The following is a 48,780-nucleotide window of genomic DNA, read 5'->3' on the forward strand; positions in this document are numbered from 1 at the left end:
GTGTTACATGATCCCGTTCTTTCCTGTCGGTAGGTTAATCCCTGCTTCCATCAAGGCATCATGGTAGAGTTTATAGTAGGTATGATAGACAGTCGTCTGGGTTCCATTTTGCGCAGTCATAGCAATTCGGAAGGAATAACGACCATTTTTTTCGATCTGTGGGCCTAAAATCGTAGGACCTGTCAACACCTCTGGGTGTTTATCTTGTTCAGACTGATTGACCTGAGCAATCACCTGATAGATCTTGTCGAGATCGGTATTTGCGTCTAGCGGAATATCGATCAGCACGCGCATATCGCCGCGTGAGAGATTGCTGACGACGGTGATATTGCGATTCGGAACAAAGTGGAGAGTCCCATCAAAGTCCCGTACCTGGGTCGTCCGAATCCCGACACTGCTGACGATGCCGGCAATATTAATAGACCCATTCGTGAGACGAACATTGTCACCCACGTCCAGCTGGCGTTCTAAAAGGATGAAGAAACCATTGACCAAATCGGAAAGAAAGCCCTGGGCTCCCATCCCAATCGCCACCCCAGCAATCCCAGCACCAGCCAAGAGACTAGAGACCGGAAGACCCAGAATCGATAAAATCCAGTAGATCAAGATGAAATACAAACAATAGTTTAAGAGGCTCTCAACCAAACGGAGAATCGTTTTTTTACGGGCTTCATCCTGCACCGTATACTTAAAGGAAGGGGTTAATATCCGCTTGACCAGGCTATGGATGGCCTTTTTAGCGATAAAAAATAAGAGAAAGATAAAAATTAGAGAGATACATTTTGATATCAGATCATCAAAAATCTTCGTCCAGTCTATTTTACTGAAATAACGTTGGAAAGCTTGACTCATTTATTCGGGCCTTTCTACCAAAGAATAGTATAATTATATCAAATATTCGGAAATAAGGCTATTTTTTGAAAATTTCATTGCTTTCCCCCCTAACTATCGTATAATATTCCTTAATTATTTTTTAAGGAGGTCCTACATGATTCATCGATTGATTACAACTTGGAATAAAACCAACCTTATGAAAAGGATCGCAATCGGGATTGTACTTGGAGTCATCCTAGCACTTATCTTCCCGAAAGCAACTGGCATTGGACTCTTAGGAGAGTTCTTTGTTGGGGGGCTCCGTGCGATCGCACCCCTTCTGGTCTTTGCGCTCGTCGCAAATGCCCTCTCCCAACACCAAAAAGGGACAGAGACCAATATGAAAAAGGTCATCGTCCTCTATCTCCTAGGAACCTTTGCTGCTGCCTTCGTCGCTGTTTTGGTCAATTACATTTTCCCTATCACCATTACCCTAACTGGAAAGGCTGCTGAAGGATCCTCTCCAAACGGGATTGGCGAAGTGATCAGTAACCTCTTGCTCAAGATCGTCGACAACCCGGTCAACGCCTTGCAGCAAGCCAACTACATTGGGATCCTTTCTTGGGCAACCGTCTTTGGGATTGCCATGAGAGAGGCGAGTGAACACAGTAAAGACCTCCTGCAACCCCTAGCAGACATCACTTCAAAAATCGTTGAGTGGATTATCAACCTAGCTCCATTTGGGATCTTAGGCTTGGTCTTCACGACCATCGCTGGCCAAGGACTCAGTGCCCTTAGTAACTACGGGATTCTCTTACTTGTTTTGGTTGGTACCATGGCTTTTGTAGCCCTGGTCATCAATCCATTGATCGTCTTTTTCATGATCCGCAAGAACCCTTATCCCCTAGTTTTTAAATGCCTCCGTGTCAGTGGGGTAACAGCCTTCTTCACTCGAAGTTCTGCAGCCAATATCCCTGTCAATATGCGTCTCTGTGAAGAGTTGGGGCTGAATCCAGACACCTATTCTGTCTCCATTCCACTTGGTTCAACTGTAAACATGGCAGGCGCAGCCGTGACGATCAATATTTTGACGCTAGCTGCTGCCAATACCTTGCACATTCAGGTTGACTTTGGAACGGCGCTCATCCTGAGTGTCGTAGCGGCTATCTCTGCTTGTGGAGCATCCGGAGTTGCGGGAGGATCTCTCCTTCTCATCCCTGTTGCTTGTAGCCTCTTTGGCATCACCAATGATTTGGCCATGCAAGTCGTCAGCGTCGGCTTTATCATCGGGGTCATCCAAGACTCTTGTGAAACAGCCCTCAACTCTTCGACAGATGCACTCTTCACTGCCATCGCCGAAATGAGCAGCTGGCCAAAAGAAAAACGCTATTAAATGAGCCTATCTCAAATAGACAAGAAAACCCAGATCTCGCGATCTGGGTTTTCTTATTTCTTAAAGTATTGTTTGCTTTCTTTGATGATGACAGGGGAGAGAGCTAAAAGGGCGATCAGGTTGGGCAAAGCCATCAGCCCATTCACAATATCCGCGATCACCCAGACCAGATCCAGCTTAAGGAAGCCTCCTAGTCCAACCATAAAAACAAAGAAGGTCCGATAGAGGTTGATATGTTTAACACCAAATAGGAATTCAAAACACCGCTCTCCGTAATAAGACGATCCAAGAATAGTCGTGGTCGCAAAAAGCACCAAGCATAGCGTTAGAATGATACCTCCGACTGGACCAAAGACGCCTGTAAACGTATCCTGAGTCAGGGTGCTAGTGCTGCCCTTAGCCATCCACTCACCTGAAACCAAGAGTGAAAGTCCTGTCAAACTACAGATGATAATGGTATCAATAAAGGTTCCTGTCATGGAGATCAAACCTTGCTCGACGGGCTCATTGGTCTTCGCTGCGGCGGCTGCAATGGGTGCAGATCCGAGACCAGATTCATTAGAGAAAACCCCACGCGCCACCCCTTTTTGGATAGCCATTTTGACCGTTGCTCCTGCGAAACCTCCCATGGCTGCAGTTCCTGTGAAAGCACCTGAAAAGACTGCTTTTAAGGCTGGAAGCAATTGGTCCAGATGCAAGACAATAATCGTGATAGTCGCAAAGATATAGGCAGCAGCCATAAAAGGAACCACTTTTTCAGAGACTTTGGAAATCCAGTGAATCCCTCCAAAGATGATGGTCGAAACCACCAGAGCAATTACTACACTAGCCACTTCTGGAGCTGTTCCAAAACTGGCCTGAAGGGATCCCGTAATGGAATTAACCTGGGTCATGGTTCCGATCCCAAAGAGGGCCACCAGCACTCCTGCAACCGCAAAGAAAATAGCCAGCGGTCGCCACTTCTCTCCCATCCCGTGAAGAATGTAGTACATGGGACCACCCGAGATATGACCGTTGTCATCCTTGGTCCGATAACGAATGGCTAAGAGCCCTTCTGCATACTTGGTCGCCATTCCAAAGAAGGCTGCCATCCACATCCAAAAGAGGGCACCTGGGCCACCTGTCTGAATCGCTGTAGCCACCCCTACAATATTCCCCGTCCCTACAGTAGCCGCTAGAGCTGTCGCAAGGGCTCCGAAACTCGAGATATCCCCGTGTCCCTCATCTTCTGTAAAGATCAGGTGAAAAGCTTTTGGAAGGTAGCGTATTTGAAGCAAACCCAAGCGAAGGGTTAGGTAGATCCCTGTTCCCACCAAGAGCACCAACAGCGGGGCGCCCCATACTAGATTATCGAGCTGCTGAAAAAACTGCAATACATGGTCCATTTTCTGTCTCCTTTTTCATCGACCGCTCGACAGAAAAGAGAAAAAGAAAGAGCACATGTCAAACATGTACTCTGGTCCTGCTTAAAATAGGGGCTTTCCCTATCTTTCGCTCTGTCCTTTTACCTGAGAGTTTGAGTAGATGCATCCTCTACCTTGCCCCTTCGGTGCCATTTCTGGTCTCTCCAGAGTTCCGTCCATTCACAGTCACTCACGCTCCTGCAAACTTCATTCGGTCGTATGTAATTTTCTCTATTTTAATCGATTTTCAAAAGTTTGTCAATCGTTTCTGAAAATATCTTGTAAACTACCTGAAAATACACAGTTTTTAATCACTCAAGGAGAAGTGATTGGTCATGAGGTTGCTAGCATCGAGCAAAATCTTGTCCAAGAGTTGATCTGTCGCTTCCTGGATTTGATCACTCATAGCTTGGTTTTCCGCCTCAAAATCAACGGTCTCACCTGCTGCAAGTGCACGATCGACTTTATTGATGCGCGCATGTCCCCAGGCCATTGTCGTTTCTTGGTAATCATCCAAATCACCAACATGGTGAGCATAGTGTGGATCTGCTAGTCCTGCAATAATCCGGTTGGCCCAGTAGAAGGAATCCGTTGTTACCTTAGCCGTTGTATTGGCAAAGTAGTCTGGCGTTGTATCCACTTGGGTAAAGAAAGGAACGGCTGTATTATAAGGCATGGAGCCATAAGAAATCCATTGGATACCTGTAGTTTCTTGTGGTTTATTGGGACGCAATTGCAGAATCGCTGTCTGGCTGGTCCGGTTGATCCCGATCGTCCGGAAGGTCCGCTGACTCACGTGATCTCCTTCAGGGCCATAGGGATCGTAGATAGTGTCTTGGTAGTGGTTGCTCAAGACATATTTGACATCTTCAATCGTCACCTTGCGATAGGGTTTTTGACACCAAGGAATCTCAAAGCTCCGTGGATCCTGCTCGATTTCAGGATTGAGGAAACGCTGGATGGCCCAAGCCCGCGGTGTATTGTAGTGACGGTCCTTGTCTTTTTGGCTACCAAAGGCATAGCGTGGATTAAAACCTTTCCCTTCTTGATCCAGAATTAAATGGTGCTCTGTGACAAAATGTTCAAGATCTGGGTCACAAAGAAACTCATCGGGATTGCCAAATTCAAAATAATCACTTCCCAGTTGGTTCGGGTTGGTCACATAGGCATCGTCAGGGACACGGCGCGCCATCCAGTGGTGACCTCCGATGGTTTCCAACCACCAGATTTCATTCACATCTGAAATGGCGATCCCGTTAGACTCATAAGTTCCGTACTCTTCCAAAATCTTTCCGAGACGCAAGACCCCTTCGCGGGCAGTCTTGACATAAGGCAAGACCAAGGTCAGCATGTCTTCCTCACCGATACCACTCTCTACAAGAGGATCTGCCCCTAGCACACGGCTATTGGTCGTAATAGTCTCTGTCTCACTCATGGCTACATTATAGACATTGATCCCAGCTTCTCCCCAGATCCCATCTTTAGGAATGGCATCTGGAACCGCTGTATAGCGAACTGGATTATCTGGCAAGCCGATTTCAAAAGTTGATAAAACTGACTTGTAATGACGCGGTTGATCTTCCGGTTTGACCACGATCAATTTCTTGGGCGTAAAAACGCCATTTTGAGAATCCTCTGTTCGTGCTACAATGGTCGAACCATCATAGCTAGCATTTTTTCCGACTAGAATCGTTGTACACGAATCTGCACTTTCACGTTTACGCATGCGTATCCTCCCAAATCATTCATTGCCTCTATTATAGCACTTTTAAAAGGGAGGACCTACTGAAAATCAGATTTAAAAGCGAATCCTTTTCAACAACTTTCAATCATTTTCATTTTATAAAATTTTAAAAACCCTAGCTGTTTATCAGCTAGGATTCGATTATCCTTTAAACGTAACAATGGTTGCGCCACTTCCACCCGCATTTTGGGGGGCATATTCAAAACTTTTGACATGTTTGTTGCGGCGGAGGTACTTGGTCACCCCTTCACGGATAACTCCCGTTCCAATCCCGTGGATGATATCGACTTGGGCCATGTTGTTGAGCAGGGCTTGATCGATAAAGCCATCTAGCTCTTGCATGGCCTCTTCATAGCGTTTCCCACGGAGATCCAGACGCGCTCTCGGCCCACTCGTGTTCGAGCGTTTGACGACATTCACCTGGCGTTTCTTAGGTTGAGCTGCTTCTTTTTCAGCCTTGATGAGGTTGAATTCTTTTTCTTCCAAGGTCATCTTGATCAAGCCAACTTGTGCCTCCCAGCGGCCATCTTTGAGTTGCTTGACCAGGGTTCCGCGTTGGCCATAGCTGATAACCAAGATTTCGTCTCCCACCTTAGGAGCACGCGCCTTTTTGGCTTTTTTCAAGACCTTGTTTTTAGAAAGGTCGACGGTCTCAGGAGCTAGTTTTTTCAACTGAGCCTTGGCCTCAATAATTTCATGTGGTTTCAACTGGGATTTGGCGTGAAGGCCTTGAAGGATGCGGTCACTCTCTGAGAGGGCCATGTCCACAATTTCCTTGGCTTCTTCTCTCGCCTTATTGAGCTCTGTTTCTCTCTCTCTGGTCAATTCGTTATAGAGTTTTCGAAGAGCGCGATTGAATTTGAGATTTTCTTGCTCGACCTCTTGAATGGTATCCAAGCGCTTGCGACTTTCTAAGGTCTGCGCCTCCAATTTTTCAATAATTTGATTGACATCGTTATCCGTATCGGTCATCTTCATGGCATCCTGGATAATGGTCTCAGACAAGCCCAAACGGCGGGCAATTTCAAAGGCATTGGAGCGGCCAGGAACTCCTTGCATGAAGCGATAGGTTGGACGCAGACTCGCTGTATCAAATTCCATACTGGCATTTTGCACTCCTGCAGTCTCAATCCCGTAGGCCTTGAGCTCTGGATAATGGGTTGTCGCCATGGTCTTAATCCCGCGTAAGCGCAGGTCTTCTAGGATAGCAATAGCAAGGCCAGCCCCCTCTTGAGGATCGGTTCCAGCCCCCAACTCATCCAGAAGGATCAAGGAGGCGGTATCCACTTGATTCAAGATAGATACGATATTGGTCATATGACTGGAGAAGGTCGACAAGCTCTGCTCGATCGATTGTTCATCTCCAATATCTGCAAAGACTTGTGAGAAGATGCCCACACGACTACCTGGATCTGCTAGGATGGGAAGACCAGACTGGGCCATAATTTGCGCTAGTCCCAGCGTTTTTAGCATGATGGTTTTCCCCCCTGTATTGGGACCGGTAATCACGATTTCTGTCAAGTCCTCGGTAAAATGCAGGTCATTCGCGACGGCATTTTCAATCAAGGGATGACGTAGTTGCAAGAGCTGAATGGAACGATTGCTACTAACCTCTGGTACCACTGCCTTACAATCGCGCATAAAGCGATACTTGGCCTTGATCAAGTCTAAGTGACCGATAATCCAAGCGTTATTTGCAATCTCTGCTGCATGAGGGCGCAGGGTGTCAGATAATTCCTCCAGAATCTGAATGATTTCATACCGTTCATCTGCCCGGTGGTTGGCAATTTCTTCATTGAGATTGACGACTGCCCGAGGCTCTATATAAACGGTATTCCCGCTGGCTGAGATATCGTGGACCACCCCTGCAATCCGGTTGCGATAGGTGTTTTTTACGGGTAGAACATTGCGGCCATTCCGACTAGCAATCACAGCATCCGCCAACATATCGGCCTTGCTTTTCAGCAGATCTTGTAGAATCTCTCTGACCTGGTGTTCATTTTCTTGGATGCGACGACGGATTTTGGCCAATTTTTCACTGGCAAAAGACTCGACAAAGCCACCTTCGTTGATAGCTTGAAGCCCACCTTGTAGGCGAGGTAAATCCACCAAGTTGTCAAAGAGGCGATGGAGCCTTTCCAGACGGACATTTTCCAAATTGTCGTAAAAATCCTTGAGTTCATGTGTCACCCGAAGGACAGCTTTTAGCGCTAGTAATTCATCGATATTGAGGGCCGCTTCCATCTCCAAACGTTTGGTCACTGGACGGACATCTTGAATGGTCGACACGGCAAAGCGAGGCTCTTCCAAGAGGATCTGCTCCATATCTTCTAGCTCCATAAAGGCCGTTTCGATGCTTTCTTTTTTATCAGTTGGAGTAAGGGCTGCTAGCTCCATCTCCCCTTGTTCTGTCTGTAGATAGGGTTCAAAGAGTTGCTTGACCTTGTCAAACTCCAGAATATCTAAGATTTTTTTATTCATGTTTCTCCTACAAAAAAAGTGAGCGTCCTTCCTTGAATCGGACTTGTCTCACTCCTTTCTTCATTTTTGCTCCTTAAGCTCCGATAATCGCAGTCACCCACAAATTGTGGAACAGACTGGAACTGATCGGGGTATGAAGGATGATAAAGCGGATCAATCCACTTGCATTGAGTCTATTTTGGATGGAAGCCATGGGAACCGTTGAGAGGACAGTCAAGCCCATCTGGATGACCAAGAGAGTTATCACGACGGCGATCACACCCGCTCCAATTTGATACTTGCGATCCTCCAGTTTTTCTGGCTGAGGTACCAAGTGCATAAAGATCCCAATCACACGACCAATCAGATAGATCATCGCAAAAATCAACACATAGGCTAAACCTGCATAAAAGATGTCATCTAATTGAAATAGGTAGCGGTTGGCATAAAAATAATTCACCGATTGCTGGGTGGGACTCGAAAAAGGAACCCATAGAGACAACACCTTGGCCAGTCCCTTGTAGCTGCTACCTGCAATCAAGAGGGCCACTAAGGTCACTAGAAAGTAATAGGACTGGAGGATAATCCCTCTTGCATAGCCAATATAAAAGCTCCATGCCAAAATCAATAAGATTAAGAAAGTTAACATGTATCTCCTCTTATTTGGATGATTTATCCTTTAAGTCGTCTAAAGCCTTGCGACGAAAATCATCTAATTCTTTTTCTTTGTCGTCAAACTCAATCTCGCGATTCAGTTGCATGGACAAACTGTTTACTGCCAATAGGATCGCGATGGTTTCATCATCTGCCTCTGGCATTTGTTCCTTAATTGCTTGGTATTTTTCTTTCGCAACACGTTCGACTTCTTCCATAAACAAATTATCATGGTTGGTTGTTAAAGTGAGCGCTTTGTTTCCAAATGTAAATTTATATCTATTTAAGCTCGCCATAAAAATCACCTCACGGTATTATACCAAAAATGGCTAGCTTTGTCAGTAGCAAAGCCCCTCTTCACAGGGATTTTCCAGTGGATTCTTTCTTTCTTTTTGCTCCCTCTCTCCCTGAATTTGTGGTACAATAGTGGTTATGGAAAGTATGACACTCACTCCAACACAGGAGCAAATCCTTGATTTTGTCCATACCTATCGCAACTCTCTCTCTCAAAGCAAGAACCCTCATATGGATTATTTCTTTCGACTAGAGGGAGCGACCGTTTCGATCTACAAGTCTGGAAAAGTCTTGCTTCAAGGCAATGACCTTACTCCTTACCTGGCCTTTTTCGGGCAAGATGCTGGGAATCCTAAAGGTTCTACTACTTCATCTGCACGACAAGATCTAGCCATGATCGGAACCGACGAGGTCGGAAACGGCTCTTATTTTGGTGGACTCACCGTCGTTGCATCCTTTGTCACACCTGACCAGCACGACTGGCTCAAAAAGCTCGGTGTTGGGGATTCAAAGACCTTGGATGATCGAAAAATTCAGCAATTGGCTCCTCTCCTTGAGGAAAACATCCAGCACCAAGCACTCTTATTGTCTCCAAAGAAGTACAATGAAGTCATTGCTTCTGGCTACAATGCGGTTTCGGTCAAAGTGGCCCTGCACAACCAGGCTATCTATCTTCTATTAAATAAAGGAGTCCAAGCAGAGCGAATTGTGATCGATGCCTTTACGACGGCTAAAAACTACCAAAAATACGTGAAAGCTGAAAAAAATCAGGTCACCCAAGCCATTGAGTTGGAAGAAAAAGCAGAAAGCAAATATTTAGCGGTTGCAGTTAGTTCCATCATCGCCCGCAATCTCTTCCTTCAAAATCTGGAAGATCTGGGCAAGGAACTGGGCTTTAATCTCCCTAGTGGAGCAGGAGCGAAGTCAGACCAAGTCGCTGCTAAATTGCTTCAGACCTACGGGATGAAGGCTCTGGATTATTGTGCCAAACTCCATTTTAAAAACACAGAAAAAGCAAAGAAATTACTAGAAAGATAAGTTATGTCAAAAAGAAGTTCAAAACAGTCATCTAGCTCACCAGTGGTGAGATTCCTTAAAGAATGGGGCCTCTTCAGTATTATTGTTGGTCTCATTATCGCCTCTCGCATCTACCTCTGGGCTCCGGTCAAGGTGGACGGCCATTCGATGGATCCAACCCTAGCAGATAGCGAGTATCTCCTTGTGGTCAACCACCTCTCAATTGATCGTTTCGACATTGTCGTTGCCAATGAAAAAGACGACGACGGCAAAACCAAGGACATCGTCAAGCGGGTCATCGGTCTTCCTGGAGATACTATCCAGTACGACAACGATACCCTCTACATCAATGGGAAAAAGACCAACGAGCCCTATTTGAAAGACTACATCGCTCGTTTCAAAAAAGATAAATTGCAATCAACCTACACTGGAAAAGGCTTCGAAGAAAACGGAGAACTCTTCCGCCAATTGGCCAATACAGCCCAAGCTTTTACAGTAGACAAGGATGGCAATCCTAAATTTACCTTGAAGTTGCTCGACGATGAATACCTCCTACTTGGAGATGACCGGATCGTTTCAAAAGATAGCCGTCAGGTCGGAGCTTTCAAGAAAGAACAAATCAAAGGGCAAGCCGTCTTTAGACTCTGGCCGATCTACCCTTTCAAAACTTATTAGTATAGATTAACAGACTGAGGCTGAGACAAGTATGTCCCAGCCTCGCTTCATAAAAAGGAAAGAAATGATGGAATATTATTTTTCTGGTACTATTGAGCGCATTATTTTTGAAAATCCTAGCAGTTTTTTTCGAATCCTCTTGCTCGACATCAGCGATACCGATGCCGAAGATTTTGATGATTTTGAGATTATTGTGACAGGAACCATGGCAGATATCATGGAAGGCGAAGACTACACCTTCTGGGGTGAGCTGGTCCATCATCCTAAATACGGAGAGCAGCTCAAAATCAGTCGCTATGAACGTGCCAAACCCTCTAGCAAGGGCTTGGTGAAATATTTTTCCAGCGATCACTTTAAAGGAATTGGTCTCAAAACAGCCCAAAAAATCGTGGACCTCTATGGGGACGATACCATTGACAAAATTTTGGAGGCCCCTGAAAAATTAGAAGGAATCACAGGTCTCTCCAAGAAAAACCGCCTGGCTTTTGTGGAAAAACTCCGTCAGAATTACGGAACGGAGCGCATTCTCGCCCAACTAGCCAACTATGGCATTCCCAATAAATTGGCCTTTCAGATCCAGGATTTCTACAAGGAAGAAACCCTCCAGATCGTGGAGCAACAGCCCTACCGATTGGTGGAAGATATCCAAGGCATGGGCTTTAAAATCGCGGACCAACTAGCCGAAGAATTGGGGATTGCAAGTGACGCCCCTGAGCGTTTCCGCGCGGGCCTGATCCACAGCCTTTTTAGCTACTCTATCGAGACTGGAAATACCTTTATCGAAGCCAAGGACCTCCTGCGCTATACCATTGACCTTCTAGAATCCGCTCGTCCAGTAGAATTGGATCCTTCCACTGTCGCCCAAGAATTAGGACGCCTCATCGAGGAAGACAAGGTCCAAAACGTGGACACCAAGATCTTTGACAACAGCCTCTTCTTTGCGGAGGAAGGGATTCGCAGTCATATCGGTCGATTATTGGAAAAAGGAAAGTCGACTTCATTTGACCCTGAGAAAATCAACCAGGCGATTGAGGCGGTTGAAAAAGATCTGGGAATTCGCTACGATGCGATTCAAAAAGAAGCGATTCACCAAGCGATCCAAAACAAGGTCTTTATCCTCACAGGGGGTCCTGGGACAGGAAAGACTACCGTTATCAATGGGATGATCAGTGTCTATGCCCAACTCCACCAGCTGGATCTTCGGAAGAAACAAGACCTGCCGATCCTCTTGGCTGCCCCAACAGGACGGGCAGCTAGACGCATGAATGAGCTGACAGGACTTCCGAGCGCCACCATCCACCGCCATTTGGGGATGACAGGAGATGATGACACCAGCCACTTAGAGGACTATCTGGATGCAGACTTCATCATTGTGGACGAATTTTCCATGGTTGATACCTGGCTGGCTAATCAATTACTCAGCAACATCGCAACAGATACCAAACTCTTGATTGTGGGAGATGCCGACCAATTACCTTCCGTCAGCCCTGGTCAGGTCTTGGCTGATCTCTTGCAGATCCCAAGCATCCCTCAGACCAAACTCGAACATATTTTCCGTCAGAGTGAAGATTCGACCATTGTCTCACTTGCAGGAGACATTCGCCAGGGCAAGCTTCCTCAAGATTTCACAGAACGAAAAGCCGACCGCTCTTATTTCGAAGCCGGAAGCGAACACATCCCTAAGATGATCGAACAGATCACCTCAGCTGCCCTTCGCAGTCAGATCCCGGCTCGAGATATCCAAGTCTTGGCACCTATGTACAAGGGCCAGGCTGGCATTGACAACATCAATACACTCATGCAAGACCTTCTCAATCCAGCTATCAAAGATCAGGTCGTCTTTGACACGCCAGACTGCCAATACCGCGATGGAGACAAGGTTATCCATCTGGTCAATGATGCAGAAAGCAATGTCTTTAATGGAGATATTGGCTACATTACCGATCTTCTCCCCGGAAAATATACAGAATCGAAGCAAGATGAATTGACTATCCAATTTGATGGCAATGAAATCGTCTACCCGCGCAATGAATGGTACAAGATTCGCTTAGCCTATGCGATGAGTATTCACAAATCGCAAGGAAGCGAATTTCCTGTGGTGATTTTACCCATTACCAATCAAAGCCACCGGATGTTGCAGCGTAATTTGATCTATACCGCCATCACGCGCTCAAAGAGCAAGCTGATTCTCTTAGGAGAATACAGCGCCTTTGATTTCGCTACTAAAAATACAGGTACAGCGCGCAAGACCTACTTGGTGGAACGTTTCAAGGACCTGGACGGAGGCGAAGCAACCACAGACTATTCTTCATCCCTTGCAACGGCTTCTGCTACAGTCGAATCTGCACGAAGCAAGGAAGAAACTGTTGAAACGAAAGCAGAGACGTCTAAGCCTACTATCTATCGACTAACAGAAGACAATCTCCACACCATCTCGCCTATGATCGGACTAACAGAAGAAGAGATTGCAGCCTTCTTTGATATCAAAAAAGACGACTAGTGAACAGACTAGTTGTCTTTTTCTTCCTCTACCAGAGGTAGTTCAGTATGATCAACAAAGTTGGTCATGGTGACACCCAAGAGGCGGATTCCTGTATTTATCGATTCGATTTCTTGAAAAATGTGACGCGCTGAACGATTGATGCGCTCAGCATCTCGCGTTGGCTCCGTCAAGGTGATACGCTTGGTCAGGGTGGTAAAGTCTCCATAGCGCACTTTTAAGACCAAAGTTTTTCCTTGCTTGCCGTGTTTTTCCAGCGATTGGGCTACCTTACTGGACAGATTGGCAATTTCTTCTAAAATATCATCTTCAGCATAGAGGAGCTTGCGATAGGTCCGCTCTTTTCCGATCGACTTGCGGATACGATGGCTCTTGACAGGGCTATTATGAATCCCTCGCGCCTTTCGAAAGAGATCATAGCCAAATCGCCCAAACCGATCAATCAAAGTCATCTCCGGGATGGCTAAAAGATCCGCGCCAGTATAGACACCCATCTCATGTAGTCTCTCTACTGTCTTCTTTCCTACTCCATGAAATTTGGCAATGTCCATTTGGCTCAGGAAATCCTTAGCGTCCTCCGGTAAAACCACCGTTAGGCCACGGGGTTTTTGGTAGTCACTTGCCATCTTGGCCAAAAATTTATTATAAGAAACACCCGCTGAAGCTGTGAGATGCAGCTCTTCCCAGATAGCATGCTGAATCAAGCGGGCGATTTTGACAGCTGATTTGCTCTGGATTTTATTTTCCGTCACATCTAGATAGGCTTCATCAATACTCATCGGCTCGATGAGATCTGTATAACGCTTGAAAATCTCACGGACCTGCTCACCTACTTCTCGGTATTTCTCATAATTTCCAGAGATAAAAATGGCTTGAGGACAAAGGTCCAGCGCTTCTTTAGAGCTCATAGCTGAATGAATGCCATATTTCCTTGCTTCATAGTTACAAGTCGAGACCACACCTCTCCCTCCTGACTGACGAGGGTCCTGGCCAATCACGACAGGCTTGCCCTTCAAACTAGGGTTGTCTCTTTCTTCGACGGCAGCAAAAAATGCATCCATATCAATATGAATAATCTTGCGACTGGTATCATTCACTAATGGAAATATCAGCATTTTTCACCCTCCTTTCTTTCTATTATAGGAAGAAAATTTCAGAATTGCAAAAATCGACTCCCCAGAAAACATGAAAATTGATGAAAAACTGTGTTTGTTTTCAAAAATATAGTACAGTATCACAGAGGATTTGAAACTGTATTACAAAAGAATCTGTTGTTTTTCGCAATTCGCCTTTGTGTAACCGATTTCTGTATGGTATACTACTATTGTAAGTGCAACAGATATAGTTGCTAGAAAGACAATAGAGGAAAATAAAAATGGTTGTTAAAACAGTCGTTGAAGCACAAGATATTTTTGACAAAGCCTGGGAAGGCTTCAAAGGTGAAGATTGGAAAGAAAAAGCAAGCGTTTCTCGCTTCGTTCAAGCTAACTACACACCATATGATGGAGATGAAAGCTTCCTAGCTGGTCCAACTGAACGTTCTCTTCACATCAAAAAAATTGTTGAAGAAACAAAAGCTCATTATGAAGAAACTCGTTTCCCATACGATAACCGTCCAACATCTATCGCTGATATCGCAGCTGGATATATCGACAAAGAAAACGAAGTCATCTTCGGTATCCAAAATGATGAATTGTTCAAATTGAACTTCATGCCTCGTGGTGGTATCCGTATGGCGGAAACTACTTTGAAAGAAAATGGATACGAACCAGATCCTGCAGTTCATGAAATCTTCACAAAATACGTTACAACTGTAAACGACGGTATCTTCCGCGCTTACACTTCTAACATCCGTCGTGCTCGTCACGCTCACACTGTAACTGGTCTTCCAGATGCTTACTCTCGTGGACGTATCATCGGGGTTTATGCTCGTTTGGCTCTTTATGGTGCTGACTACTTGATGGCTGAAAAAGCAAACGACTGGAACTCTATTACTGAAATCGATGAAGAATCAATCCGTCTTCGTGAAGAAGTAAACCTTCAATACCAAGCACTTCAAGAAGTTGTTAAATTGGGTGACCTTTATGGTGTAGACGTACGTCGTCCTGCCTTCGATACAAAAGAAGCGATCCAATGGACAAACATCGCCTTCATGGCTGTCTGCCGTGTGATCAACGGTGCTGCTACTTCTCTTGGACGTGTGCCAATCGTTTTGGATATCTACGCTGAACGTGACTTGGCTCGTGGTACATTTACTGAATCAGAAATCCAAGAATTCGTTGACGATTTCGTTATGAAATTGCGTACTGTTAAATTTGCTCGTACAAAAGCTTACGACCAATTGTACTCAGGTGACCCAACCTTCATCACAACTTCTATGGCTGGTATGGGTAACGACGGACGTCACCGTGTTACTAAGATGGACTACCGTTTCTTGAACACTTTGGACAACATCGGTAACTCTCCAGAACCAAACTTGACAGTTCTTTGGACTGACAAATTGCCATATAGCTTCCGCCGCTACTGTATGCACATGAGCCACAAACACTCTTCTATCCAATACGAAGGTGTAACAACAATGGCCAAAGACGGATACGGTGAAATGAGCTGTATCTCATGTTGTGTATCTCCACTTGACCCAGAAAACGAAGAACAACGCCACAACATCCAATACTTCGGTGCTCGTGTTAACGTGCTTAAAGCTCTTCTTACTGGTTTGAACGGTGGTTACGACGATGTTCATAAAGACTACAAAGTATTTGACATCGATCCAATCCGTGACGAAGTTCTTGAATTCGAATCTGTTAAAGCAAACTTCGAAAAATCTCTTGACTGGTTGACAGACACTTACGTAGATGCTTTGAACATCATCCACTACATGACTGATAAGTACAACTACGAAGCAGTTCAAATGGCCTTCTTGCCAACTCACCAACGCGCAAACATGGGATTCGGTATCTGTGGATTTGCCAACACTGTTGATACATTGTCAGCAATCAAATACGCTACTGTTAAACCAATCCGTGACGAAGATGGCTACATCTACGACTACGAAACAATCGGTGAATACCCACGTTGGGGTGAAGATGACCCACGTTCTAACGAATTGGCAGAATGGTTGATCGAAGCTTACACTACTCGTCTTCGCAGCCACAAACTTTACAAGAACGCTGAAGCTACAGTTTCACTTCTTACCATCACTTCTAACGTTGCTTACTCTAAACAAACTGGTAACTCACCAGTCCACAAAGGGGTATACCTCAACGAAGATGGTTCTGTGAACTTGTCTAAATTGGAATTCTTCTCACCAGGTGCTAACCCATCTAACAAAGCGAAAGGTGGATGGTTGCAAAACTTGAACTCACTTGCTAGCCTTGACTTTGGTTATGCAGCTGATGGTATCTCACTCACTACTCAAGTTTCACCACGTGCTCTTGGTAAAACTCGTGACGAACAAGTTGATAACTTGGTAACCATCCTTGATGGATACTTCGAAAACGGTGGACAACACGTTAACTTGAACGTTATGGACTTGAACGATGTTTACGAAAAGATCATGTCAGGTGAAGACGTCATCGTTCGTATCTCTGGATACTGTGTAAACACTAAATACCTCACTCCAGAACAAAAAACTGAATTGACACAACGTGTCTTCCACGAAGTTCTTTCAATGGATGATGCCTTGAACTAAGATTCAAATAGATCTTAAAAAACCAGTCGGAAACGGCTGGTTTTTTTCATCCCCATCGCAAGAGTATTCTGAATTTTGAAAGAGTTTAAGAGCTTACTATATAGGGTTTGACAGCGCTTTCTCCAAGTGTTATAGTAGAGCTGTAAATAAGATAGAAGGGGTGATCCTATGTTTTTAACATTTATTTTCGCTATTATTTGGCTCTTTATCCTGATTGCACTGATCTTTTTAGCAACCCTTCTCGTCCAGGATAGCACTGTGCAGCACCACCACCCGAGTTAACGAAAAAGCTAAACGAATAGCTCTCTAAAAAGAATTCATAAGGACAAGAAACAAACTAGAATTGTAAGATTTTAGTTCTGTCTCTCGTCCTTTTTTGCTATAATAGAAACAGATTATTTAGTAAGAAGGATATTATGGAAGAGTCAAAACAGATCAACCAAGTGATCGACGTCCTGATGTTAGCCGGAACCCTCCTGATAGAGAGCGGTTCTGAGATTCACCGGGTCGAAGATACCATGATCCGGATCGCCCACTCACAGGGAATCGTCGATTGCAATGTTTTAGCGATGCCAGTCGCTATTTTCTTTTCAATTGAGAATGCCAATGTCACACGCATGAAACGGATCTTGCGGACCAATTACAATATCGAAAAGGTCTGTGATGTCAATCAGATCTCTCGTCAACTCGTCTCTGGAGAGATCGATCTCGAGCAAGCCTACCAGGCCCTGAGCGAGTTGAAAATGAAGCGCGTTCCTTATACCAATCTTCAGTTGACCATTGCGGCAACCCTCAGTGCCCCTTTCTTCTCCATCATGTTTGGAGGAAATTTCTATGATGCGATTGGAGCAGGTATTGCGACTATCTTTGCCTTTGCTTTTTCTCTTGTCGTTGAGAAATACGTTCGCATTCCTTTTGTCACTGCCTTTGCGGCCGCCTTTGTCTTTGGTTTTTTGGCCCATATCTGGACGCGCTATAGTGGTTTTCCTTCCAATACCGATCTCATTATCGCAGGCTGTGTCATGCCCTTCGTTCCTGGAATCGCTATGACCAATGCCGTCCGCGATCTGATGAATTACCACCTCAACTCTGGGATGAGCAAACTCTTTGAGACTCTTCTCATTACTCTTGCACTTGGTGCCGGTACAACCGTTGCCCTCGTCCTTATGAAATAAAATCATGAACCTAACTGAATTTTTAATCCAAGCGGTGGCCAGTTTGATTGCCATCATCACCTTTTTAATTGTCCTAAATGTGCAGCGCTCCATGTTGATTCCTGGAGGAATCCTCGGTATGGGCATCTGGCTACTTTACTATATCCTGAAAGGGCCTACCAATGTCATCGTTGCAACCTTTATCGCCGCCATTGTCGGCTCCTGTATCAGTCAGATTTTAAGTATTATTCTCAAGACGCCTGTCGTGGTCTTTATGTTGTCCATTCTAGCCCCATTGGTTCCTGGATATATTTCCTATCGAACCACTTCCTTCTTTGTCAGTGGGCAATATCGCCAGGCAGTAACCAGCGTGACCCTGGTGGTTATTCTTGCCTTGGTGATCTCCATCGGGATGGCTAGTGGATCTGTCGTTTTGAAACTCTACCATTCTTATCAACGCCATCAAAAAAGAAAAATGACCAATGCCAACTAGCATTGGTTTTTCAAAACTTATCTATGTAATCGCTTGTATTTTTGTTTAAAAGGAGTACAATGATAGTGAAATAACAAATCCTTTAAAGGATGCGAGGTGCTGTAGGATGGTAAACAAGTATATCAAGTATCTTCCTTGGATGATCCTAGGAGCCCTCCCCTCCTATCAATCAGCAACTATCTATGCCCGTAATTCATTTGACTTGTTCTATCTGACCTTGAACTTTCTGATTGTGTACATCGCTTTAATCGTCTTCTACGAAAATGTTCTAAGAGACAAATGCAAAGAACTCTTCATACGAATCATGAGCAATCCTAAAAAAGATAAGCAAGGATAAGAGTTGAAAAGCCATCTGAGGATGGCTTTTTCTTATAGATTTTCTATTTTTTATTTGAAACATTGCAAAATCGGTCCCGAGAATGATTTCCTTGCTGATCTAGCTTTTTCAAGGGAGTTTTACCCTTAAATATGGTAAAATAGTAACGAAATATACTAGTAGATATCAAATAAAAAAGAGGTTAAGAATGACAATTGGGATTGATAAGATTGGTTTTGCGACGAGTCCTTATGTCTTGCGTTTAAAAGATTTGGCTGCTGCTCGTGATACTGATCCCGAAAAACTGAGCAAGGGTCTTCTCTTAAAAGAACAAAGTGTTGCACCGATCACAGAAGACATCGTCACATTGGCTGCTACTGCAGCAGATGATATTTTAACAGACGAAGATAAAGAAGCGATCGACATGGTGATTCTTGCGACAGAATCTGGAATTGACCAGAGTAAGGCTGCTGCTGTGTTTGTCCATGGCTTACTAGATATCCAGCCTTTCGCCCGCTCTTTTGAGATGAAAGAAGCCTGCTATGCTGCGACTGCTGCCTTGGATTATGCTAAACTCCATGTTGAAAAATTTCCACAGAGTAAGGTTTTGGTCATTGCCAGTGACATTGCTAAATACGGAATTGGAACTCCTGGAGAACCAACACAGGGGGCTGGAGCGGTTGCTATGCTGATCAGCCAAAATCCTCGTATTCTATCTTTTAACGATGATAATGTTGCCCAAACACGCGATGTCATGGATTTTTGGCGTCCAAATTATGCGACAACTCCCTTCGTGAATGGGATTTATTCAACGCAACAATATCTAGATTCTCTGAAAACAACCTGGGCGGAATACCAGAAACGGACTGGCCTTACCTTGACAGACTTTGCGTCCGTCTGCTTCCATTTACCTTATCCAAAATTAGCTCTCAAGGGCTTGAAAAAAATCTTGGATAAGTCAGTATCAGAAGAGAAAAAAGATCAATTACAATACAACTTTGATCAATCGATTCTATACAGCCAACGCGTGGGAAATATCTACACTGGATCTCTTTTCCTAGGCTTGCTATCACTACTGGAAAATCGTCCCCAACTCAAAGCCGGGGACCGAATCGCCCTCTTTAGCTATGGAAGTGGAGCAGTTTCTGAGATCTTTAGTGCCAATCTCGTTCCTGGTTTTGAGCAACTCCTAGATCACAAACGTATGGACAAACTAGATCAACGGACGGTTCTTAGTGTTGCTGACTACGAACGACTCTTTTATGAGGAAGTAGATCTAGACTCTAGTGGCAATCAAGTGTTTGAACCTGCTACGCTTCAAACTTATGCTTTGACAGAGATCAAGGAACACCAACGCACTTACCAGAAAGTAGAAAAATAATGGCACGATTACCAGGTTTTGCAAAACTTTCTCCCACAGAACGCATAGAGGCCTTACTGAAGGAAGGCCTCTTAACTTGGGATGAAGCACAGATCTTAAAAGAACAAAAGGGACTTCCCCTTTCTATTGCAGATCAATTGACGGAAAATGTCTTGTCGACTTTTGACTTGCCTTTTAGTCTCGCTCCTTATTTTCTGATCAATGGTCGTGACTATGTCCTTCCTATGGTCACAGAAGAGCCTTCCGTGGTTGCAGCTGCCAGCTTTGCGGCCAAGCTCATCCAACGTTCGGGCGGTTTCACCACCCAAGTGCACCAACGCCAAATGATCGGTGAGATTGCTCTGACAGATGTTACGGATGTGAAAATGGCTAGCAAGCGCATCCTAGAAGACAAGGAAACTCTTCTTCAGCTGGCTAATGAAGCCTATCCTTCTATCGTCAAGCGTGGAGGCGGAGCGAGGGATCTTTGGGTCGAAAACAAGGGGAACTTTCTCATTGTCTACTTGGCTGTCGATCCTAAAGAAGCCATGGGAGCCAATATGCTCAACACGATGCTGGAAGCTCTGACTGATCGTATCCAGGAACTCTCTGGTGGTCAGGCCTTGATGGCAATTTTATCCAACTTGGCCACTCGCTCTTTGGTGAGTGCACGGTGTGCCATCGATTTTAAAGCACTGAGTCGAAATCCTGAGGAAGCCATTGAGATTGCCCACCGGATGGAGCTAGCTAGCCAACTGGCTCAAGTGGATCCTTACCGTGCAGCCACTCATAACAAGGGGATTTTTAACGGGATTGATGCCCTGGTCCTTGCGACAGGTAATGACTGGCGGGCCATCGAAGCAGGAGCCCATGCCTATGCCGCACAAAGTGGCCCATACAAAGGCTTGAGTAGCTGGACAAGTCAGCCAGAAGAGAAAAAACTCTATGGAGAGATCACCCTACCAATGCCAGTTGCAACAAAAGGAGGCTCCATTGGCCTCAACCCTACAGTTCAAGTCAGCCACCGTTTACTAGGAGAACCTTCTGCTATCGAATTAGCAGGTGTCATCGCGTCGCTCGGTTTAGCGCAGAATTTCGCCGCCTTGAAAGCCCTCGTGACTACAGGGATCCAAGCAGGACACATGAAGCTCCAAGCACGCTCTCTAGCCCTGCTAGCAGGAGCTAAGGAAGAGGAAGTTCCCCGTCTGGTCAGCCAACTCCTTGAAAACAAACCCTTCAATTTAGAAAAAGCACAAACACTCTTACAAGAATTGAGAAAATGAAAGAACTAAGACGCACGTCTTAGTTCTTTTGTGTTTGAAAAATTTGCCTTATTGTTTTAAAAATGGCAAATCGGGCTCTTTCTTGGTATAGAGCACCACTTCGATAAAAGTCCCTACTTGGACGGCAAAGAGCAGTCCGACGAGAAGATTAATCCGATGGTCTGTTTCATAAAACGGAGAGTTCCATAAGAAGTGATTGGCTACTGTCGAGAGAACACACCAAAGCCCAAAGAGTTTTTCCTTTTGCTGGGTTACTTGAGACAACAAGAGGAAGATACCAACAGATACAACAGCTGTATAGAGGGCATGTGAAGCTAATCCACCAGAAATCCGGTTAATGGCCTCAGTAACGGCAGCTAATTGGCTGGATTTTGTTTGGCGGGCAACGTACCCTAAATCCTCAATGATTTGAAAACCAAAGCCAGAGCCCAAACCTGCAATTAGAATCGCTTTTAGATCTTTCTTGCCAACCATCAAGACAACCCAAAAGGCAACCAGAGCCTTAAAGAATTCCTCTGAAAACGGGGCCGTCAAAGCATCGGTCCACTTGTTAAAGACAGTGGCATCCTTGATCACATGGCTATTCATAATATCAATCAAGCTATTGCCTGAAAAGCTCAACCAGCCTGCTACGAAGGCTCCTCCAAACATGGCAATCCATAGGATGTAGGTCGGTACAGACAACTGCTTGGTCAATCGTTTTGAAAAGAGATAGAGTGGGATAATAATAGCAGCTAAGACCGACAAGTTTAAGACCAAATCTCTGCCGGCAGACTGGCTAAATTCTTGTTGAGAAAGATGACCGAGTTCAAACTCCAAGCCAATTCCTGCAAACAGTAGAAAAAGATAGATTGAGGCTCTTTGAATTTTAGTCATCTTGTTTTCCTCCCTTTTGTTTCTTTGAGCGAATCAGGTAGATCACAATCGCTAGAAGGGTTGCCCCGAACAAGCCTGCTGCTAGAATGTAATCATAGTCAAAATCAACGAGATCAATCTTCTCTTCATAAGCAGCATCTTCTTCGTCATCTAGATCCTGCAGGGCACTTTTTCCGTGTTCATCTGCTACCTTTTGTTCTGCTTCTTTTCTGATTTCTTGCAAGCGTTCGAAGGTTTTCTCAGCTCTTGCCAAGCTTTCCTCTGTTGCCTTCTCACTAGCTTCTTCAGGCTGAGAAGCAAGGGCAATTTGTTCCTTATCACTCAGATCTTGTTCGACCATCCACTGAGACTCCAACCGTTCCATTTCAGTACGAATCGCCCCATCTTCGAATAAATCTGGATACTTGGCCACAAGGTCATTGATTCTTGAAATGGTCCAATACCAAGAGCGATCATTGTAATGATCCCCTAATTCTTGGTAGGCTTGATAGGTGTTGAGAATATTGCCATAGTAGGGTAGATATGGAGCATTTCGTGGACTACCCATCGACAGCCACATGGTGCCCCCACCCGCACTCGCTGGGACATCGTCTTTCAGTTGGAAAATATGGGCCTCCATGACATTTGGATTGGAAATAGGGTATTTATAAACCGCATCAAACTCCCCTTTTTTCGGAATACCTTTTCCATCCAGCTCCATTTGATCCTGTGGTTTATATTTGGTTCCTTCCAAACGATTGCGTTGGAGATTCATAGCATCGCGGAGAGTTAATTTCCGATCGGTTGTATGAAGAAGGTCAAAGGACGCATCGTCATATTTAACAGGAGAGCTTGGGTCTAGCGATTTGATTCCCGACCAAACCCGAGAGCGATCTGCTTCTTGCAAAGGCGGATTATAGGATTGAGAAACGTGGAATTTTCCGTCCACTTCCTTATAGCTATTGGCTTCTTTGGCGACTTTTTCAAGATCTTTTGAAGCGATCGTGCGTTCGGTATCCGACAGATCTACATGCCCTAAGAAGAAGGTATTTGGAAAGACAGCAAATCGATCCTCTGGGAAGAGAATCGCTGCATATTGATGGCCAGATAGGATTTCCATATACCAGACGCCTTCTTTATCGGCAATGGTCACAATATTTCCTTCTGCAGCGCCTTTTTCTTCGACGATTTTAGCAATGAGTTCAACCCCTTCTCTTGCGGTTTTCACACTAGGGAGAACGATACTAGTCAAGCCCGATTCTGCGAGGCCATCCTTGACATAGGGATCCACTTTTTGGATCTTGTCATTTGCTGAAGCAGATACAGTGGCAGAAATGGAAACCCCATATTCATTGAATCCTGCTTCGTCAAAAATCCCCTGATCAGGAGTGACATCTGGGACTGCTGTGTACTTATAGCTAATTTCTGGCAAGGGATATTGAAAACCGTTGGCAGCATCCTCAAAGATGGCTCCCTTTTTATTGTAGACACGCTCTCTGACCACAAAATTTTTATTATGGTTGGGCTCTAAATCTTCGGTACGACCTACCAAGGTCGAACCGTCGGCAGTCAGTTTCTTCCCGATGATGAACCCCGTACAAGCCTCAACAGGTTGAGCAATCAACAAAAGCGGAAGCAAGGCTGCTACAGCTGATCGAAAATAGTGCTTCTTCATCCTAAACTCCTTTTTAAAAATGTTTTTCCTTATTTAGTATACTCTTTTACAAGCCTGTTTTGCAAGCGATTCCAGTAACCGTAAACGATTCGTAAACTATCAGAATTTTTGAGGAGAACACTTTTTAAAAAAAGAAAGGATTGGCTTATTTTGCCAATCCTAAACGAATAGGAACTAATTTTTAAGTAAAATAAGTTAAGTGATTCTTCAAAGAACTATAAAAGAGTTCTAATTTTCAAAATGAATCATAATATACGAAAACTTTCCGCCGTGAGAAAAGTGCCTGAAACGTTTTTGTTTCAGGCACTCGGGAGTTTTGAAACCTTAGGTTCAAAACTAAGTCATGGAACTTCGTAGAAGTTCGCTGACGTCCGTACTCACCTAAGGAAAGTTTCTAAAATGATTTTTCTTCATTTTTTCTGTTGCTGAGCTTGCCACAACTTTCCATAAAGGAGATAGTCGACTTCACGGACCTCTTTCAGGTTCTGACAACCGAGCGCACAAAGGAGCAATCTGAGGTCTTCTTTCCAGCCTTGGACAATGGCGATCACTTCTTCAATGCTCTTAGTCTCTACCATCTCAAGAAAAACGCGGGATAGTCCTACGCCACGCGCTCCAAGGACTAAGGCCTTGACCATATCAAGGGGATGACGGATGCCCCCGCTTGCGAGGATCTCAATCTGATCCATCTGATCCTGTAACTGTAAGAGACACTGCGCAGTTGATTGTCCCCAATCATCCAGATAAGCACGATTGCCACCACGACGATTCTCAATATAGGCAAAACTAGTGCCACCACGACCAGAAATATCGACGGTTTTGATCCCAGCTTCTAACGCTGCCTGAACTGTTTTGGGATCCATACCAAAGCCAACTTCCTTCAGGACTACAGGTACAGGAAAGCCCTGCCCATAGCTCTTTAGATGGTCTTTCCAAGTGTGGAAAATCCGCTCCCCTTCGGGCATGAGCAACTCTTGCGTCAGATTTACATGGACTTGAAGAAAGAGAGGGTGTAGCTCCTCCACTGTTCGCAAGCCCAGATCTGGCTCTTTATCGATGCCAATATTGGTCGCTAAAAGAAGACGAGGATGGTCTTTTTGGACCGCATACGATTGATCGTTCGGATCCTTCAGCCCTGCGCTGTAAGAGCCAGTCACAAAGAGAATCCCACAGGCTTCGGCTACTGCTGCCAACTTTTGATTGATCTCTTTGGCTCGTTTACTCCCGCCTGTCATGGCATTGATGTAAAAAGGAAACTCCCAATCACGCCCTGCGAAATGGGTTGTCAAATCAATCTCCGCTAGATCCACAAGGGGGAGGGATCGGTGAATCAGCTCGATCTCATCAAAGCTATTATAGGAGGAGCTTTGCTCCAAGGCATAACGAATATGCTGGTCTTTTCGATTTTCGCTCACGAATCTCCCATCCTTTCTTGGTAAATGACTTCAATATTCTTTTCCTTCCAGCGCTTTATCAAGATCTGAGTCTCAACTGGATCAAAACTAAGGGCGATCCCACAGTCGCCTCCTCCAGCACCACTGGATTTGGCACAGGCAAAAAGGCCCTCTGTCGCTTGCTGTAGAACTTTCAGAGCCGGGGTATAGATCAGATGGTTCAAAGACTTTAGGTTCTTATCGGCGCGTTTGATACTGGTCTCAATGTCCTTTTGGTTCCCTTCACGGAGGCCTTTTTCAAGATTCTTCACTGCGCTCTGGCTCTCCTGAAGAAATTCTTCCTTGATCGCTCCCTTGACCTGGCGGATCAAATCACTTGAAATCGCTGGTTCCTTGGTCCAACCAACCAGAAAATCATAAGAGATGGCTGGCTGGATCGAGCAGATCTGGTAGTCCCAATCCAGGTCTAAAACTTGTGAAAGAGGCTGAGAAGTCAAGACTTCATGCAACCAAGCCCGATCAAAGGATTGGTAATAAATCAAGTCCTCGTAAGCGATACAAGCCAAATCGCCCATGGAACCATTGTCCCCTCTTTGCACCAAGACCACTGCTGCTAGTCGAAAGAGCAGATCTGGATTTAAGTCTAACTCATACAGAGCAGCCATGGCCTTGATCACGAGCAAGACCACACTTCCGCTGGAACCAATCCCATACTTTTTCCCCTCTTCGCCCAGTGTTCCTCTAAGGTAAAGATCAAAGGGTTTAGGGGCTATCCCCTGATCTTTCAGCCACTCTTCCATAAGCTGAATAGTCTCTTGAATCAAGGCGTAGTCCTTATTTGGGGTCAAATCTACCTTGTAACCAAAAAGGTCTGAGGCTAGCTGGTAGGCTGTTGCTTCTTGGATGGTAGCTGATAGATAAATGGGGATAAACTGAATCACTGCCCCATAGCCAGGCGTTAGCACCGCGTATTCTCCAGCTAGATAGAGCTTGCCTCCGGTCTGTACCTGATACTTAGTCTTCATCTTGAGGATCCTTTGTTTTAGATACGATGGTCCGATAGCGGTCGTCAAATAAAGGCATCAGCTGATCCAAGTCTTCTTCTAAACAGAGAACCTTAACGTTTGGCCCTGCATCCATGGTGAAGTAACAAGCATGGCCTGCAGCGCGAAGCTCACGGACAAAGTCCATAGCTTTGTGGCTTTCTTCTGTCAAGTAGCTAAAGGCTGGAGTGGCTGTTCTAGTCGTCGCATGCATAGCAAGGGCATTGCGCTCTGTCAGCTGACCGACCTGTTCAAAATTATTGCCAGCTAGATAGTCCAGCATATCCTTATAATCTTGTCTAGACTCTTCGATCCATTCTTTGAAATTAGTCGAAGTCTCCATGCAGCGTTTCATCCCTTCCCGGCTGGAAACGGGCTTTTGCTTGTCATTGAGAACCAGCATGATCATAGCCAGTTTCAGGTCTGTTTTAACCTTATAAATCTCTCCACTTTCTTTGTCCCAGGCCGCTAAAGGGCCAAAGAAAGACCGTGAAGAGGAACCCGAAGCAAACTTGGCTTTTTGAGCTAATTCCTCCTGGCTCAAGCCCAAATCATAGTACTGATTGCAAGCCTTGACGAGAGCAGAGAGCCCACTCGAGCTAGAGGACAAGCCTGCTGCGGTTGGCATGTTGTTGCTGGTATCCACTCGAACAAATCCCGCTTCATTTGCTGGCTTCAAGCCATCAATCACAGCTCCAATTTTGGCTTGCTCAGCTGGATTTTGGAATTCCCCATCGATGTAAAATTCATGCGCAGTCGCATCTGCTGGTAAGGGAGAGAGACTGGTCTCTGTATACATATTTTCTAAGGTCAACGAAATCGAACTGGTCGAAGGGACCATCTGTTTGGCATCTTCTTTTCCCCAGTATTTGATAATCGCGATATTGGCATAGGACTTAGCCTTTACAGGTTTTCGATCCATGTATGGTGCGCTCCTTCTTTTTCTAATGCATGGGCAATGGTTGCTGCTTCACGAGAATCCTTGACGAGGGCAATCACACAGCCACCAAGACCGCCTCCGCTCATTTTAGCGCCTAAGGCCCCATTTTCAAGGGCAACGGCGACCAGATGGTCTGCTTTTTCACAGCTGACACCGACGGCTCTCAAGTGCTCATGGCAAGTAGTCAAAGCCTGTCCTAGGTTCGTTAGATCATTCATTTTCAGAGCCTCTTCCACCTGCTGGGTCAACTGACCAATCTCATGGAAATGGGACAAAACTTCCTGCCCCCTGGCTTCAACCTTTTGAATCGCCTCACGGGTATTGCCGTGAATTCCCGTATCCGCAATCACCAAGCTCGCTTTTATACCCAGCTCTAGCGGGTAAAAGCCGACATTCCGGATGAATTTAATGGCTTGATCACTCAAACAAGTCTTGGCATCGAGCCCGCTTGGATTCATATGGGCAATGGTTTCTGCTCGATTGACCAGGATTTCTAAGGTCTCATCATCCAGCTCCTCTTGATAATAGTCAAAAACTGCACGAATAGCTGCGATACTGACCGCCGCAGAGGACCCCATCCCCCGTTTTTCCGGTACCATAGACTGAATCCGGCAGCGAATCCGGGCCTCTTTAATCCCGAGGTGCTCAAGAGACGCAAAAACCGCCATGGACAAGGTGTCGTCTTCAAACAAAATCCATGGACTGTCTGCTGGGATAATCTGGCAGGTCACTTCGATATGATGGAGAGGCAGGGCAATAGCTGGATAGCCATAGACCACCGCATGCTCTCCAATTAAGATAATTTTACTATGCGCCCTTCCGACGCCTATCTCTTTATGCATATTCATCTCGCTCTATTAAGGTCATTACTATTTTAATATAAATCAGCCAAAAAAGCGATGCTTTTGAAGGAAATCCAACCTAAGACGGAGTCCAAAAATGGATCACCCAGAAGAGCTCCTTCTTATGGACAGACAAGAAAAGGCCGGGATCCGTCATCCCAGCCATCCATTTCTATTTCTCACATTCTTGTTTGATCAAGTCCATCAAAGAGTTGCGGTCCAGGATCCATTGGGCCCGTTCGTCCTTCTCATAGGTCCGGTTGGACAAAAAGATCACAGCTTCCTGCTTCTTTCGATTGTACATGATAAAGGTTCCTGTATAGCCTGTATGATCCAACCAGTCCCCCTCTAGATTCCATCCGAGAGCGCGGGTCTTGCCCTCTTCACGCGCAAAATTCTGAGACAAGTCACGCGCAAAATCATCCTTCAGATAATGCTCTAAGAAGCGCTCTAGATCAGCAACAGTTGAAAAAAGTCCAGCACTTCCCGCATGACAGCCCAATACTCTCGCTTTGGGATCATGAACACTTCCAGAAGCAAGGCCACGGACCGTTGGCACCGCCTTTTCGACCGGTCCAAACCGTGTCTCTGTCATCTTCCAAGGTGTAAAGATCAGCTCTTCAAATAAACGATCCAAGGGCTGGTGAAACCTGTCTTCTAACCAAAAGCCCAGCAGAAGAAAATTGACGTCGGTGTAATGAAAACTCTTGTCTTCTTTCAACTGCAAATTTTCAAGAGCTGTTTTCAACTGTCTCGCATCCAATTGATCCCGGTTGGGGATAAAAGGATCCAGCCCAGAAGTATGGGTCAACAGTTCCCGGATGGTCGTCTTCTCATGAGCAAAACGCGGGTAAAACTCTTTAAAGGGACGATCGAGCGGAAGCTCCCCTTTCGCATACAAAAAAGCACAGATGGTAGCGACTCCGACGACCTTACTGACACTGGCCAAATCATAGACCAGGTCAGCCACTACTGACTCTCCTTTTTCAGGATCCGCTAGTCCCAGATAGTGCTCACTCCACTGACCCTTGCGGTAAAGCGCAAGAGAGGCACCTGGATAGATGCCTTCTTGGATTTGTTCGGTAATTTTTTCGATGATTGCATTCACGCTCATCACTCCATTCTTATTCTTCATAAGAAATATGGACCTGATCTTGATTGGCTTCAAACCAGAGTTCTATCTGGCTTGGATCCTTGGCAATCAAGAAAGTTCCCTTACGGTGCACAAAATCGACAGTTTCTCCCAAGCGTTCTTTCACGACTTCCACATCAAAAGATGCCAATTCGACCTTGATCATGCTCAAATCCCAAGTCACCTTGTTCTCCACTTGGAGATCTTCTCCTTGAGCTTCCTGCAAATGGATAAAGTGGGCCAAAGCTGGCAAGTTGCTATAGAACTTCTCAGCCTCAGCAAGATCGGCCACATTGACCTCAAGAAAGTCCACATCAAAGCTGGTCAAACCTTTGAAATCTTCTGGAAGCTCAACAAGAGGCGCTTTCTCCAAAGGTTCTAGGCTTTCAAGATTTTCTTCCGCATGCACGAAAATGGTATCTCCTTGAGGAGACACAACTTCAAAGGCGCGACCATTAGCTCCTTGGTAAAGGGCGCTTGTCTCTGGCTGGCGGGCCAACAAATAATCAATTTCTTGAGCTTGTGCCACTTTCACCACGATGCGACCCAATTTCTTTGGACCTTCGACCTTACGCGAACGCATACTCGGTGACTCTTCTAAGACGATTTTTTCTACTTTTGAGGCATCTCCTAAAGACAGGAGAGCTCCTTCTTCCACTAATACTTTCATTCCCAATGTCTCTTCATAAAAGCGTTGATTGACATTTCGGTTATTCACTTTCAAGACTGGGATCACTCTTACGATCTGATTTGCTGTCATACTTTCCTCCAAGCACTTTTTATTGTAAAAGATTTTCTGGCTTTTTACAAGAAATCTTGTGCAAAAAAGACAGATTTTTCAAAAATAAAAATCTGTCTTTCTTTTTTTAGTATACTGTTCGTGTATGGACCCGCCCGTTTGGAGCTTCAAATTCGTATTCTAAGTAATCCTGATAGGTCCCTGGTGCAATCACTCCACGCACATCTAATACAGCCGTTCCTGCCTGTCCCACAATGGAATCTGCTAACAGGCAGCAATTAGTAGACAGAACAAAGTAAGATTTAAAACGCGAAGAAGTAAATTTATATAGCTCAGCCCCTAAATCATATTTCAATTTGTAAGCGTAGGTCGGCTGACCGTCTTCCAGTAACCTCCTAGGTGGATCCCAAGGTTCTAACAACTGATCAATTTCAGCTAGACGCTTCTCTACTGCCTGATTCTCTTCTTCGGTAAGGGATAGGCTGTAGCCAAACAGCGTCTTTTGACTCTCTTTTTTACATAGTTCGATGTATGGTTCCTTATCCACTTTAAACAGTACGCCATCCCCAATCGTCCCAAATAGACGCTCTGAAAAGGGATCGTAACTTCCGTAAGAAATGACCTTCCCCTGATAACAAATATCTACATGCCCAATCGCTCCAAATAAGTTGCTGTCAGAAGTATGAACCAAAATTTCTAATTCCCTTGCCTCTTCTTCTTTTTTCACCAATCGATAAGGGCCTGTGTGTCCCGCCGAGCTCCCTTTTTGAAGAAACTGGTTAAACCGTTTTAACTCCTTAGCAGGGATAAAGGCTGCAAAGATAACCGGTAGGCTAATACGAAAGCGACGTTTTAACTCTTGGCCTTGTTGGTCTTTGTCAAATAAAATACCATCTCGAATATTAGAAATCCCCAACAAGACCAGATAAGCCCCCAAGAGGATAAATTGGAAGTGCCCATCTGAACCAGGTTCCAAGACAGTTGCTAGACCAAGCCCACCGTTTAAAAGCGCATCCCATAAATAGAGCCAGCCTCCTTTTACCCGATTGGCCTTATAAAGCCAAAATGTGATCCCATAGACAATGGCACTCCCCAACTGATATGCCCCTAAACAAATCACAACTAAGTTTACGGGCAGACTACTCAGTCGATTCAACCAGATCAACGCAAGTGAAAGAAAAATAAACCAAATAGAGTGGCTATAGGAAATAGACTTGCTACGTAACAAAAAGCGAAGAAGAAAGCTTCCTAGTCCATCAACTAAAAAGTAAATGGCTAATAGATCCAAGGAAAATTTGGTGAAACCAACGCCGTTTCGAAAAATGAGAATCCCAAAAATGACGGCAAGAACCCCAAACAATAAGGTCCGTCTTCTTGCAACTTGTTCAAAAGATATTTTTTTCAATATTCCTTCTCCTTATAGACGAAAGGTCTTTAGACAAATACTATTTTATCAAGTATAATATAAGAAGTAAAGAAAAAAGAAACTGATAAAAGGAGCAGTCTATGAAATACAATCAATATAGCTATCTATCTGTTGACCAAAAAGACATTCTTAAGGAACTAAAAGAAATTGGGTTTGACCTTCCCACCCACCTCCCAGAAAAAGAACTGTTTGAATGGTTTGTCCGCAAGGTTTACTTCACCTATAAAGATACAGATTATCCCCTCTCTAACCTAGTGGTGGATTCTAAAACAGACTTTTTAACGTATATCCAATCTGACTGCGAATGGTCTCCGAACATTTTTTACACAGTAGCCCTCCAATTACTCGGTTTCCGCTATTTTATTGATTTTGAAGATACGGATAGCTTCTTGAAAGAAGTCCAATTTCCGATTGAGTATGGAAACTTGGTAGAAAACCTCTATCACCTTCTCAATACTCGAACAGTAAAAGGAAATTTACTCATCGATCAGTTGGTCAGCGATGGCTTGATTCCTGAAGATAACCAGTATCACTATTTTAACGGCAAGAGCCTCGCAACCTTTACGAGCCATGATGCCATCCGCGAGGTCGTCTATGTGGAAAGTCGGGTCGATACCGACAAAGATGGTCTGCCAGACTTGGTCAAGGTCAGCATTATCCGTCCTCGCTATGAAGGCAAGATTCCAGCTGTTATGACCGCAAGTCCTTATCACCAAGGGACCAACGATAAGGCCAGCGACAAGGCCCTCTACAATATGAATGTCGACCTCGAGGTCAAAGAACCTCATACCATTCAAGTAGAAGTACCTCAATTAGAATTGGTGGATCCTGTCGGTTCAGCTGAGCTAGTCGATGAAGCTGAAGAAACCCTCACTCATATCAACAGCAGTTATACTCTCAATGACTACCTGCTCGCTCGTGGCTTTGCCAATCTCTACGTCTCCGGTCTTGGAACCAAGGATTCCCAAGGCTTGATGACCAATGGAGATTATCGTCAAATCGAAGCCTATAAGAATGTCATCGACTGGCTCAATGGCCGTTGCCGGGCCTTTACAGATCACACACGCAAACGCCAAGTCAAAGCTGATTGGTCTAATGGAAAGGTCGCAACCACCGGGATCTCTTACCTTGGAACCATGTCTAACGGCCTTGCGACCACAGGTGTGGACGGTCTTGAAGTCATCATTGCAGAGGCTGGGATCTCTTCTTGGTACAACTACTACCGCGAAAACGGCCTCGTGACAAGTCCTGGTGGCTATCCAGGTGAAGATTTCGATTCCCTTGCCGAATTGACCTACTCGCGCAACCTTCTAGGTGGAGACTATTTGCACCATAATGCAGCCCACCAAGCCGATCTAGACATCGTGAAAAAAGAGCTGGACCGCGCTTCTGGAGACTACAATCAATTCTGGCACGACCGCAATTATCTCTTACATGCTGATCAGGTGAAGGCTGAGGTGGTCTTCACTCATGGTTCGCAAGACTGGAACGTGAAACCTCTTCACGTCTTTAATATGTTCCAGGCTCTTCCAACAAGCATCAAGAAACACCTCTTCTATCACAATGGTGCCCATGTCTATCTCAACAACTGGCAATCCATTGACTTCCGCGAAAGCATGAACGCCCTCCTCTCTAAAAAATTGCTGGGCTACGATTCAAGCTATGAATTGCCTACTGTCATCTGGCAGGACAATACAGGAGAACAAAGTTGGACTTCCTTGGATGATTTTGGCAACCAAACAAATCAGCGGACCTTCTCCCTGGGAGACGACGAAAAAGTCATCCAAAACCGCTACGAGACAAAAGATTACGAGCGCTATGGCAAGGCTTATCCGACCTTCTTAACGGACCTCTACCAGGATAAGGCGCAACAGGTGACCATTGATCTTCCAATCGAAGAAGACCTACACCTCAATGGGAAAGCTCGCCTTCACCTGCGACTTTACTCCAGCACCAATAAAGGCCTGCTTTCAGCCCAACTCTTAGAGCTTAGAAGCAAGAAATACCTCCAACCCTATCCTGCTGTCTTGTCGGTCCGTACGCTGGATAACGGTCGCTACCATATGCTAGACAATTTGACTGAGTTGCCTTTCAAAGAAGCTGGCCAACGAGTCATTTCTAAAGGTTATCTCAACCTCCAAAATCGTCATGACCTCTTAGAGGTTGAGGCTGTGACGCCAGGCGAGTGGATGGAATTTGACTTTGATCTTCAACCAACCATCTACAAGCTCGAAAAAGGAGCGACCCTTCGCCTGGTCCTTTACACAACGGACTTTGAAATCACTGTGCGCGATCAAACCGATTACCAACTGACCATTGATTTAGCACAATCCAGCCTCCATCTTCCTGAAATGACAGAGACCCGCTAATCGTGGTCTCAAGGCTTGCCCTTACTCGGCTTCATTTGACAGCTTAGCCTACTTATGTTACTATCTAATAGAGTATTTCATAGAAAAAGATATTAGAGGAAGTTATGGCGATTGAAAAAACTGTCAGCGAAATTGCTGAAATTTTAGGAGTCAGCCGCCAGGCGGTCAATAACCGTGTCAAAGCGCTGGCTCCAGAAGATACACAAAAGAACGAAAAAGGGGTTACCGTTGTAACCCGTAGTGGCTTGATCAAGCTCGAAGAAATCTACAAAAAAACTATTTTTGAAGATGAGCCCGTCAGCGATGATGTGAAACAACGCGAATTGATGGAAATTTTGGTAGATGAAAAAAATGCTGAAATCGTCCGTCTCTACGAGCAACTCAAAGCCAAAGACGAGCAACTCGCTAAGAAAGATGAACAGTTGCGCGTGAAAGACGTTCAAATTGCTGAAAAAGACAAGCAATTGGACCAACAACAACAATTGACTTTACAAGCAATGAACGACCGCGATACCTTGAAACTTGAACTCGAACAAGCCAACGAAAAAGTTCAAGAGCAAGAAAGCAAAGGTTTCTGGGCACGCGTTTTCCGTCGATAATCCGGGGCTGGATCCTACCAGTCCCTTTTCTTTTCTACCACAGGAGATTTCCCATGAAAGCATTAGAAGATTATATCGCCTTTGACCTCGAATTTAACCAATACGAAGGCGCCTATCAGATCATCCAGGTGTCTGCCGTACGTTTTACGGACGGTAAAGAAGTCGACCACTACGACTCCTACGTCTACACCGATAAGCCTCTAAAAAGCTTTATTAACGGCCTCACTGGCATTACCCAGGACAAGATCCAAAATGCCCCACAACTAGAACAGGTCCTCAGCGAATTCAAGGCCTTTGTAGGAGACCGGCCCTTGATCGGATACAATGCCAAAAAGAGCGACCTACCCATCCTACTTGAAAATGGCTTGGATTTAGAAGACCAGTACGCTGTCGATGTCTTTGACGAGGCTTTCGAACGTCGTCCATCTGACCTCCACGGCATTAAAAATCTCCAACTCCACACCGTTGCAGAATTTTTGGGAGTCGCAGGAAAATCACACGATAGCTTGGAGGATGCCCGCATGACAGCCCTTGTCTACGAACAATTCCTCGAATTCGATCAAGGCCGTACCCTCCTTGAAGAGCAAGAGAACTTCTCCACCAACCCCTTCGGAGGCTTGGACCTATCCGGATTCTTTGATGAATAAAAAAAGGCTCAAAACTGAGCAGTACTCCTAGAGTTAGATGTTTTCATATCTTTCTTTGGGGGTGCTTTTTATTTCATTTCTGTAAAGATTGACTAAAGTAAATTTTCATCCGACAGACAAATAGAGCATTTTCAAAGGCTTATCTTAAAATATTAGTTATTAAAGATTTAATCATTTCTAATTTTTTGAATATTCATTGACCAGACTTATTTTTAGATGTATAATGAGCATGTAAAATATATCACAAAGAATAATATGTAATAAGATTTAATGATTATATCTGATATTTCTCAATCATAGGGTTCTATTTTCTAGGAGAGATTTATGATTAATATCTTTAAATATCTTGATAAAAAAACAAAATACCTAACCATTATTGGAGCACTGGCAAATGGGGGTCTTGCATTAGGGCAACCTTTGGTTGTCGCCAAAGCATTATCAATAGATCAAAATAACCTTACCTATTCCTCTATTTGGAAATTTGCTCTCTTTGGTTTTTCTGTCTATTTCGCTTTGTATAGTCTAATGTTATTTTGTAATCATGCAAATAATGTCTTTAGACGCGAAATTCACATGAATATCCGAACGGCACTTTTTCAGAAGTTAATGGAAGACAGGGAATATAGTGAAGATGAAAAGATTACCATGCTGACACAGGATATGGAATTTTTAGGAGATAACTTTTTTGAACGCTATATGTCTATTTCATGTTGGGGATTTGGGGCACTGATTACGGCGATCTATATCATTGCCCAAAATGTTTTATTGGGTTCTATCTTTGTTTTCTTCACGATCTTACGTCCCATTCCACAATTCTTGATGAATAATAAGCTAAAGAATTCAGGGGATGAAATGTCTCAGGGAAGAACAGCTGTTCATAACCAAATCTCTGATAGTATTCGAGGGGCTCAGACCTTGCGGATGAATCAAGCCTTGCCTGAAAATTCTCAGCGCGTCTGGAATATCAATCTTCGTTATCAACGAGCTATTCAAAGGTTTGCTTTTACCCATAATATTGTTTTCTTTTGTAATGGTTTTATGGTCTTTCTGAGCCAAGTACTCCCCTTGGTATTAGGGTTCTTCCTTGCTATGCAGGGTCATCATGTTTCAGTGGCTAGCCTGGTTGCTATGTATATTGCTGCTGGTCAACTGGTAGGACCTATCCAAAATATCATGTATGATGTGGTTGAAGTACAAGGAGCCAAAACAACGGCAGAAAAGATTTTCGGAATTTTAAATCGAGCAGATGATAGTGAAACGGACAATCATTCGATCTCTCAAGTAGAAGAACTAGAAATTTCTCATTTAAGTAAATCTTATAATGGTAGAGAGATTCTTCGCGATCTTAATCTAGCCATTCGACAAGGCGAAAAAGTCCTCATCAAAGGGCCAAGTGGCTGTGGGAAATCAACCCTCTTCCGAATGATCACAGGGGAAGAAAAGCCGGATGCCGGAACGATTACTTGTCGTACAAGGGATGGAGTTAAAACAAGTCACTTTGTTCGTCAGGTAGGCATTATCAGCCAGCATCCTTTCCTCTTTAATGATACTGTTCGCTACAATCTCAGTTTGGGACAAGAGTTTTCAGATCAAGAATTGGAGACTGTTTTGAGACAGGTCAAACTCGACCATGAACTAACTGATGGACTTGATTTTGTAATCACTAATAACGGAGAAAATATTTCAGGTGGACAACGAGTCCGGGTTGAACTAGCCCGCTTCCTTCTTCGTAAAAAGGATATTTTATTAGCAGATGAGGTAACTGCAGCTCTTGACGTAGAAAATAGCCAGATGGTTCGTGACTTGATTTTCTCACTACCGATGATGGTGTTAGAAATCGCTCACCATATTGATAATGAAAGTCGATACGATCAAGTCATTGAATTAAGAAAAGAATAAAATTACTGACACAAACCTAAAAATATATCGTTAGTATATCAAAGAAAGAAAATACTAAAACTTTCCGCAGTGAGAAAAGTGCCTGAAACAATAACGTTTCAGGCACTCGGAATTATTGAGACCTTAGGCTCAATAATTAGTCTTGGAACTTCCTGGATTGCTGAAATCATCCACTGGATAATTTCACCTAACGTCCGTACTCACCTAAGGAAAGTTTTTAATATGACTTTGTCTTCAATCTGAAAGAGGCTCAAAACTGAGCCTCTTTTGAATTAATGAAAACTTCCTTAGCTTAAAATGGCAATTTCCCTGCGAAAGCACCGAGTTTTTTCTTGGTTGCCGCATCAATTTCTTCAATGGCAGCATTGATGGCTTGCACCGTCATATCAGAAAGAGTTTCTGTATCTTCTGGGTCGACCACTGCGGCGTTGAAATCGATGGAGACAACCTTCTTATCACCTGTAAGAGTTGCAACAACCAGGTCTTGAGCAGATTTCCCTACAAATTGAGTTGCGGCTAATTCCGCTTGGCTTTGCTCCATTTGCTTTTGCAATTTTTGAGCTTGCTTCATCATATTTTGCATATTCATCATAGTAATGACATTCCTTCCAACTTCTGAAATTTACAGTTCATTATACCATTTTTTAGACGCTTGGAAAAGCTTTGGATAGTAATCATGAAAAGCTTCTTTCACTCCGGATGGATTTTTAAGCTTTCACTACAAAATGAAAGAGAGCCTTTTTGAGCCTCTCTCAGAAAAATAATAAATTGTATTAGGATAAAATCATCGAAGCCACAATTGGACTAATGAATACATACAAAATTCCTGTGATCCCAATTGCCAATCCTGCCATAGCACCGGCCACATGACCATACTTAAACGCTGTCCCTGTTCCTACTGCATGTCCAGTTCCTCCAAGGGCTAACCCAATAGCTACTGGATCTTTTATTTTTAACATTTTCAATATCGTTGGGCCCAAGACACTTGTTAATAATCCAGTTGCTACAACTACCACAAGAGTGATGGTCGTAATTCCTTGCATTTTTTCAGTAATCCCAACTGCCATTGCAGTCGTAACCGATTTTGGAAAGAGTGAAATAGCTAGAAAATACTTCATCCCAAATGCTTTCGCAATCAAGGCTGTAAAAATCGTATTCACAATAACCGCTACTGTTGAGCCGATCAAAATACTCCGTGCATGATGCTTCATCAAATGGAAACTTTTATAGAGAGGAATTCCCAAGGCGACTGTCGATGGTCCAATCAACTGATTTAACAGGGAACCACCGACATAGTAATCTTTATAAGAAATTCCTGTAATCATTAAGAATAAGATAACGATTACTGTAGCCACTAAAAGTGGCGTTGTTATAGGATGGGGATACCTGCGGAAGATTAACATTCCAATCAAATAAGCCCAAATAGATAAGACAATCCCAAATAAAGGATTACCCGCAAAATTAGCCATGCTTGCGTCCCCCTTCTGGATAATCACCTTCAAAACGATTTTTTATAAAACTAACCACAATTGCAATTAAAGCCACATTGATGACCAAGGCTCCAACTAGAATCAACATGATTGGAAACAGATAAGGTGCAATCACATGAAACTTATCCATAATACCGACAGCAGGGGGAAGAAACAGAATCGTCATGTTTGCTAATAAAAAATTTCCTACCATATTGACGTGGCGCATGCGTAGTAACTTAAACTGTAATAATAAAAATAGGATCAACAGCCCGATCATACTTCCAGGAATTGGTAAGTGCAACCCATCCGAAATGATTTCACCAATTAATGAAATCGTGAATATAATCGTCAGTTGTACATATAATTTCATCTTCATCTCCCTTTTTATGGATCATTTCCAATAAGGATTCGTATCCTCGATTCTGCTTACTTAGAAGTAAACATCCATTTATCCCTATCAGTTTACTCCTTTTCGGAAAATTTGCAAGCTTTTTTCTAAAAAAATAAAACAAATTACCAAAAATTGAAGCTACTATTTTGATTCATGACATCCATTTTATGATACAATGAAACCAAAAACGGTTAAGTTAACATGAAAGGATCTACATGACTCATTTTCATACCATTGTCATCGGTGGTGGCCCAGCAGGTATGATGGCGACCATTGCCAGCGCATCTTATGGCCAACCTACGCTACTGATCGAAAAAAATAAAAAGCTGGGCAAGAAACTCGCTGGTACCGGAGGAGGCCGCTGTAATGTCACAAACAACGGGACCTTAGACGATTTGATGGCCGGTATCCCTGGAAATGGCCGTTTCCTTTACAGTGTGTTTTCCCAATTTGATAATCATGATATCATCCAATTTTTCACCGATAATGGGGTCAAGCTGAAAGTCGAAGACCATGGTCGGGTCTTTCCTGTTAGTGATCAATCTCGCACCATTATTCAAGCTTTAGAAAATAAGATCCTTGAGCTAGGTGCTAGTATTGCCACCAACTGTGAAGTGGTCTCTGTCACCAAGCCAGAAGACGTCTTCATCGTCAAATCAGCTGAAAACACTTGGACAGCCGATAAGCTGATCGTTACGACTGGAGGCAAATCCTACCCTTCTACCGGCTCTACTGGTTACGGACACGAAATCGCCCGCCACTTCAAACATAGCATTACGGATCTAGAAGCGGCAGAAAGTCCTCTTTTGACAGATTTTCCACACAAGGCCCTCCAAGGGATCTCTCTGACAGATGTGACCCTCAGCTACGGCAAACACATCATCACACACGACCTTCTCTTTACCCATTTTGGACTCTCTGGTCCTGCAGCCCTTCGGATGTCTAGCTTTGTTAAAGGTGGGGAAATCTTATCTCTGGACCTCCTTCCGACTACCTCTTCTCAAGAGTTAAAAGACTTTCTAGAAGAGCATCGAGAAAAGGCCATTAAAAATAGCCTCAAAGCCCTGCTTCCTGAACGATTAGCTGATTTCTTGGCGCAAGGATTCCCTGAAAAAGCCAAGCAACTCACTCCTCCCCAGACAGAAGAGCTCATCCAAAAGATCAAAGAGATGCCTATCCCCGTCACTGGGAAGATGTCTCTAGCCAAATCCTTTGTGACCAAGGGTGGCGTCAGCCTCAAAGAAATCAATCCTAAAACCCTGGAGAGTAAGCTAGTTTCTGGACTCCACTTTGCAGGTGAGGTCCTCGATATCAATGCCCATACAGGCGGTTTTAATATCACATCCGCCCTCTGTACCGGTTGGGTAGCAGGGAGCCCTCATTACTAATAGGAATTTACTAACTTTATTCTTCATCTATTGAAATAAAATTTTTAAAAATTCTTTACAAGTTAGTATTTACTTGATAGAATGGATTGGTATAAAATTTATAAAGGAGATTATTAGAATCATGGATTTTGATTTTAGTGTTAAACTCTTTTCAGAGTTTATTGGAACGGCTTTGCTACTTATCCTCGGAAATGGTGCAGTTGCAAACGTCGAATTAAAAGGAACTAAAGGTCATCAAAGCGGTTGGCTTGTCATTGCGATCGGATATGGGATGGGAGTAATGATTCCAGCCTTGATGTTCGGTAATGTTTCAGGAAACCACATTAACCCTGCCTTTACTCTTGGACTTGCGGTCAGCGGACTCTTCCCATGGGCAAATGTTTTACCATACATCGCTGCTCAACTTCTTGGAGCTATGTTTGGACAATTGGTTGTCGTTGCGACTCACCGTCCATACTACATCCAAACTGAAAATCCTAACAACATCTTAGGAACATTTTCAACGATTTCTAGTTTGGATAAAGGAACTCCTGAATCACGTAAGGCTGCTACCATTAATGGCTTCATCAACGAGTTTGCTGGATCTTTCGTCCTTTTCTTTGGTGCCCTCGGCTTGACGAAACATTTCTTTGGTGCAGAGGTTGCAGGTCTTGCTCAAAAAGCTGCTGCTGAACAAGGAGGCGTCTTTGATGCTACCACATCAGCAGCAAAATTGGCTTTATCACAAGCACACGCTTCAGGTTTAGGAATTGCTCACTTGGCTCTTGGTTTCCTTGTTATGGCTCTTGTTACGTCACTTGGAGGTCCTACTGGACCTGGTTTGAACCCTGCACGTGACTTTGGTCCTCGTTTGGTCCATGCCTTCCTTCCAAAGTCTATCTTGGGAGAACACAAAGGGGATTCTAAATGGTGGTATGCTTGGGTACCAGTTGTAGCCCCAATTCTTGCTGCTATCTTAGCTGTATTATTGTTCAAAGTTATCTATCTTCGTTAATCTATCTAAAAAAACGAACTCGATTTTCCATCGAGTTCGTCTTTTTATTGTTCTTTGGTTAATGAAAAACGGAAATCATTGTATTTGTTGTAGTCAAATGGTGTATTGGTAGCCGTTGTGAAAACAATCGGTGTATAGTGTCCTTCTTCCAAGATAAAACCAGGTTCGAGTCGGAAGTCAGCGACACCCAGACCTGTGATCCCTGGAAGCAAGGCATCAGCCCCATCCAATCCTTCTGAATCCCAATAGTAGATATTGCCTGTTGCTTGGACGGCTCTTGCTGTATAGGTCGCTGTCCGAGTTGGTTCGCTATCATTTTTGAAACTAACCACTGTTGTCACATTTCCATTGGCATCCACAGTCATTTTAATCGCATCCGCTTGTGGACTAGATCCTACCCAAGTTCCCACCAATTCTGCAGGGACAGTAGCTTGCGTCGTAGTAGACGCATTCTCGGTCTTACCAGAGTCTTTTGAAGCTGTCGCGCTACTGGCTTGAGTCGAAGAGCTAGCTGTATCGTTTGCCTGAGAGGAAGATGCTGCACTCTTTTTGCTATTACTTTTGGCTTTTTTCTCTACCTTGCTGGTAGATACTTTTGCGGATGAGGAAGCTGTCTTTTTATCCTTTGCACCACAACCACCGAGAGCTAGACCAAGTGAAGCAGCCACCAGAACAGCGGCACTCCAACGGAAGATTGATTTTTTCATACGATCACCTCTTTATCTTTCTGACTCCCATTATACTCCAATTGTTACAAAAATCAAGTTTTTTTGTAACAATTGTAATTTTTTTGTAACATATTTTTACATTTAAAATACCAATCGTAATAGGGCGATCAAGACAATTCCAAACAAAACGGTTCCCATAAGGTTTTTGTAACGAAAGGCTACAAAGAGACTGGGAATGGTCACCACTAGGTCCAACCAGTGGAGCTGCGGGAGACTTCCAATTTTTCCATCTACTAAGCTTGATAAAACCAAGGCAAAGATAATGGAAATGGGCAGGTATTTGAGAAAGCGGGTTACAGGAGCCGGTAGTCCCTTGTATTTGACTAAGAGGAAGGGCAAGATCCGAGGAATCCAGGTAACGAGGGCTGAGGCCAGAATGGCCATGAAGATATAACTATTCACGCGCATCACAGACCACCCCCACAAAACAGCCGATCAAGGTCGCAGCTAGCACAGCTAGCGGTTGCGAAACAAAAAAGAGTAAGAGAAAGAAACTCACTGCTACTGCTAACAGCACCATGAGCATGGTTTTGGTCTTTTCTGTCAGTTGCATTCCTTGAAACTGGGCTGCAAAAATCCCAATAAACATAGCCACCAAAGCAAAATCAAGCCCAAAAGCCTTTGGATCAGGTAGGAGAGATCCTAGAGCTGTTCCGATAACCGTCGCACTGATCCAGGCCACATAGCCTACTAGATTGTTCCCATGCATCCAAGGAACTGTAATGGTGTCCGTCTTTAATTTCTCACTCAAGTAGACCCCATAACTCTCATCAGTCAGGAGACTACCAATCCCAATGGTATGAGCGAGACTAGCATCCTTAAAGTCAGACGACGTATGCAGACTCATCAACATATTCCGGAGATTGATCAAACACACCGTCAAGGCCATATTCAAGATCGAAGAATGGGCCGCAATCAGAGAGATCATCGCAAACTGGGCCGCCCCAGCATAGACCAATACACTCATCAAGGCCATCTCTAAAGGAGAAAGATAGGGAGACGCCACCACACCACAAGCCAGGCCAATACTGATATAGCCCAAAGCCGTCGGTAGCGCGTCCCTCACCCCCTGCCAAAAATCTTTTTCCACTCTCTTACTCCTTTCCAAATCATTGACCTCTATTATAACACAAGAAAAAAGGTTGAAAAACGAGATCTGGTATAGAAAAGATAACCTCTCATTATACTCCTATCTCTACCTACTTATTTACTTTTAAATCTGATATCTCTAATGACATCTTTTCTTCTTGTGTCATGGTCTCGACAATTTGTTTTTGCTCGCTTGATATTGGCAAGGTCAAAATCGTAGCAGATTGATCCGGCAATGCTCCACTGTCACTAATTTTATAGCCAATCCGTTTATTTTGATATATGAATTGCCCATCATATTTCCAATTCAATGAAAACTCAAAATCCTTATCAATTTGAAATCCAGCTTTGTTAATCAATAGAAAAACAGCATATTCTTGTTGATTTGATGAAAAAGTTGCTCCAGTAAAGTTGATCGATAGGCTTCCTTGATTTCCAAGTTCTGGATGTTCCTTGGTTAATTTCTTCCCTAATTCAATTACATTTGATTCTTTTCCTTCATACTGTGGTCCCACCACAAACTGCAAGCCTTTTTCATTTTTAACAGTTGAAGACTCTTTTGAGATCTGCTCCGTTTTGCTTGGCGAAGAATCTTTTGATTCCTGTCGAGACTGGGCGCATGCTGTTAATGATAGAAGCGCTACAATCAAAACGATCGTTTTTTTCATCGTTTCTACTCTTTTTTTCTTATTCATTCAATTCTAATTACTTTTTTCAATGATTATCTCTTCTACACTATCAAGCCTTAAATTCCCTGTTTTAGCTCCTAAAAGAACTGGGACTTTACCAAATTCAAAGGTCAATAGAAAAGCCGTAAGAATACCGCCTATCACCAAAAAGATCCCTTCTGTTCCATTATTGATGAATAAATACATGGCTAAACAGGCCAGTAAGACAACATTTAATAGATGGGTATCAAAAATTTGCTTTCTTTCTGGTATCGGCTTGAAAGTCACCCTGTATCTCTTAGTCGCTGTAGGAAATAGAGTCTTAACCTTTTTACGAGCCTTTTCTAGAGAAAATCGAAAGAGCGCAAATGATATAAGCATGGCAACCATGAATAAGACTATCTTTAGAAAAATTTGCTGACTAATAGCATACTCACTGAATAGATTTTCTAAGAGTCTATAAACCACTCCAACAAATGGCTGGACTATAATGGCTGCTGTCCCTCCTTTTATTTTATTGATCGGTGTACCTGGAATTGTAACATTTTTATCTACTTCCATCATCTCAACAGTGATAGTTTCCGTTGGCAACCCCCAATAATAGAGCTTGGGCTTCATAGTACTAGCATCCAAAATAAAATGTTTACCATCATATTCTACCAATTGGTGACAGAAGATACTTGTTTCCTTATATTCTAACATCCTATTGACTTCCTTTCGTTTCGCCTTACTCCCACCTCAGTTTTATTCCCTCTATCATACCGAATTTTCTTGCTAATCGCAAATCCCTTACTAGTTGGTGAGATTCCAACAAAAAGCCATCTGGATGCCTTCATCCAAATGGCTTGTGTCCACTTATTCGATTCCTTCAAAGGCCAGACTTGGTTTGGCATTGAGGTCCCAGCCTGCGAAGTTTTCTTTGTTCCATTCACTAACGCTGGCATAGGCAATCATCCCTGCATTGTCCCCGCAGAGACGCAGAGGCGGAATGATGACCTTAACATCCGTGATGTCAGAAGCCAAGCGTTCACGGAGACCTTGGTTGGCTGCGACCCCACCAGCGACGACTAGAGTCTTGACCGGATATTTCTCCAAAGCCTTTTTGGTCTTGGCCATGAGAATGTCTAAAACGGCTGCTTGGAAACTCGCTGACAAGTCCGCATTGGAAAGGCTTTCTCCTTTTTGCTGGGCATTATGGTGCAAATTGATAAAGGCCGACTTAAGCCCTGAAAAAGAAAATTCCAGATTGTCTTCCTTGATCATGGCCCGTGGGAAATCGTAGATATCAGATCCTTGGTGGGCCAGCTGATCAATTTCACGTCCTGCTGGATAGGTCAAGCCCATCACGCGCCCGACCTTGTCATAAGCCTCTCCTACAGCGTCATCACGGGTCTCTCCGACGATCTTATAATCTCCTGCTTCACTGACGTAGACCAGCTCTGTATGTCCTCCACTCACCAGCAAGGCTAAGAGCGGAAACTCTAAGGGCTCCACGCTTTGAGCAGCCATCAAGTGCCCCGCCATATGATTGACAGGAATCAAAGGAAGGCCGTGCGCCCAGGCAAAGGCCTTAGCTGCAGCCAAGCCGACTAAAAGAGCCCCAACCAGGCCTGGGCCGTAAGTAACGGCTACAGCAGTGACCTCGTCTTCTGTGATCCCTGCTTCTTCTAGGGCTTCTTCAATACAAGCGGTGATGACTTCTACATGGTGACGGGAGGCTACCTCAGGCACCACTCCACCAAAACGCTTGTGACTTTCGATTTGACTGGCAATGACATTGGACAAAAGTTGGTCGTCATTTTTCAAGACAGCCACGCTGGTCTCATCACACGATGTCTCAAAAGCCAAAATATATCTATCTTTCATTCGGGTTCCTCTTCATGATCACGGCATCCTCTATCGGATCGTGATAGTAGTTTTTCCTCCGTGCAATTTCTTCAAAGTGCATTTTTTTGTATAGGCCTTGGGCCGGTTGATTGGACACGCGCACTTCTAAGAAAATCTCTTTTTGGTCCGGCAGCTGCGCGAGTAACTGCTGGGCTAGGCCTCGGCCCTGAAAAGCGCGCTTGACCGCAATCTGCAAGACCTCTGCTTCATAGAGAGTCTCTTGAATGGCGACAAACCCAAGGACTTGCCGCTCCTCATCCAGGGCTATGAAATAAGTACTTGATGCCTGCTCTAAATCAGCTTGGATCTGCTCCAACTTCCAGGGGCTGTGGGTATAGACATCTTCCATCACAGAGAGAATAGCGGCTGCATCCTGAATTCGCCCCTTTTTGATTTCTACTTTGATCATAAACGCTTGATGTAGGAGGTCGTTGTTTCCGTGTGGTCTTTGAGCCAATTTTCCTCTGCTTCGACCCGTTTGAGATAATTAGGGACAAAATCATGGAGGCTTGCAGGCGCTTGTTTGAGGCCGAGACATCCGATTTTGACTGCATTTGGCAGGGTTTCATAGTAAGTAGCCCTTGGCAGGCTAGAGGCAATCTGCTCCTTAAAGGGAGTGATTTCTCCGACAAAAGTGACCTGCTCACTTGTTGCTGCACGATCTAGGACTTCCTCAAATGGAAAATGCCCTTCTGGTGCAACCAGCTGATCTTCTTGGTAAAAACCTGCATAAACGTTGTTTCGACGGGCATCCATGACAGGAACTACCAAACCTTCTAGATCATCTGGCACTAGGGCTAAGAGGCTCGAAACCCCGACCAACTCAATCCCTAAGGTATGAGCCAAGGTCTTTGCGGTTGCGACCGCAATGCGCAGCCCAGTGTAGCTCCCAGGACCTTCTGCCACCACGATACGATCCAAGTCCTTGGGTGTCAAGTCAATTTGTTGCATCAAAAAATCGATGACCGGCATCAAGGTGATACTATGATTCTTTTTAATGGTTAATGTTGTTTCTGCAAGTAGAGTCTCATCTTCTAAAATCGCTACAGAAAGAGCCTTACTCGAGGTATCAAATGCTAATAATTTCATTTCCTACTCCTCTTGAACTGGATTATATTATACTACAAATTCCCTTCAAATCCCAGCGAAACTCTCCTCTAGAGCGCAGGATTTTCCTATCCAAAACCGCTCAAAAGCTTCTCTATTATAGGTCTTTGCCTCTCTGACTTTTCCAGTCTATCTTTTACTTACAGGCGAATTTATGATATAATGATAATTAATTGTATCGAATCAGGTCCACTGGTTGCGAGTAGGAAACTCTAGTGATTGCACTCCTCCGCAGCTAACAAATGGACCGAAATAATGAAAGGAAAATTACTTCATGATTTACAAAGTTTTTTATCAGGAAACAAAAGACCGCAACCCTCGTCGTGAAACAACGCATGCACTTTATCTCGATATTGATGCACCAAACGAACGCGAAGGACGCATCCAAGCACGTCAATTGGTTGAAGCAAACACAGATTTCAACATTGAATTTATCACACCACTTTCTGAGCAACACCTTGCTTACGAGAAAGAGTCAGGTGCTTTTGAACTAACGGAGTACTAATCCATGGCTTATACCTTAAAACCTGAAGAAGTTGGTGTATTTGCCATTGGTGGACTTGGAGAAATCGGAAAAAATACCTACGGGATCGAATACCAAGATGAAATCATCATTGTCGATGCCGGGATCAAATTTCCAGAAGATGACCTCCTTGGGATCGACTATGTAATCCCAGATTACTCTTATATCGTTGACAATATCGATCGCGTCAAAGCGGTCCTCATTACCCACGGGCACGAAGACCACATTGGTGGGATTCCTTTCCTTTTGAAGCAAGCCAATGTCCCTATCTATGCTGGACCTTTGGCGCTTGCCTTAATCCGTGGAAAATTAGAAGAGCATGGCCTTCTTCGTGATGCCAAACTCTACGAAATCAACCAAAACACTGAGCTTCAATTTAAAAATCTTAAAGCAACCTTCTTCCGTACGACTCACTCGATTCCAGAACCTTTGGGAATTGTGATTCACACCCCTCAAGGAAAGATTGTCTGTACCGGAGACTTCAAGTTTGACTTCACACCTGTTGGGGAACCAGCTGACCTCCATCGCATGGCAGCTCTTGGAGAAGAAGGCGTTCTCTGTCTGCTCTCAGACTCAACCAACGCGGAAATTCCAACCTTTACCAACTCTGAAAAAGTGGTTGGCCAATCCATCATGAAGATCATCGAAGGGATCCACGGGCGCATCATCTTTGCTTCCTTTGCTTCAAATATCTTCCGTCTCCAACAAGCTGCTGAGGCTGCTGTCAAGACCGGTCGCAAGATCGTCGTCTTTGGACGCTCGATGGAAAAAGCCATCGTCAACGGAATTGAGCTTGGCTACATCAAGGTCCCTGCTGGAACCATTATCGAGCCAAATGAGATCAAAGACTATGCGGCCAATGAGATCCTGATCATGTGTACAGGAAGCCAAGGGGAGCCAATGGCAGCCCTCTCTCGGATTGCCAACGGAACGCACCGCCAAGTGCAACTCCAACCAGGAGATACCGTGATCTTCTCTTCTAGTCCAATTCCTGGAAATACAACCAGTGTGAATAAATTGATCAATACGATTTCTGAAGCGGGTGTAGAGGTCATTCACGGAAAGATCAACAACATCCATACTTCTGGACACGGGGGGCAACAAGAACAAAAACTCATGCTCCGCTTGATCAAACCAAAATACTTCATGCCTGTCCATGGTGAATACCGGATGCAGAAGATCCACGCAGGACTTGCGCGTGATTGCGGAGTGGAAAAAGACAATATCTTCATCATGAGTAATGGTGATGTCCTCGCTCTTACAGCCAACTCTGCTCGGATCGCAGGAAGCTTCAATGCTCAAGATATCTATGTCGATGGAAACCGCATCGGTGAAATCGGGGCTGCTGTCCTTCGTGACCGGAGAGACCTTTCTGAAGACGGTGTTGTGCTTGCTGTTGCGACTGTTGACTTCAAATCGAAGATGATCCTGGCTGGACCAGACATCTTGAGCCGTGGTTTTATCTACATGCGTGAATCAGGAGATCTGATTCGTGAAAGCCAACGCATCCTCTTCAATGCAATTCGCATCGCCTTGAAGAACAAAGATGCCAATATCCAAACCGTCAATGGTGCGATTGTTAATGCCCTTCGCCCATTCTTATACGAGAGCACGGAACGTGAACCTATCATTATCCCAATGATTCTCACACCAGATGACGAAAATTAAAAAAACAACCAGTTGAGACCACTGTTTCGACTGGTTTTATAGTGACCTTTTGAGG

The 48,780-nt window shown here is 44.3% G+C and carries 45 protein-coding genes and 1 riboswitch; of the genes, 18 read left to right on the forward strand and 27 right to left on the reverse strand.

Annotated features, from left to right (window positions below; genetic code table 11):
• Window positions 1-3 precede the first annotated feature (3 nt).
• Window positions 4-852 (reverse strand): mechanosensitive ion channel family protein, encoded by an 849-nt coding sequence (locus O3646_RS08700; RefSeq protein ID WP_003013106.1) that lies wholly within the window; start codon window positions 850-852, stop codon window positions 4-6.
• 136 nt (window positions 853-988) lie between these two features.
• Here O3646_RS08700 and sstT point away from each other — a divergent pair, with 136 nt between their 5' ends.
• Entirely contained in the window at window positions 989-2,206 is a 1,218-nt protein-coding gene (gene sstT, locus O3646_RS08705; RefSeq protein ID WP_371610784.1) for a serine/threonine transporter SstT, read from the forward strand.
• A gap of 53 nt (window positions 2,207-2,259) precedes the next feature.
• Here the strand turns inward: sstT and O3646_RS08710 are convergent, their stop codons facing one another.
• The 5 genes from O3646_RS08710 to O3646_RS08730 all read right to left on the reverse strand — a co-directional run bounded on the left by O3646_RS08710 (window position 2,260) and on the right by O3646_RS08730 (window position 8,763).
• Window positions 2,260-3,591, reverse strand: coding sequence for an alanine/glycine:cation symporter family protein (locus O3646_RS08710; RefSeq protein ID WP_371610785.1), 1,332 nt, complete (start codon window positions 3,589-3,591; stop codon window positions 2,260-2,262).
• Between the two features lie 101 nt (window positions 3,592-3,692).
• Window positions 3,693-3,787: riboswitch (glycine riboswitch) on the reverse strand.
• A gap of 129 nt (window positions 3,788-3,916) precedes the next feature.
• Entirely contained in the window at window positions 3,917-5,335 is a 1,419-nt protein-coding gene (locus O3646_RS08715) for a C69 family dipeptidase (protein ID WP_003013357.1), read from the reverse strand.
• Window positions 5,336-5,494: 159 nt separating this feature from the next.
• On the reverse strand, window positions 5,495-7,834 hold the full coding sequence (locus tag O3646_RS08720) for an endonuclease MutS2 (protein WP_371610786.1): 2,340 nt from the start codon (window positions 7,832-7,834) through the stop codon (window positions 5,495-5,497).
• 73 nt (window positions 7,835-7,907) lie between these two features.
• Window positions 7,908-8,462, reverse strand: a complete 555-nt coding sequence (locus O3646_RS08725; RefSeq protein WP_049486528.1) for a CvpA family protein — start codon at window positions 8,460-8,462, stop codon at window positions 7,908-7,910.
• A gap of 10 nt (window positions 8,463-8,472) precedes the next feature.
• On the reverse strand, window positions 8,473-8,763 hold the full coding sequence (locus tag O3646_RS08730) for a hypothetical protein (RefSeq protein ID WP_003005477.1): 291 nt from the start codon (window positions 8,761-8,763) through the stop codon (window positions 8,473-8,475).
• A gap of 136 nt (window positions 8,764-8,899) precedes the next feature.
• Here O3646_RS08730 and rnhC point away from each other — a divergent pair, with 136 nt between their 5' ends.
• From rnhC to O3646_RS08745, 3 genes are all read left to right on the forward strand, one after another.
• Window positions 8,900-9,799: a ribonuclease HIII gene (rnhC, locus tag O3646_RS08735; RefSeq protein WP_371610787.1), complete on the forward strand. Its 900-nt coding sequence runs from the start codon at window positions 8,900-8,902 to the stop codon at window positions 9,797-9,799.
• Between the two features lie 3 nt (window positions 9,800-9,802).
• Window positions 9,803-10,453 carry a signal peptidase I gene (lepB, locus tag O3646_RS08740; RefSeq protein ID WP_003008799.1) on the forward strand — a complete coding sequence of 217 codons (651 nt, stop codon included), beginning with the start codon at window positions 9,803-9,805 and terminating at the stop codon, window positions 10,451-10,453.
• 67 nt (window positions 10,454-10,520) lie between these two features.
• Window positions 10,521-12,953, forward strand: a complete 2,433-nt coding sequence (locus O3646_RS08745) for an ATP-dependent RecD-like DNA helicase (protein WP_070675390.1) — start codon at window positions 10,521-10,523, stop codon at window positions 12,951-12,953.
• 8 nt (window positions 12,954-12,961) lie between these two features.
• On the opposite strand, the gene dinB is transcribed toward O3646_RS08745, so the two are convergent.
• Entirely contained in the window at window positions 12,962-14,068 is a 1,107-nt protein-coding gene (gene dinB / locus O3646_RS08750) for a DNA polymerase IV (RefSeq protein WP_031575564.1), read from the reverse strand.
• A gap of 260 nt (window positions 14,069-14,328) precedes the next feature.
• Here dinB and pflB point away from each other — a divergent pair, with 260 nt between their 5' ends.
• The 6 genes from pflB to O3646_RS08780 all read left to right on the forward strand — a co-directional run bounded on the left by pflB (window position 14,329) and on the right by O3646_RS08780 (window position 21,250).
• Window positions 14,329-16,644, forward strand: coding sequence for a formate C-acetyltransferase (gene pflB / locus O3646_RS08755; RefSeq protein ID WP_031575567.1), 2,316 nt, complete (start codon window positions 14,329-14,331; stop codon window positions 16,642-16,644).
• A gap of 416 nt (window positions 16,645-17,060) precedes the next feature.
• A complete protein-coding gene (locus O3646_RS08760; protein WP_049474350.1) occupies window positions 17,061-17,819 on the forward strand; it encodes a threonine/serine exporter family protein in 759 nt (252 codons plus the stop codon).
• Window positions 17,820-17,823: 4 nt separating this feature from the next.
• Window positions 17,824-18,291 (forward strand): threonine/serine exporter family protein, encoded by a 468-nt coding sequence (locus tag O3646_RS08765; RefSeq protein WP_003005049.1) that lies wholly within the window; start codon window positions 17,824-17,826, stop codon window positions 18,289-18,291.
• A 106-nt stretch (window positions 18,292-18,397) separates the two neighbouring features.
• Complete coding sequence (locus O3646_RS08770; RefSeq protein WP_155170243.1) at window positions 18,398-18,628, forward strand: hypothetical protein; 231 nt, start codon at window positions 18,398-18,400, stop codon at window positions 18,626-18,628.
• Between the two features lie 187 nt (window positions 18,629-18,815).
• Entirely contained in the window at window positions 18,816-19,988 is a 1,173-nt protein-coding gene (locus tag O3646_RS08775; protein WP_134974643.1) for a hydroxymethylglutaryl-CoA synthase, read from the forward strand.
• Window positions 19,988-21,250, forward strand: coding sequence for a hydroxymethylglutaryl-CoA reductase, degradative (locus O3646_RS08780; protein ID WP_134974644.1), 1,263 nt, complete (start codon window positions 19,988-19,990; stop codon window positions 21,248-21,250). The genes O3646_RS08775 and O3646_RS08780 overlap by 1 nt, the downstream gene beginning before the upstream one ends.
• A gap of 48 nt (window positions 21,251-21,298) precedes the next feature.
• On the opposite strand, the gene O3646_RS08785 is transcribed toward O3646_RS08780, so the two are convergent.
• The 9 genes from O3646_RS08785 to O3646_RS08825 all read right to left on the reverse strand — a co-directional run bounded on the left by O3646_RS08785 (window position 21,299) and on the right by O3646_RS08825 (window position 31,275).
• Window positions 21,299-22,126, reverse strand: coding sequence for a PrsW family glutamic-type intramembrane protease (locus O3646_RS08785; protein ID WP_155170245.1), 828 nt, complete (start codon window positions 22,124-22,126; stop codon window positions 21,299-21,301).
• Window positions 22,119-23,780: a C69 family dipeptidase gene (locus O3646_RS08790; protein ID WP_031576305.1), complete on the reverse strand. Its 1,662-nt coding sequence runs from the start codon at window positions 23,778-23,780 to the stop codon at window positions 22,119-22,121. Before O3646_RS08790 ends, O3646_RS08785 begins: the two co-directional genes overlap by 8 nt.
• A 410-nt stretch (window positions 23,781-24,190) precedes the next feature.
• Window positions 24,191-25,195 (reverse strand): type 2 isopentenyl-diphosphate Delta-isomerase, encoded by a 1,005-nt coding sequence (gene fni, locus O3646_RS08795; RefSeq protein ID WP_371610788.1) that lies wholly within the window; start codon window positions 25,193-25,195, stop codon window positions 24,191-24,193.
• Window positions 25,192-26,199, reverse strand: coding sequence for a phosphomevalonate kinase (locus tag O3646_RS08800; RefSeq protein ID WP_155170247.1), 1,008 nt, complete (start codon window positions 26,197-26,199; stop codon window positions 25,192-25,194). Before O3646_RS08800 ends, fni begins: the two co-directional genes overlap by 4 nt.
• The gene (gene mvaD, locus O3646_RS08805; protein ID WP_155170249.1) at window positions 26,189-27,139 is read right to left on the reverse strand and encodes a diphosphomevalonate decarboxylase; all 951 of its coding nucleotides are present in this window, start codon (window positions 27,137-27,139) and stop codon (window positions 26,189-26,191) included. The genes O3646_RS08800 and mvaD overlap by 11 nt, the downstream gene beginning before the upstream one ends.
• Window positions 27,121-27,999: a mevalonate kinase gene (mvk, locus tag O3646_RS08810; RefSeq protein ID WP_173018906.1), complete on the reverse strand. Its 879-nt coding sequence runs from the start codon at window positions 27,997-27,999 to the stop codon at window positions 27,121-27,123. The genes mvaD and mvk overlap by 19 nt, the downstream gene beginning before the upstream one ends.
• Window positions 28,000-28,171: 172 nt before the next feature.
• A complete protein-coding gene (locus O3646_RS08815; RefSeq protein ID WP_173018907.1) occupies window positions 28,172-29,113 on the reverse strand; it encodes a serine hydrolase domain-containing protein in 942 nt (313 codons plus the stop codon).
• A 10-nt stretch (window positions 29,114-29,123) separates the two neighbouring features.
• A complete protein-coding gene (locus O3646_RS08820; protein ID WP_155170255.1) occupies window positions 29,124-29,891 on the reverse strand; it encodes a CppA N-terminal domain-containing protein in 768 nt (255 codons plus the stop codon).
• A gap of 106 nt (window positions 29,892-29,997) precedes the next feature.
• Entirely contained in the window at window positions 29,998-31,275 is a 1,278-nt protein-coding gene (locus O3646_RS08825; protein ID WP_023919173.1) for an HdeD family acid-resistance protein, read from the reverse strand.
• 101 nt (window positions 31,276-31,376) lie between these two features.
• Here O3646_RS08825 and O3646_RS08830 point away from each other — a divergent pair, with 101 nt between their 5' ends.
• The 4 genes from O3646_RS08830 to O3646_RS08845 all read left to right on the forward strand — a co-directional run bounded on the left by O3646_RS08830 (window position 31,377) and on the right by O3646_RS08845 (window position 36,810).
• The gene (locus O3646_RS08830) at window positions 31,377-33,665 is read left to right on the forward strand and encodes a Xaa-Pro dipeptidyl-peptidase (RefSeq protein ID WP_371610790.1); all 2,289 of its coding nucleotides are present in this window, start codon (window positions 31,377-31,379) and stop codon (window positions 33,663-33,665) included.
• 104 nt (window positions 33,666-33,769) lie between these two features.
• A complete protein-coding gene (locus tag O3646_RS08835; RefSeq protein ID WP_003008835.1) occupies window positions 33,770-34,264 on the forward strand; it encodes a DUF536 domain-containing protein in 495 nt (164 codons plus the stop codon).
• Between the two features lie 53 nt (window positions 34,265-34,317).
• The gene (locus O3646_RS08840; protein ID WP_013904187.1) at window positions 34,318-34,911 is read left to right on the forward strand and encodes a 3'-5' exonuclease; all 594 of its coding nucleotides are present in this window, start codon (window positions 34,318-34,320) and stop codon (window positions 34,909-34,911) included.
• 324 nt (window positions 34,912-35,235) lie between these two features.
• The gene (locus O3646_RS08845) at window positions 35,236-36,810 is read left to right on the forward strand and encodes an ABC transporter ATP-binding protein (RefSeq protein WP_070595544.1); all 1,575 of its coding nucleotides are present in this window, start codon (window positions 35,236-35,238) and stop codon (window positions 36,808-36,810) included.
• Between the two features lie 292 nt (window positions 36,811-37,102).
• On the opposite strand, the gene O3646_RS08850 is transcribed toward O3646_RS08845, so the two are convergent.
• The 3 genes from O3646_RS08850 to O3646_RS08860 all read right to left on the reverse strand — a co-directional run bounded on the left by O3646_RS08850 (window position 37,103) and on the right by O3646_RS08860 (window position 38,652).
• Complete coding sequence (locus O3646_RS08850; RefSeq protein WP_003005613.1) at window positions 37,103-37,402, reverse strand: YbaB/EbfC family nucleoid-associated protein; 300 nt, start codon at window positions 37,400-37,402, stop codon at window positions 37,103-37,105.
• Between the two features lie 181 nt (window positions 37,403-37,583).
• Window positions 37,584-38,279: an LrgB family protein gene (locus O3646_RS08855; protein ID WP_155170259.1), complete on the reverse strand. Its 696-nt coding sequence runs from the start codon at window positions 38,277-38,279 to the stop codon at window positions 37,584-37,586.
• Entirely contained in the window at window positions 38,272-38,652 is a 381-nt protein-coding gene (locus tag O3646_RS08860; protein WP_041818372.1) for a CidA/LrgA family protein, read from the reverse strand. The genes O3646_RS08855 and O3646_RS08860 overlap by 8 nt, the downstream gene beginning before the upstream one ends.
• Window positions 38,653-38,888: 236 nt before the next feature.
• Between O3646_RS08860 and O3646_RS08865 the strand changes: the two genes are divergently transcribed.
• Entirely contained in the window at window positions 38,889-40,061 is a 1,173-nt protein-coding gene (locus tag O3646_RS08865; RefSeq protein ID WP_155170261.1) for an NAD(P)/FAD-dependent oxidoreductase, read from the forward strand.
• 121 nt (window positions 40,062-40,182) lie between these two features.
• On the forward strand, window positions 40,183-41,055 hold the full coding sequence (gene gla, locus O3646_RS08870; RefSeq protein WP_155170263.1) for an aquaglyceroporin Gla: 873 nt from the start codon (window positions 40,183-40,185) through the stop codon (window positions 41,053-41,055).
• Between the two features lie 44 nt (window positions 41,056-41,099).
• Here gla and O3646_RS08875 read toward each other — a convergent pair whose 3' ends face one another.
• The 8 genes from O3646_RS08875 to tsaB form a co-directional block, all read right to left on the reverse strand.
• Window positions 41,100-41,762, reverse strand: a complete 663-nt coding sequence (locus O3646_RS08875) for a hypothetical protein (protein WP_155170266.1) — start codon at window positions 41,760-41,762, stop codon at window positions 41,100-41,102.
• A gap of 102 nt (window positions 41,763-41,864) precedes the next feature.
• Window positions 41,865-42,191: an AzlD domain-containing protein gene (locus O3646_RS08880; protein WP_037608111.1), complete on the reverse strand. Its 327-nt coding sequence runs from the start codon at window positions 42,189-42,191 to the stop codon at window positions 41,865-41,867.
• Window positions 42,178-42,873, reverse strand: coding sequence for an AzlC family ABC transporter permease (locus O3646_RS08885; RefSeq protein WP_003003018.1), 696 nt, complete (start codon window positions 42,871-42,873; stop codon window positions 42,178-42,180). Before O3646_RS08885 ends, O3646_RS08880 begins: the two co-directional genes overlap by 14 nt.
• Before the next feature lie 109 nt (window positions 42,874-42,982).
• The gene (locus tag O3646_RS08890; RefSeq protein WP_371610791.1) at window positions 42,983-43,540 is read right to left on the reverse strand and encodes a hypothetical protein; all 558 of its coding nucleotides are present in this window, start codon (window positions 43,538-43,540) and stop codon (window positions 42,983-42,985) included.
• A gap of 33 nt (window positions 43,541-43,573) precedes the next feature.
• Window positions 43,574-44,242, reverse strand: a complete 669-nt coding sequence (locus O3646_RS08895) for a DUF443 family protein (protein ID WP_155170270.1) — start codon at window positions 44,240-44,242, stop codon at window positions 43,574-43,576.
• Between the two features lie 153 nt (window positions 44,243-44,395).
• Window positions 44,396-45,406 carry a tRNA (adenosine(37)-N6)-threonylcarbamoyltransferase complex transferase subunit TsaD gene (gene tsaD / locus O3646_RS08900; protein WP_118396417.1) on the reverse strand — a complete coding sequence of 337 codons (1,011 nt, stop codon included), beginning with the start codon at window positions 45,404-45,406 and terminating at the stop codon, window positions 44,396-44,398.
• Window positions 45,396-45,836 (reverse strand): ribosomal protein S18-alanine N-acetyltransferase, encoded by a 441-nt coding sequence (gene rimI, locus O3646_RS08905; RefSeq protein ID WP_155170335.1) that lies wholly within the window; start codon window positions 45,834-45,836, stop codon window positions 45,396-45,398. The genes tsaD and rimI overlap by 11 nt, the downstream gene beginning before the upstream one ends.
• Complete coding sequence (tsaB, locus tag O3646_RS08910; RefSeq protein ID WP_155170271.1) at window positions 45,833-46,516, reverse strand: tRNA (adenosine(37)-N6)-threonylcarbamoyltransferase complex dimerization subunit type 1 TsaB; 684 nt, start codon at window positions 46,514-46,516, stop codon at window positions 45,833-45,835. The genes rimI and tsaB overlap by 4 nt, the downstream gene beginning before the upstream one ends.
• 292 nt (window positions 46,517-46,808) lie before the next feature.
• Between tsaB and O3646_RS08915 the strand changes: the two genes are divergently transcribed.
• Both O3646_RS08915 and rnjA read left to right on the forward strand, forming a co-directional pair.
• Window positions 46,809-47,039 carry a DNA-directed RNA polymerase subunit epsilon gene (locus O3646_RS08915; protein WP_003008866.1) on the forward strand — a complete coding sequence of 77 codons (231 nt, stop codon included), beginning with the start codon at window positions 46,809-46,811 and terminating at the stop codon, window positions 47,037-47,039.
• Window positions 47,040-47,042: 3 nt separating this feature from the next.
• On the forward strand, window positions 47,043-48,725 hold the full coding sequence (gene rnjA, locus O3646_RS08920; protein ID WP_003003107.1) for a ribonuclease J1: 1,683 nt from the start codon (window positions 47,043-47,045) through the stop codon (window positions 48,723-48,725).
• The last annotated feature ends 55 nt before the right edge of the window (window positions 48,726-48,780 follow it).

Source organism: Streptococcus sp. 27098_8_148 (assembly GCF_041432105.1).
GTDB lineage: Bacteria > Bacillota > Bacilli > Lactobacillales > Streptococcaceae > Streptococcus > Streptococcus parasanguinis_AE.

What these genes read in the sequence shown, in the direction of transcription:
- O3646_RS08815 (WP_173018907.1), bottom strand. Translation starts at nt 29,113, where the DNA reads ATGAGCGTGAATGCAATCATCGAAAAAATTACCGAACAAATCCAAGAA.
- O3646_RS08720 (WP_371610786.1), bottom strand. Translation starts at nt 7,834, where the DNA reads ATGAATAAAAAAATCTTAGATATTCTGGAGTTTGACAAGGTCAAGCAA.
- rnhC (WP_371610787.1), top strand. Translation starts at nt 8,900, where the DNA reads ATGGAAAGTATGACACTCACTCCAACACAGGAGCAAATCCTTGATTTT.
- O3646_RS08840 (WP_013904187.1), top strand. Translation starts at nt 34,318, where the DNA reads ATGAAAGCATTAGAAGATTATATCGCCTTTGACCTCGAATTTAACCAA.
- sstT (WP_371610784.1), top strand. Translation starts at nt 989, where the DNA reads ATGATTCATCGATTGATTACAACTTGGAATAAAACCAACCTTATGAAA.
- O3646_RS08835 (WP_003008835.1), top strand. Translation starts at nt 33,770, where the DNA reads ATGGCGATTGAAAAAACTGTCAGCGAAATTGCTGAAATTTTAGGAGTC.
- O3646_RS08855 (WP_155170259.1), bottom strand. Translation starts at nt 38,279, where the DNA reads ATGGCTAATTTTGCGGGTAATCCTTTATTTGGGATTGTCTTATCTATT.
- O3646_RS08865 (WP_155170261.1), top strand. Translation starts at nt 38,889, where the DNA reads ATGACTCATTTTCATACCATTGTCATCGGTGGTGGCCCAGCAGGTATG.
- lepB (WP_003008799.1), top strand. Translation starts at nt 9,803, where the DNA reads ATGTCAAAAAGAAGTTCAAAACAGTCATCTAGCTCACCAGTGGTGAGA.
- tsaD (WP_118396417.1), bottom strand. Translation starts at nt 45,406, where the DNA reads ATGAAAGATAGATATATTTTGGCTTTTGAGACATCGTGTGATGAGACC.
- O3646_RS08770 (WP_155170243.1), top strand. Translation starts at nt 18,398, where the DNA reads ATGGTAAACAAGTATATCAAGTATCTTCCTTGGATGATCCTAGGAGCC.
- gla (WP_155170263.1), top strand. Translation starts at nt 40,183, where the DNA reads ATGGATTTTGATTTTAGTGTTAAACTCTTTTCAGAGTTTATTGGAACG.
- O3646_RS08775 (WP_134974643.1), top strand. Translation starts at nt 18,816, where the DNA reads ATGACAATTGGGATTGATAAGATTGGTTTTGCGACGAGTCCTTATGTC.
- O3646_RS08790 (WP_031576305.1), bottom strand. Translation starts at nt 23,780, where the DNA reads ATGAAGAAGCACTATTTTCGATCAGCTGTAGCAGCCTTGCTTCCGCTT.
- O3646_RS08895 (WP_155170270.1), bottom strand. Translation starts at nt 44,242, where the DNA reads ATGTTAGAATATAAGGAAACAAGTATCTTCTGTCACCAATTGGTAGAA.
- O3646_RS08915 (WP_003008866.1), top strand. Translation starts at nt 46,809, where the DNA reads ATGATTTACAAAGTTTTTTATCAGGAAACAAAAGACCGCAACCCTCGT.
- O3646_RS08850 (WP_003005613.1), bottom strand. Translation starts at nt 37,402, where the DNA reads ATGATGAATATGCAAAATATGATGAAGCAAGCTCAAAAATTGCAAAAG.
- O3646_RS08730 (WP_003005477.1), bottom strand. Translation starts at nt 8,763, where the DNA reads ATGGCGAGCTTAAATAGATATAAATTTACATTTGGAAACAAAGCGCTC.
- O3646_RS08860 (WP_041818372.1), bottom strand. Translation starts at nt 38,652, where the DNA reads ATGAAATTATATGTACAACTGACGATTATATTCACGATTTCATTAATT.
- O3646_RS08880 (WP_037608111.1), bottom strand. Translation starts at nt 42,191, where the DNA reads ATGCGCGTGAATAGTTATATCTTCATGGCCATTCTGGCCTCAGCCCTC.
- O3646_RS08700 (WP_003013106.1), bottom strand. Translation starts at nt 852, where the DNA reads ATGAGTCAAGCTTTCCAACGTTATTTCAGTAAAATAGACTGGACGAAG.
- O3646_RS08830 (WP_371610790.1), top strand. Translation starts at nt 31,377, where the DNA reads ATGAAATACAATCAATATAGCTATCTATCTGTTGACCAAAAAGACATT.
- O3646_RS08800 (WP_155170247.1), bottom strand. Translation starts at nt 26,199, where the DNA reads ATGAAGACTAAGTATCAGGTACAGACCGGAGGCAAGCTCTATCTAGCT.
- rnjA (WP_003003107.1), top strand. Translation starts at nt 47,043, where the DNA reads ATGGCTTATACCTTAAAACCTGAAGAAGTTGGTGTATTTGCCATTGGT.
- O3646_RS08845 (WP_070595544.1), top strand. Translation starts at nt 35,236, where the DNA reads ATGATTAATATCTTTAAATATCTTGATAAAAAAACAAAATACCTAACC.
- O3646_RS08765 (WP_003005049.1), top strand. Translation starts at nt 17,824, where the DNA reads ATGAACCTAACTGAATTTTTAATCCAAGCGGTGGCCAGTTTGATTGCC.
- dinB (WP_031575564.1), bottom strand. Translation starts at nt 14,068, where the DNA reads ATGCTGATATTTCCATTAGTGAATGATACCAGTCGCAAGATTATTCAT.
- tsaB (WP_155170271.1), bottom strand. Translation starts at nt 46,516, where the DNA reads ATGAAATTATTAGCATTTGATACCTCGAGTAAGGCTCTTTCTGTAGCG.
- O3646_RS08710 (WP_371610785.1), bottom strand. Translation starts at nt 3,591, where the DNA reads ATGGACCATGTATTGCAGTTTTTTCAGCAGCTCGATAATCTAGTATGG.
- O3646_RS08715 (WP_003013357.1), bottom strand. Translation starts at nt 5,335, where the DNA reads ATGCGTAAACGTGAAAGTGCAGATTCGTGTACAACGATTCTAGTCGGA.
- O3646_RS08890 (WP_371610791.1), bottom strand. Translation starts at nt 43,540, where the DNA reads ATGAAAAAAACGATCGTTTTGATTGTAGCGCTTCTATCATTAACAGCA.
- O3646_RS08780 (WP_134974644.1), top strand. Translation starts at nt 19,988, where the DNA reads ATGGCACGATTACCAGGTTTTGCAAAACTTTCTCCCACAGAACGCATA.
- mvk (WP_173018906.1), bottom strand. Translation starts at nt 27,999, where the DNA reads ATGCATAAAGAGATAGGCGTCGGAAGGGCGCATAGTAAAATTATCTTA.
- pflB (WP_031575567.1), top strand. Translation starts at nt 14,329, where the DNA reads ATGGTTGTTAAAACAGTCGTTGAAGCACAAGATATTTTTGACAAAGCC.
- O3646_RS08725 (WP_049486528.1), bottom strand. Translation starts at nt 8,462, where the DNA reads ATGTTAACTTTCTTAATCTTATTGATTTTGGCATGGAGCTTTTATATT.
- O3646_RS08820 (WP_155170255.1), bottom strand. Translation starts at nt 29,891, where the DNA reads ATGACAGCAAATCAGATCGTAAGAGTGATCCCAGTCTTGAAAGTGAAT.
- O3646_RS08785 (WP_155170245.1), bottom strand. Translation starts at nt 22,126, where the DNA reads ATGACTAAAATTCAAAGAGCCTCAATCTATCTTTTTCTACTGTTTGCA.
- O3646_RS08760 (WP_049474350.1), top strand. Translation starts at nt 17,061, where the DNA reads ATGGAAGAGTCAAAACAGATCAACCAAGTGATCGACGTCCTGATGTTA.
- mvaD (WP_155170249.1), bottom strand. Translation starts at nt 27,139, where the DNA reads ATGGATCGAAAACCTGTAAAGGCTAAGTCCTATGCCAATATCGCGATT.
- O3646_RS08745 (WP_070675390.1), top strand. Translation starts at nt 10,521, where the DNA reads ATGGAATATTATTTTTCTGGTACTATTGAGCGCATTATTTTTGAAAAT.
- O3646_RS08875 (WP_155170266.1), bottom strand. Translation starts at nt 41,762, where the DNA reads ATGAAAAAATCAATCTTCCGTTGGAGTGCCGCTGTTCTGGTGGCTGCT.
- rimI (WP_155170335.1), bottom strand. Translation starts at nt 45,836, where the DNA reads ATGATCAAAGTAGAAATCAAAAAGGGGCGAATTCAGGATGCAGCCGCT.